At 35.4% G+C, this 50,977-nt stretch carries 53 protein-coding genes and 1 tRNA gene (1 of these 54 only partly in view); 21 read left to right on the top strand and 33 right to left on the bottom strand.

All coding sequences use genetic code 11. The annotated features are described in order from the left end of the window. Positions 1-923: 923 nt before the first annotated feature. The 10 genes from BW951_RS17525 to BW951_RS17480 form a co-directional block, all read right to left on the bottom strand. On the bottom strand, positions 924-1,250 hold the full coding sequence (locus BW951_RS17525; RefSeq protein ID WP_256041052.1) for a VanZ family protein: 327 nt from the start codon (positions 1,248-1,250) through the stop codon (positions 924-926). Positions 1,251-1,275: 25 nt separating this feature from the next. Next, positions 1,276-1,653 (bottom strand): glycine cleavage system protein GcvH, encoded by a 378-nt coding sequence (gene gcvH / locus BW951_RS17520; protein ID WP_076395258.1) that lies wholly within the window; start codon positions 1,651-1,653, stop codon positions 1,276-1,278. A 129-nt stretch (positions 1,654-1,782) separates the two neighbouring features. Next, a complete protein-coding gene (locus BW951_RS17515; protein WP_175608844.1) occupies positions 1,783-5,403 on the bottom strand; it encodes a T9SS type A sorting domain-containing protein in 3,621 nt (1,206 codons plus the stop codon). Between the two features lie 8 nt (positions 5,404-5,411). Then, positions 5,412-6,368, bottom strand: coding sequence for a hypothetical protein (locus tag BW951_RS23065; protein WP_139326201.1), 957 nt, complete (start codon positions 6,366-6,368; stop codon positions 5,412-5,414). 255 nt (positions 6,369-6,623) lie between these two features. Then, positions 6,624-13,733: a T9SS outer membrane translocon Sov/SprA gene (gene sov / locus BW951_RS17505; RefSeq protein WP_175608843.1), complete on the bottom strand. Its 7,110-nt coding sequence runs from the start codon at positions 13,731-13,733 to the stop codon at positions 6,624-6,626. Positions 13,734-13,739: 6 nt separating this feature from the next. Continuing rightward, positions 13,740-14,324 carry a Holliday junction branch migration protein RuvA gene (gene ruvA, locus BW951_RS17500; protein WP_076395252.1) on the bottom strand — a complete coding sequence of 195 codons (585 nt, stop codon included), beginning with the start codon at positions 14,322-14,324 and terminating at the stop codon, positions 13,740-13,742. A 171-nt stretch (positions 14,325-14,495) separates the two neighbouring features. Further along, on the bottom strand, positions 14,496-14,696 hold the full coding sequence (locus BW951_RS17495) for a bacteriocin-like protein (protein WP_076395249.1): 201 nt from the start codon (positions 14,694-14,696) through the stop codon (positions 14,496-14,498). 253 nt (positions 14,697-14,949) lie between these two features. Beyond that, a complete protein-coding gene (locus tag BW951_RS17490; protein WP_076395247.1) occupies positions 14,950-17,244 on the bottom strand; it encodes an NADP-dependent malic enzyme in 2,295 nt (764 codons plus the stop codon). Positions 17,245-17,265: 21 nt separating this feature from the next. Then, positions 17,266-18,117, bottom strand: coding sequence for an ATPase (locus BW951_RS17485; protein ID WP_076395245.1), 852 nt, complete (start codon positions 18,115-18,117; stop codon positions 17,266-17,268). Between the two features lie 204 nt (positions 18,118-18,321). After that, a complete protein-coding gene (locus BW951_RS17480) occupies positions 18,322-18,588 on the bottom strand; it encodes a hypothetical protein (RefSeq protein WP_076395243.1) in 267 nt (88 codons plus the stop codon). 233 nt (positions 18,589-18,821) lie between these two features. Between BW951_RS17480 and BW951_RS17475 the strand changes: the two genes are divergently transcribed. The 4 genes from BW951_RS17475 (at position 18,822) to BW951_RS17460 (ending at position 22,550) form a co-directional block, all read left to right on the top strand. Then, a complete protein-coding gene (locus BW951_RS17475; RefSeq protein WP_076395241.1) occupies positions 18,822-19,280 on the top strand; it encodes a GtrA family protein in 459 nt (152 codons plus the stop codon). Positions 19,281-19,283: 3 nt separating this feature from the next. Continuing rightward, positions 19,284-20,012, top strand: a complete 729-nt coding sequence (locus tag BW951_RS17470; protein WP_228427559.1) for a lysophospholipid acyltransferase family protein — start codon at positions 19,284-19,286, stop codon at positions 20,010-20,012. A 41-nt stretch (positions 20,013-20,053) separates the two neighbouring features. Further along, the gene (locus BW951_RS17465) at positions 20,054-21,499 is read left to right on the top strand and encodes an MFS transporter (RefSeq protein ID WP_076395237.1); all 1,446 of its coding nucleotides are present in this window, start codon (positions 20,054-20,056) and stop codon (positions 21,497-21,499) included. A 91-nt stretch (positions 21,500-21,590) separates the two neighbouring features. Beyond that, on the top strand, positions 21,591-22,550 hold the full coding sequence (locus BW951_RS17460) for a DUF3810 domain-containing protein (protein WP_084196480.1): 960 nt from the start codon (positions 21,591-21,593) through the stop codon (positions 22,548-22,550). A gap of 268 nt (positions 22,551-22,818) precedes the next feature. Here BW951_RS17460 and BW951_RS17455 read toward each other — a convergent pair whose 3' ends face one another. Beyond that, positions 22,819-23,430, bottom strand: coding sequence for a response regulator transcription factor (locus tag BW951_RS17455; RefSeq protein WP_076395236.1), 612 nt, complete (start codon positions 23,428-23,430; stop codon positions 22,819-22,821). Continuing rightward, a complete protein-coding gene (locus tag BW951_RS17450) occupies positions 23,427-25,274 on the bottom strand; it encodes a tetratricopeptide repeat-containing sensor histidine kinase (RefSeq protein ID WP_175608842.1) in 1,848 nt (615 codons plus the stop codon). The genes BW951_RS17455 and BW951_RS17450 overlap by 4 nt, the downstream gene beginning before the upstream one ends. 128 nt (positions 25,275-25,402) lie before the next feature. Here BW951_RS17450 and BW951_RS17445 point away from each other — a divergent pair, with 128 nt between their 5' ends. The 13 genes from BW951_RS17445 (at position 25,403) to BW951_RS17405 (ending at position 33,391) form a co-directional block, all read left to right on the top strand. Then, positions 25,403-25,840, top strand: a complete 438-nt coding sequence (locus tag BW951_RS17445) for a hypothetical protein (protein WP_076395232.1) — start codon at positions 25,403-25,405, stop codon at positions 25,838-25,840. 98 nt (positions 25,841-25,938) lie between these two features. After that, a complete protein-coding gene (locus BW951_RS22875; protein WP_165796747.1) occupies positions 25,939-26,100 on the top strand; it encodes a bacteriocin-like protein in 162 nt (53 codons plus the stop codon). 12 nt (positions 26,101-26,112) lie between these two features. Then, a complete protein-coding gene (locus BW951_RS23290) occupies positions 26,113-26,256 on the top strand; it encodes a bacteriocin-like protein (RefSeq protein ID WP_165796748.1) in 144 nt (47 codons plus the stop codon). A gap of 14 nt (positions 26,257-26,270) precedes the next feature. Continuing rightward, on the top strand, positions 26,271-26,408 hold the full coding sequence (locus BW951_RS23285; protein WP_420866239.1) for a bacteriocin-like protein: 138 nt from the start codon (positions 26,271-26,273) through the stop codon (positions 26,406-26,408). A 380-nt stretch (positions 26,409-26,788) separates the two neighbouring features. Next, complete coding sequence (locus BW951_RS17440) at positions 26,789-28,294, top strand: thioredoxin domain-containing protein (RefSeq protein WP_076395276.1); 1,506 nt, start codon at positions 26,789-26,791, stop codon at positions 28,292-28,294. 104 nt (positions 28,295-28,398) lie between these two features. After that, positions 28,399-28,596, top strand: a complete 198-nt coding sequence (locus tag BW951_RS17435; protein ID WP_076395230.1) for a bacteriocin-like protein — start codon at positions 28,399-28,401, stop codon at positions 28,594-28,596. Between the two features lie 25 nt (positions 28,597-28,621). Next, positions 28,622-28,795: a bacteriocin-like protein gene (locus BW951_RS22870; RefSeq protein ID WP_157967282.1), complete on the top strand. Its 174-nt coding sequence runs from the start codon at positions 28,622-28,624 to the stop codon at positions 28,793-28,795. Between the two features lie 13 nt (positions 28,796-28,808). Then, entirely contained in the window at positions 28,809-29,009 is a 201-nt protein-coding gene (locus tag BW951_RS17430) for a bacteriocin-like protein (protein ID WP_076395228.1), read from the top strand. An 80-nt stretch (positions 29,010-29,089) separates the two neighbouring features. Then, entirely contained in the window at positions 29,090-31,282 is a 2,193-nt protein-coding gene (locus BW951_RS17425) for a peptidase domain-containing ABC transporter (RefSeq protein WP_076395225.1), read from the top strand. 70 nt (positions 31,283-31,352) lie between these two features. Beyond that, positions 31,353-31,532 (top strand): bacteriocin-like protein, encoded by a 180-nt coding sequence (locus tag BW951_RS22865; RefSeq protein WP_076395223.1) that lies wholly within the window; start codon positions 31,353-31,355, stop codon positions 31,530-31,532. 28 nt (positions 31,533-31,560) lie between these two features. Beyond that, positions 31,561-31,791, top strand: coding sequence for a bacteriocin-like protein (locus tag BW951_RS17415; protein ID WP_076395221.1), 231 nt, complete (start codon positions 31,561-31,563; stop codon positions 31,789-31,791). Positions 31,792-31,815: 24 nt separating this feature from the next. Next, entirely contained in the window at positions 31,816-32,013 is a 198-nt protein-coding gene (locus tag BW951_RS17410) for a bacteriocin-like protein (protein ID WP_076395219.1), read from the top strand. A gap of 79 nt (positions 32,014-32,092) precedes the next feature. Next, on the top strand, positions 32,093-33,391 hold the full coding sequence (locus tag BW951_RS17405) for an HlyD family secretion protein (protein ID WP_076395216.1): 1,299 nt from the start codon (positions 32,093-32,095) through the stop codon (positions 33,389-33,391). Positions 33,392-33,535: 144 nt separating this feature from the next. On the opposite strand, the gene BW951_RS17400 is transcribed toward BW951_RS17405, so the two are convergent. From BW951_RS17400 to greA, 7 genes are all read right to left on the bottom strand, one after another. Further along, positions 33,536-33,609 (bottom strand) — tRNA-Met (locus BW951_RS17400). 44 nt (positions 33,610-33,653) lie between these two features. Further along, positions 33,654-34,940 carry a peroxiredoxin family protein gene (locus tag BW951_RS17395; protein WP_076395215.1) on the bottom strand — a complete coding sequence of 429 codons (1,287 nt, stop codon included), beginning with the start codon at positions 34,938-34,940 and terminating at the stop codon, positions 33,654-33,656. A 61-nt stretch (positions 34,941-35,001) separates the two neighbouring features. Beyond that, positions 35,002-35,223 carry a signal peptidase gene (locus BW951_RS17390; protein ID WP_076395213.1) on the bottom strand — a complete coding sequence of 74 codons (222 nt, stop codon included), beginning with the start codon at positions 35,221-35,223 and terminating at the stop codon, positions 35,002-35,004. Positions 35,224-35,229: 6 nt separating this feature from the next. After that, positions 35,230-37,257: a T9SS type A sorting domain-containing protein gene (locus BW951_RS17385; protein WP_084196477.1), complete on the bottom strand. Its 2,028-nt coding sequence runs from the start codon at positions 37,255-37,257 to the stop codon at positions 35,230-35,232. A 77-nt stretch (positions 37,258-37,334) separates the two neighbouring features. Next, complete coding sequence (gene clpX, locus BW951_RS17380) at positions 37,335-38,522, bottom strand: ATP-dependent Clp protease ATP-binding subunit ClpX (RefSeq protein ID WP_076395211.1); 1,188 nt, start codon at positions 38,520-38,522, stop codon at positions 37,335-37,337. Positions 38,523-38,598: 76 nt separating this feature from the next. Then, the gene (locus BW951_RS17375) at positions 38,599-38,988 is read right to left on the bottom strand and encodes an HIT family protein (protein ID WP_076395209.1); all 390 of its coding nucleotides are present in this window, start codon (positions 38,986-38,988) and stop codon (positions 38,599-38,601) included. Between the two features lie 54 nt (positions 38,989-39,042). Further along, entirely contained in the window at positions 39,043-39,513 is a 471-nt protein-coding gene (greA, locus tag BW951_RS17370; RefSeq protein WP_076395207.1) for a transcription elongation factor GreA, read from the bottom strand. Between the two features lie 109 nt (positions 39,514-39,622). On the opposite strand from greA, the gene BW951_RS17365 reads away from it, so the two are divergent. Beyond that, positions 39,623-40,075, top strand: a complete 453-nt coding sequence (locus BW951_RS17365) for a hypothetical protein (protein ID WP_076395205.1) — start codon at positions 39,623-39,625, stop codon at positions 40,073-40,075. Between the two features lie 153 nt (positions 40,076-40,228). Here the strand turns inward: BW951_RS17365 and BW951_RS17360 are convergent, their stop codons facing one another. Then, positions 40,229-41,626: a hypothetical protein gene (locus BW951_RS17360; RefSeq protein WP_076395203.1), complete on the bottom strand. Its 1,398-nt coding sequence runs from the start codon at positions 41,624-41,626 to the stop codon at positions 40,229-40,231. A 162-nt stretch (positions 41,627-41,788) separates the two neighbouring features. Between BW951_RS17360 and BW951_RS17355 the strand changes: the two genes are divergently transcribed. Genes BW951_RS17355 through BW951_RS17345 form a run of 3 tightly spaced genes read left to right on the top strand, consistent with a single transcriptional unit; the run spans position 41,789 to position 43,332 of the window. After that, positions 41,789-42,160 carry a helix-turn-helix domain-containing protein gene (locus BW951_RS17355; RefSeq protein WP_076395201.1) on the top strand — a complete coding sequence of 124 codons (372 nt, stop codon included), beginning with the start codon at positions 41,789-41,791 and terminating at the stop codon, positions 42,158-42,160. Positions 42,161-42,169: 9 nt separating this feature from the next. After that, entirely contained in the window at positions 42,170-42,619 is a 450-nt protein-coding gene (gene dtd, locus BW951_RS17350; protein WP_076395199.1) for a D-aminoacyl-tRNA deacylase, read from the top strand. Positions 42,620-42,648: 29 nt separating this feature from the next. Then, positions 42,649-43,332 carry a BamJ family beta-barrel-assembly machinery protein gene (locus BW951_RS17345; protein ID WP_076395197.1) on the top strand — a complete coding sequence of 228 codons (684 nt, stop codon included), beginning with the start codon at positions 42,649-42,651 and terminating at the stop codon, positions 43,330-43,332. A gap of 79 nt (positions 43,333-43,411) precedes the next feature. Here the strand turns inward: BW951_RS17345 and BW951_RS17340 are convergent, their stop codons facing one another. From BW951_RS17340 to BW951_RS17280, 13 genes are all read right to left on the bottom strand, one after another. Beyond that, positions 43,412-43,924, bottom strand: coding sequence for a hypothetical protein (locus BW951_RS17340; protein WP_076395272.1), 513 nt, complete (start codon positions 43,922-43,924; stop codon positions 43,412-43,414). A gap of 52 nt (positions 43,925-43,976) precedes the next feature. Next, positions 43,977-44,516, bottom strand: a complete 540-nt coding sequence (locus tag BW951_RS17335) for a hypothetical protein (protein WP_076395195.1) — start codon at positions 44,514-44,516, stop codon at positions 43,977-43,979. Between the two features lie 168 nt (positions 44,517-44,684). After that, complete coding sequence (locus BW951_RS17330; protein WP_076395194.1) at positions 44,685-46,061, bottom strand: DUF4153 domain-containing protein; 1,377 nt, start codon at positions 46,059-46,061, stop codon at positions 44,685-44,687. A gap of 8 nt (positions 46,062-46,069) precedes the next feature. Then, complete coding sequence (locus BW951_RS17325) at positions 46,070-46,360, bottom strand: hypothetical protein (protein ID WP_076395192.1); 291 nt, start codon at positions 46,358-46,360, stop codon at positions 46,070-46,072. 2 nt (positions 46,361-46,362) lie between these two features. Continuing rightward, positions 46,363-46,848, bottom strand: a complete 486-nt coding sequence (locus tag BW951_RS17320; protein WP_076395190.1) for a Coq4 family protein — start codon at positions 46,846-46,848, stop codon at positions 46,363-46,365. Between the two features lie 10 nt (positions 46,849-46,858). Further along, on the bottom strand, positions 46,859-47,158 hold the full coding sequence (locus BW951_RS17315) for a hypothetical protein (protein WP_076395188.1): 300 nt from the start codon (positions 47,156-47,158) through the stop codon (positions 46,859-46,861). Positions 47,159-47,169: 11 nt separating this feature from the next. Then, entirely contained in the window at positions 47,170-47,544 is a 375-nt protein-coding gene (locus tag BW951_RS17310) for a hypothetical protein (protein WP_076395186.1), read from the bottom strand. Then, positions 47,545-48,384: a metallophosphoesterase gene (locus BW951_RS17305; protein ID WP_076395184.1), complete on the bottom strand. Its 840-nt coding sequence runs from the start codon at positions 48,382-48,384 to the stop codon at positions 47,545-47,547. It lies immediately after the preceding gene. Between the two features lie 24 nt (positions 48,385-48,408). After that, complete coding sequence (locus tag BW951_RS17300; RefSeq protein WP_076395270.1) at positions 48,409-48,699, bottom strand: hypothetical protein; 291 nt, start codon at positions 48,697-48,699, stop codon at positions 48,409-48,411. A 66-nt stretch (positions 48,700-48,765) separates the two neighbouring features. Beyond that, positions 48,766-49,056 carry a winged helix-turn-helix domain-containing protein gene (locus BW951_RS17295; protein ID WP_076395182.1) on the bottom strand — a complete coding sequence of 97 codons (291 nt, stop codon included), beginning with the start codon at positions 49,054-49,056 and terminating at the stop codon, positions 48,766-48,768. 274 nt (positions 49,057-49,330) lie between these two features. Then, positions 49,331-49,696 (bottom strand): hypothetical protein, encoded by a 366-nt coding sequence (locus BW951_RS17290; RefSeq protein WP_076395180.1) that lies wholly within the window; start codon positions 49,694-49,696, stop codon positions 49,331-49,333. Next, positions 49,696-50,313, bottom strand: coding sequence for a hypothetical protein (locus tag BW951_RS17285; protein WP_076395178.1), 618 nt, complete (start codon positions 50,311-50,313; stop codon positions 49,696-49,698). Before BW951_RS17285 ends, BW951_RS17290 begins: the two co-directional genes overlap by 1 nt. A 119-nt stretch (positions 50,314-50,432) precedes the next feature. After that, positions 50,433-50,977: the 3' portion of an enoyl-CoA hydratase/isomerase family protein gene (locus BW951_RS17280; protein ID WP_076395176.1), read on the bottom strand. 220 nt of this gene lie beyond the right edge of the window; the window shows 545 of its 765 coding nt (coding positions 221-765); the start codon falls outside the window, past its right edge; the stop codon is at positions 50,433-50,435.

Genomic DNA, 50,977 nt, shown 5'->3' with positions numbered 1-50,977 from the left:
CGCTTCCCCGTTTAGGGACTGCAAAGATACAAATCTTTTTATTCTGAGCAAGTTTTATTTTAAGTTTTTTCTAAATTAATTTAAAATAAAATATCTCCGATCCGTATCCTTTTAATACCTTATAAAAGTATTATCCAGGCGTTTTTATTAAAGTATATCGCTTATCTAAAAGCTCGTCTCCGCTTACTGATCCTCTTTCGTTTTTCAGTGCCGCAAAGATAGAGACTTTAAGCCCGCTCTTCCAAATATATTTAACATAATATTTACACTAGAATGCTTATTGTGGGTAACTTTGAATCCTAAAACACTGGTTTATTTGATTTTAAATGGTTATCCATAGTTTTCCACATTACTCGATTAAAGTTTTTTACTCCGTGAAAACATTGGATAAGGAGTGGAAAGATTGGATTTTGAACCGGAGTTTCGTGGATTTGAGAGAAAAATGGATGGGCTTGAGGGGAAGTGTTGGAGAGGAGAGAGTTTATTGAGAAAGCAAGGAGATTATCTATAAATGAAAAAGAGAATGTATCCAGAATGTCATTAAGAATATACACTGAAGATTTAGAAACAAAATTCTGAAATATTCAATTAATGGCTTTTAGACAGTTTTTTTTCTTTGCTATATATGTATTTAAAAATCCGATGTAAGATTAGTATCTCTTTATGCACCTACAAATGAAAGTCTGCCGGTATCTTAGTAAGGCTTCTGAAATTCCTAGCCCCGATAGAAACGGCATCCTTTTGGGTTGCGGGCGGAGCGAAGCGGAGCCCGTAACCCAAAAGATAAAGTGGATAGCGGGAAATAGCTCCTTGTAAAAGAAAGTTTATTAATGAGGAAGAATTTTTAAAATGAAGATGATATTTTTTTGATATTGCTTCGTCGCTTTGGTCCCCTTCATGACCACTGAAAAATTTTTTCGCAATTAAAGAAATCGTTTTTCCAAGAACTTATATATATAGTATCCGATGAGACAGCCTACAGTATCGGCAACGATATCTAAGGTTTCCATTGATCTTCCCAATCCCATTTCTTCCTGAAGGATCTCGGTAAGAAATGCATACAGCAGAATGATCTGGATGAAATAGTAAAATCTGATTTTTGGAAAAGCGGCAATGAAAAAGAAACCTAATGCCGCAAAAATGCTTAGATGCAAAATCTTGTCAATACCGCTGAACATGAACCAATACTCATGGTTTTCTTCTCCCGGTCTGAGAAGCATATAAGTAAGAAATGCCCAATAAATGGGCAATATCTTACTGAATATTTTTGAAATCTTATCCAATGATTGCCTGATATTCTTCCGCAGAAAGTAATTCTGAATGATCTGCACCTTCAGCAACTTCTAATTTGATGATCCATCCGTTTCCATAAGGATCTGAATTTAACAATTCCGGCTGGTCTTCCAATTCTGAGTTGAATTCGATCACTTTTCCTGAGATAGGCAAGAATAGATCTGAAACTGTTTTTACAGCTTCTACACTTCCGAAAACGGCACCTCCTTCAAGATCATCATCTACAGTGTCTACATCTACATAAACGATATCTCCCAGTTCTCCCTGTGCGAAGTCTGTAATACCGATTGTAGCAACATTTCCTTCAATCTTGATCCATTCGTGATCTTTCGTGTACTTTAATTCTGATGGTGTGTTCATTTTTAATTTTTTATTTGTACAAATGTATTCAAAATTCCAGAAGGTTCAAAGCTTTCATAATGATCTTCTTTAAATTTTGAACCAAAATAAGAAATCGCTGCTATAGCAGCGATTTCTTTTATAAAACTATCATTTTTTTATAACCTTATTAGGATATATCTTACCATTTACATCTATTAAATTAACCATGTAAATACCCGAAGGATATGCTGAGAGATTTATTTCAACAAAATTTATGGTTGATACATCTTTGGTTATTATTTTCTTGGCATCAATAGAATAAACTTCTAATGTTTTGAAATTTCTTCCATTAAAATCTATATTTAATATGTCCTTAGTTGGATTTGGATATAATTTTACTTCACGGTCTATAATAATCTCACGATTTAAACTAGAATCATTAAGAACAATTTCTCCATAGTATGGCTTATCCTTTAAATTAGGATTTCCTTGTTTCATATATATTAATTCACTTGGTATCTCTGTTAGTTGAGGATTAAGCATATCCTCAAACGTAAGTGAACAACTAGGTAGATCATTCGGAAATACTTGTTGAGGTATAGCATGAAACTCTACTCCTGAAGAAGATGAAACAGAAAAACCAGGCTTCATATCTACAGAATATTTGCTATAGACATATACATCTTTATTCCCTGAGAGTGGTTGTGTTTTATTATCAAGGATGACTGTTTTCACATCATAGGTTCTTGTATTATAATCGGAGAGAAGATAAGACGGAGTTGTATTAAGAGCTCTGAATAAAAAATTACTGACATTATTCAGTATTAGATTATCAAAAACTTTTTTTCCATTTAAAATCCCATGATCGAATGCATCATTAGTTAAGTTTTTAGGACGATGATAAGCTGCAGAGTATACTGTTGAATTATCATACATGGTGTATGGATGTGCCAAATAATCGACCTCTCTTATACTAAATACTCTACGTATACCATAAGAAGTGTTACCATAAACAAGATCATTACTTATAATATATTGATTATTAAATCCACCCATTTCTGACCATTTAAAATAATTCACTTTATCTTTCAGCCAATTTCCATTAGTATCAGTTTTAAAATTTATATACTGATAATTAGGATATTCACCTCCTGGGTTTGATGCCCATGCCATCTTATTTAGTTTTATAATTTCGTTACCTCTCATTATAAAATCAGTCCTATATGCACCTGAATAAGGTACATTTTTAAAATCTAAAGGCATAACTAAATGAGTCGCTGAATTATTAGATAAGTTTAATTGCATCATTTCATAGACTGCATTATATGTGTCTCCTTTTCTATAAATAACATTGTACTGATTGCTAGCCTTTTCAAATATTGATACGCCACTCGGATTTGACAAGAAAATATTTGACAGTGAAGACTGTAAATTTATACTTGGTGAGTTTGAAGCTAAATTATAGATATCAAGCTTATTTTGTCCATAAGGCTGTACAAAAACTTTACTTCCAATTATTTTAACAGAAGGTGATACTCCATAAGAAATAGGAGTACTATTCATAGTCCAAACTCCATTTTGCTCATTATAAAAGCATGAATACAATGAATTTGATTTGTTTAATATTAAATGTCCATTATCAAAACTATAATAGTTATTAAAGAAGACTTTGTTTTGTTGGTTATAAAATAAGGTCAAATAGCTTTCAAATACAAGCTCATTATTCACGATTTTATATGACTGAAGCTCAGAAGTTGTATTAAATCCGGGGTTCAAATATCTAGTTTCCTGAACAAGAATGTGAACTCTGTTTTCTGTAATACCAACCACATCAACAAGATATGTATCATTTAGTACTCCAATACTTCCCGGGTTTTTCATGGTAATTTGAGCTGGCTTAATATATTTAAGTTTATTACAATCGATTATTTTATAAATTCCCCAAAGCTTCAAATTAGATAAATTATTAAGAACATTAGGGTAAAATAATTGATATAAATTTTCACTAACCGCAAATATATTTTTATTATTTGGAATTACAGATTGATAAAAATAATATTTGTTGTCAGGCTGCTGAGGAGCATTTTGATTTAAATATATTTTTTTTCCCCATGTATTGGAAGGATGAACTCTTTCACCATTTAAATCAACTGGCTCTTCTTCCCAAGTGGTTCCTGTTGGCGGATTAGTAGGAGGAAAAACAACGGTTATTGGCGGCGCAGGTGAACCTATCAGAAGAGAATTATTTGGACAATATGGTCCTATTGACTGCACATTTGCCCCATTGGGATTTAACCATGGAGACATGGTATAATAATTATTCGAAAACCTTGAATAATATGTATAAAATGTAGGGCCGGTTGAATTATAAATATTAGGAGCATCACAATTAAATTTACTTGGATCAGGACCTACTGACAGGGATCCTACCAATCTGTCAAAACTGTTAAATAATGGAGATCCTGAAGATCCTTTCTCTACTATACCACTTCTCCATGAATTTTGTAAAAAATTTCCTTGGGAATTTTGTGATAATCCCATACTATAATATCCAAATGATCCTGATAGTACCGTTGAATTATACCCCATTACCGGATATATACTATTAACATAAGATATTTTTTTTGTATCTCCCTGTGGATGATGCACTCCATATGAGTTAGTCGGATTTACCGAATATGCGTTTGGATTATTATCCCATCCTGCATAGCAAACTCTATATTGTGCTAATGCATTTGCTGAACCATTAAGTTTTAACAAAGCGTAATCATTAACATTAAATGAACTTTGAGTCAATAATGTACAACCTAAAACAGAATTATTTGATAATTGATAGGGAGCATTTGAACCATTACTTGCACAAGTTAAAGCTTCATAATTAAATAAAGTAATTAATTCGTTACTCCAATTCGCATTACTATTGGCAGCTTCATATCCTATGCAATGTGCAGCTGTTAAAAAGTAAGGTTCTCCATTTTGAGCAGTATTGTTCATCAAATTTCCAGAACAACTTGCTGAATAGTTGTGCGTGTTTGTTCCTGACTGATAAATCGGATAAAGCATCAAACCTACAGACTTGATATTTCTAAATCTATCTGTAGACGACCCATTGTCACATGCTATATTTTTATGGCAGTTACCTGCGGTACCGTATGCTCCACCATAAAACTCGGTGAAAGAGTGAATGATTTTATCCGCTATGAGCACCGGTTTGTCTGTACTACCTACCGGATACGAAAGCTCAATATAAAATGTATTTCCTGGTATAGGCTGTATCCCAAATTCTAATCCTTGGTCTTGACCAGACGGATTATTTTTATTATTAAATTCTCCTAATATAAATCCGTTATCCGCATAAAAGAAAAGCTTACTATCCTGTGTTAAAAGATATTTTTTAAAATAAATTTGCAATGCTTTTGCTTCTGAAGAAGTTATTTTATATAAATAATAATATCTTCCATCATATTCAATTCTGTTGCTGTCATCTGAAATGTCAATTTCCTGTTTGAAAACTTTCCCGTAAATATTCTGATTGATATATTCTTTATCATTTAATTGAGAAACTTCAGTTGTTATCTGCTGATTATTGAACCCTTGAATTTCAAATGTTTTTATATTTTCTTTTAATTGTGACAGAGGAACAATATCATGAGAAGCATTTATATATTCTTCTCTCGGCATACGGTTTTGAAGAGATAGCTTTTCAAATAAAAACGGATATCCGCTGTCACCCACTTGAGATTTTACAAAATTTAAACAGAATAAAAAAGCTATAATTAAATATTTCATAACTTTCATTATTTAGTTTTAAAATTCTTTTTTAATTTCTCAATTTCTTCTGCTTGCTTCTTCAATTGTTTATTCTGCTCTATTGTATATAACGTTAATTCTTCTATTTTTTGTAAAAGCTTAATCTGAAACTCACCTACATTTACCCCTTCTTTTTCCATTTGATTAGCAGAAGCAATTTCCGGCAAATGCTTGTTTTCTTTAATATGTTTTTCAACATCTTCTAGCTTGGGAAGTTTATAATCTTCAGCAAATACAAAATCTGCAGTAGGTGTAAGAGTAACTTTTATCTCTTTTGCTTCAAACTTTCCTTGAAGAGCAGCGTTACCGTTTGGTTTGAGTATTAATACTTCCTGTCCGGGTGATCCATTATATCCAACAAAAAAACGATGTTGTCCTTGGGAAAAATAATCTAAGCTTCCCGCACTTACTCCAAAACCAAAATAATTGTTTGATCCTGATGACCATAGTGCTATTTTATTAGGAAAATCAGAAGGATTAGAAAAATTTGCCCCTAAATCTAACTTACTCACAGGAATAGATGTTCCTATACCAACATTTCCAGAATCAACATTAGAAGTAATTGTAGAACTAAATGATGGCAAAGTGCTACAAATAATCCACCACTGAGTTCCATTAGATTTATGTAAATCAAATTCAGTTTGACTGGTTATAACTGAGCTATATTGCGTGAAGTCATTACCATCAAATTGTTGAGTAAAATAATTCCCCTTAACAACAGCTTGAGCATGCCAACTGTTATTTATTTGATTATTCGCATTATATTCTAATGTATTTACACCATCCCAAGGAATTACAAAAACGGAAAACTGTACTCCAGGATTTTTTGCAGCTATTATTCCGTACCCGGTTGCTCTTGCATTTACCATCTGCTTTTCTGTTAATGTCTGTCCAAAAATATTAGCGCAAATTAGCACAGCGCAGACAAATAAAGATTTTCTCATAATTAATTATATATTATTTTAATAAATATCAAAATAAATCTTTCACGATTTTAAATGTAAAAGTTTAATTTGATTGAAGTTTAGTTTGATTGAAATTTAGTTTAGGAAATAAGATAGAAATGGGAAATCTTATAGAAATTTTGCTTCATTTAATTAGTTTTAACAAATATAAATAAAATTCCAGAAGGTTCAAATATCGGATATAAAAAATGTCCCTCAAAAGCTGAAGGACATTTAAATTTATTTTCGTTCTAATTAGAAACCGCCTGAGTCTCCGAATGTAAACGTGGCAGAAATACCTGCTCTGATTGTTGACAACGGGAAGGCTGTTGAGATTTTATATTTAGAAGTCATCTGCTCATAGAATACTCTAAGATTAAGGTTCTGTGATACATTATAATCTGCTGAGACTTTAATGTTCATCAATCTCTGACCTCCTGTAACCTGAGAATCATCCAGTAAAATGTTGGTGATGCTCGTTTTGCTGTCTCTCAGCGAGAAATCTCCTCTGATGTTCAGGTCACTTCCTTTTGCTTTTCCTCGTCCTCTCACATTCGTCATTCCTAATCTGAAATTTCTGATGATATATCCTACTCTCACTACATATTCGCTGTTTGAATCTTCTGTTAAGGTATGGTTTACCAATCCGAGTAACAATGTTCTTAATCTGTTGTACTGAATACCCAACTGAATGTTGTTCCTCATCGTCATGTCTACTCCGATCAGAGGTGAGAAGTTTTCTACGTAACCTACCTGAGCAAAAGTGAACGGATTGATATAATCGTCATTAATATCTCTCTGTGTTGCATCGTAAGCATTAAGACTGTTGAAATAATCGATACTCGACTGAATTCCTGTTGCTGTATAAGTCGCCTGATAAGAATGCAAAAGATCAAACTTGGAGAATTGTCCGTTGATGATCGGGATATTTCTCAACCCTGAATAAGTAATCTTCCAGTTTGGAATCGGAAGTCCTGCCTTTTTAGGGTTGGTCATTTCTTTTACTGTTTTTCCTTCCACCGCAGCTCTGAATGCAGGAATCAAAATATAGGCATTTGAAATTCCATAACCGTCTTTGAATCCGTTTGGCTCTAAAGCGCCCTGCTTCTGCTGAGATAAAGCCTGTGCATTCTGTCTTATTGCCTGATAAATTGCCGCTCCGTCTTTGAATGCTGTCTTTAATAAAACAACCGAGTTGGAATAGGTTACCAAATCATTTGCAAATGTGTAGTTCGGATTGGCAACTCCCGTATTCGGATCTCTGTAATTAAATCCTGTATGGGTAAAGTTTCGGTTATAATTATGCAGTGCACTGATGTCTATTCTGAGATCATTCATCGGCATAACCTGCAAATTAGCCCGTAGCTCGCGTGTCGACATTCGTACATAAGGATCTGTCATAAATTCTGAATCACTTACCCATCCGTTTTCCATTACCGTTCTTCTGATGTCTGCCTGAGATCCGAAAAGGAACCCGATGGTTGGACCTCCCAAAGTCTGTCCGTAACCATACCAGTTCGGAGCCGATAATAATCCAGGAAGCACTGTTCCGTTGTTTTCAGAATAATTGATATCTAACTGCTTCATGGATGTTAATAAATACGCCATGCTCTGAAGCGGAGTCAGTCTGTTTTTGAATTTATATCTTTTATAAGCATATCTGTTTTTCTCCCACTGTTGCGTATAAGCATTGTTTAATGAATCTATTTCCTGTTTACGTTTCTGCAATTTTGCCGAAATATTTTTGAAATACTTAAACTGCCCAAAGAACTTCGTGAAATCTGCCGTTCCGGTTGCCTGAATAACATTGGTATTCTGCCCTACCGAACCTAAGCTTCCGTCCGGACTTGCCAGTAACACTGTAGATCTTGCATTCCAGTTGTAGGTAAATCCGTAACCTAATTCCGCATCGATGAAATCGAGATATGGCAGATACAGGAACGGTAACTTATAGTTTAACTGAACTCTGTGGTTATACAGCACAGGTCTACCCGCTCTTAATACATTTCCGAAAATAGAACTGTTGTCCATTGTATTAACGTCCACATTGTCATTCAATGTTCTGGTTGCAGAGTTAATTTCCAATTTTAAAGATTTTGTAAAATTAAATCCTAACCCATACTGCCATCCGAAATAGAAGTTTCTGTTTTTAATCGCTGCAAAGTCATCACCATAGTTTCCTGTAAGGATGGCATCGATATTTCTGAACTGCAACTCGTTGTAATTTCTGTCGATTTCAGTTCTGAAAGAGAATCTTGTAGGAACAGGATTAAAGTTAAACTCTTTTACCCATCTCAGATATTTCGTAGACTTCGCCGTATCGCTGATCATTTTATTGAACGGACGGATTACCCAAGGTTTGAATGTGTAGTTGTAATCTACATACCCTCTCAGATACTGTCTGTAATTTTTCTTGGTATAAATATCTCTGTAATAATCGTCGTTGTAAACCGCCGTTACCGATACGTTTTCGATATCGTAGAACTTAGGTTTCCTGTTCGGATTCATTCTTTCTTTATGCATATTCACAACGCCGATGCTTCTTTGCTGTGTATAAGTTCTAGCTACTTTTTTAAGCTGCTCTTTGTTTGCTGCTTTCTTAAACTCTACATCCGTATCCAGAGGATTGTATTTCGGATCTTCAATAGTCTGAGAATAAGAATAGTTTACCGGAATTTTAACTCCTGTTTTTTCAGGTAAAAATTTATCTACATTTACTGCGGTATTGATGCTGAATGCAGACTGAGTCGACTGGTTTCTCTCGGCTGGTTTAGAATCAATGTTTCCAAATCCTACTGAAGTATAAGAAGCACTTGTATTCACGGTTGCAAAATCTCCCAGATTGAAGTTTAAGCTCGCATTTCCTGCATACCCTCCGTCATTTTCTATTTCAGAGAGACGGATTTCGTTTACCCAAAGAATTCTGTCGAGCGCTACGGATCCGGAAGACCCTCTATCAAAACCGTTTCTGACACCAATCATGATGGTTGTAATATTTCCTAAGCTTGGACGTCCCTTGATGTAAAGACTTTTAAAAGTATTCCCCGGATCAAAAACCTCATCTTTTAATCTTTGTACAATTTGCGTAGGGTGATTTTTATCTCTTCTTATTTTAGCATCAACAAAATCCTGAATATTTAAATCCACATCATTTTCCATCGGCCAGATTTCCATAGGAGCCGTTGCATTCGCTGGAGTAATCTTTAATGAGGATTCATATTCGTAGTAGTTATCCGTGGCATCACTACCCAAACGGATGAAGAATTTAGTTTTTGGATCAATTTGCCCAATATTCAAATCAGAGTTTTTGGGATCATGAGCATGTACAAAAAGTTTTAATTTTTTGTATCTTCTCATATCCAGAGAGGTATTTTTAAATACACCTCTTGCTTCAGATGGAGCAAGGGATGTCGTTTTTAAATATAAAGAAGCTTCATTCTGTCTTTGTGCACCTGCATTACCGCTTAAAATCTGTCTGTCGATTCCTGGAGGCAAAACATAAGGTGGCTGATTCAGTGCATTTTCTTCAATATTTACACTCCCTACCTCAAAGTTATTGTTATCTGTAGTGGTTGTCCCTTCATCCGTAGCTCCTGAATTTCCTGTATTGGCAATGTTTTTAGGATATTTTCTCCAGTCTGATCTCACCAAATCCATGGTTCCGAATCTTAACGTTGAAGTCTGGTCAAAACCTGTTAATAATAATCTTGCAAATCTTACATTATTCAAAATAGAAGCATCATGATCTCCTGCCGTATTTACGTACTGGGAAACCGGAATTCTGAACAAATACCATTTTACCTGAGAAGTCTGCCCATTCTGGAATGATGCCTGAACTGTTTTAACGTCTACGATATTATTCTGTCCTAAAGTAAGGCTTCCCGGAGTTAAGCTTACCTCATACTGGTTGTAGCTTTCCGTCTGATCTAAGTTGTAATCCTTATTAATGTCTTCCGCATCCGGAGTCTGTGAAGCCACTTCTAAAGTGTTGCTCTGAGAGTTTCCTTCCGGATTTCTGAAATATTTGTATCGCTGAACCAGAGATGAGGCCTGAGTTCCTGTGAACTTTTCAGACATGTAGAATACAAAATCATCTACAGCAGGATCGGCAATATTGGTAACCGGATTGATGAATGTATTTCCGAACAATGCCGCTTCCTGATCCGAACTTAAACCGTCATACCCCAAATCCTGAGCGGTTCTGTCTGCGCCTTCACTTGAGAACGCATAAAGAATCGGTGGCTGCTTTGGCTGTGTTCCCCAGTTTGAAGCCGTAGTGGTAGAAGGAGCTGAAGGCGTTGGCAATCCGTTTTCGTACTGCATCTGTCCGTCTTTAAGGATATCTTCAGAAACGTTTCCTAAATGCAGTAAAAGTTTTGGATTGGTACCCAAAGTATTTCCGTCTGCATAAGGATCCATCATCCAGAATTCAACATATTCGATGTTTGAACTTGAAAAATTTGAAACCGAAATCGGTCTCATGATACCTGCCCATCTTTGCGCAGTAGTTTCCGTATTAGGGTTTGAGTTATAAGGTCCTTTTTCTGCAGGATAATACGAAATATCAAAAGTATTGGTATACGTCTGTTCTCCTGCTACAAAATCTCTGTTATTATAAATTTCAGAGAACTGAACTCTTCTTGAAGCGTGATTGGAAACCGACTGCGGTGTGATTCCTGTCGGAGCTTTTCCTCCTACACCGTAAAATCTTGGATCGATGTTATACCATGATAACAAACCTCTTCCATATCCTTCTGTTCTGTCATTATTTTTTCCTGCTCCTGTAAATAAAGGATCTGATTGATTTTTTTCCGGCTTTGAAGCTAAATTCCACGCTGTAGGTTCTTTTAAGGTAATTTTTGAAGTGGTCTGTTCAAAATCATCAATATAAGACTGATCGTTGATCCCTTTATTTAACCCGGGAAGTAAATAAGCTGCCTCCATTTTGAAATTCAGATTGGAAGGTGCTTCTGTATTTACCAAAGGTATTTTATCTGTTAATCTCGTGAGGAACGGAAGCTGATTGTTGTACATTAAATTGATTCCTGCCATTGTATTATTAACAGCTTCCTGACCATAGTTTACTTTTTGAGTAAGCGGTGATTCGGAATAGTTTACAACGGTTCCTCCTAAGATAAAGTGTTCATTGAATCTTCTTTCTAAATTCAAGCCCATGAATCTCTTTCTCTGGGTATTGAATGTTAACTGGTTTTCCAGTGAAATATTAATTGCCTGTCCAGATTGTTTTACCTGCTCATTGATGATGGTAACGGTTCCCAACATATAATCTACGGTGTAATCTATCCCTTCCGTTAACTGAACTCCGTTTGCCGAAACTTTTACGGAACCTTGAGGAACATTAACAGCTCCCAGAGAAATCCCCTGTCCCTGAACACCTTTATAACGACCTTCAATGGTGTAACGTTGAGATAAATTGCTTGATTCTGCACTGTTTGAACCAGTTTTTTGTAAAGTATAAAGATCATTATACACGTACTGTGGATCGTTACTTCCGATTATATTCTGGATATAGCTTCCAAATGGCTGAACTTTAGTAAAGATCACTCTTCCTGTTTCCGGACGTATGGTAATTCCGTTAACAAAGTCGAAAATACCGTCTCCTGTTGAAGTTCCATTGTTCTGCAAATCTCCGTTCGCATTCAGTCTGTCCCAGTTTAATAATTTAATTAAAGGTACATTGCTTACCTGTGGATTATTGGCAACCGGAAGATAATTTACTTTACCTCCGGATTGTGGATCTCTGTATAACACGTTCAGGATAAATCCGTCATGATTAACCTGTCCAGCATCCAGAGAATAGATGTTTTTCATCATCAGATTCCACATCGGCGAAGTTGTTTTTACCGTTGTATTCGGCTTCAGAAGTTTCGCCATTAAAACGGTACTTTCCTCGGAGAATTCCCCGACTTTGTACACCTGATTGCTTCCGTTCACCGTATAGGAGAAAGAAACCGCCAAAAGCTGATTATCGTTCAGTTTCTGATTTAATGAAATGTATCCTAACTGCGGTTGTAAAGTATATTCATTGGTATTTAATCGTCTTGCTTTTTTATTAAAGATAAAGTGTTCACCATCCTGATAAACTTCTGTACCTCCGGTTGCAACAGGAAGGTTTTGCCCTTTAATAGCATTGTATGCGGTACTCGCATCTCTTAAACCCGGTAATCCGTTAATCGTGGAATACAGGTTGAAACCCGGCTGATTGTTATCGGGAAGAACTCCGGAAGCATCCCCCAAATCTCTGATTCCGACAATACTTTTCTGGTACTGTAAGTTGCTGTTCCCCTGATCCAGAACCCAGACTTCCAGTCTTGTAATGCTGATCTTCGAATTGATCTGAGGATAGTTCAATAAGGCGCCGTCATATTTATCTAAGAAATAATGTCCTAAAAAGTAGTGCTGGTTGTCTTCGTAATCAATTGCATTTAATTTAAATGTATTCATGACACCGCCACCCTGAACCGTAATATTCCTTGCTTCACCCTGTTGTTGGGAAAGCACGACTGTTCCGAAGGTTTTACCTAACTGAAATTCTGTTTTAACCCCGAATAGAGACTGTGAACCACGGATGAGACTGGTGGAAAGCGGCATATTAACGTTACCGAATTCTACTCTTTTGATGATTTTGTCCTCTCCTCCTGCACTTGGCTTATCCACATCCTGCAAACCTTTCTGCTGAAGGTCTTTCCAGCTTCCTTTTGCCTGCCAGACAAGATTCATTCTGTTCTCAAATGCGAAACCGCTCTGGGTGTCATAATTGGCTTTTAACTGAAGATTTTCTCCCACTTTCCCCAACAAACCAAGCTGAATTCTCTGGTCGATATCGAACGTAAAACTCTTTCTGTTTTGCGGTAAAATCAATGGATTATCAATCTTCTGATACAATCCGGCTAAATCGAAAGAAGCATACCCGGAAGGAATGATTTCGATTTTATTGCTTCCGAAAATGGTTTCAAAAAGCCTGTTGTTGATCTGTAATGAAGGAATTAAACCTTTTCTCGCCGCATCGCTTTTATCTTTCCGGAACATGAGACTGTAACGGTCTGATTTTTCCTTATAGTAAGCTTTCGTCTGCGCTTCCATCATGAACTCTTTGTAATCTTCCGGAGACATCGCAGTCGGCTGTCCTGTTATGGTATTTCCTACTTTAGGATATACGAAATACATTCCTGTTTTTATATCGTAGTAGGCTTCATACTGTGTAGGATCTGCCAACTGATAATCTTTTTTGATAATTGCGGTATCGCTTACCTTTGCTGCAGGTCGCCTTTGTGCAAATGTAAATGTAGACACAAGCAAAAACGACAGGAACAGAATTATATTGAAATATTTATTATTCGCCACCAAATGTTAAATGTTTTTTAAAATTTGTTTTACCAACTCTTCTACTGAAATATTAGGATCCTGCTTCATGATTTTATCCGCAAGTTTCTCGCTCATTCGCTTAGGAATGCCCAAAACTTCTAATGCAGATAACGATTCTTCCTTGATTTTATTATTTGCAAACGTGGAAATGTTTTCTTCGGGATTGCTGAATTTCTGTACTTTATCCTTAAGATCCACAATGATTCTTTCGGCTGTTTTTGCCCCGATTCCTTTGGCTTTCTGAATGAGTGCGCTGTTTTTTGAGAGGATTGCCGAAGCGATCTCATCAAGACTTAAAGTAGACAGTAAAATAAGTGCTGAAACAGCTCCTACTCCATTAACGCTTATTAACAGATTGAACATATCTTTCTCTGAACGAGTGTTAAATCCGAATAGCAAATGAGCGTCTTCCCTGATGATCTGCTGAATAAAAAGAAAAGTTTCTTTATTGGTTGTGAGGGTTTGTGAGGTCATTAAACTGATACCTACATAGTAACCAACTCCTTGTACGTTGATTACTGCGTAAGTAGGCGTAAGTTCCTGAACAATGCCTTGAAGTGAAAATATCATTATTAATTTTTATAACTCCCAAATATAGTAATTTAAACTAAGTTATGTTTTCATTTCACGCGCGAATGATTTTTAACTTAATTTTTAACTGTAAATGCAATAATTTCTCAAAAAAAACGAAACCCATCCAAATGGACAGGTTTCATTTTCTTACTTTAATTTTACAAAAATCTACACCGGATTTATATCCAGACACATGCTGATGTTGCAGGCTCCGTTTATGCAGGTGGGCGTACATCCTACCAAACATAACTGTCCCTGAGAAGGAAGGCAGTAATATCCTCCGTCCGGAGACTGCAATGGCTTTCCTCCGGGTCCGCCTCCTGCAATCTGTCTTAAATTTTCTCTTGAAAGTTTTTTGAAATTTTTCATAATGTAATTTTTGGTTCTCCTAAAGTATTTAATTTACCTACCAGTTGAACAGATATTTAAATAATTAATTCTGAAAATGTATTTTACAATTTATTTTACCCTTAGAAAAGCTAGTATTCATAGGTATTTCAAAAGATTTTCAAAATATAAATTTGCCTGTCCTAATATCACAAAATTGTGAAATTAGGACGCAAAAAAAAGCAGTACACCGTTATTTTGTGTACTGCTTTCTATCTTAAGAACAGATTTTTTATTATTTCTTATCTTTTTTCTCTCTTCTCTGGGCATCCAGAACGGCAATGGTTGCAAGGTTTACAATCTCATCTACGCTTGAACGCATCTGTAAAACGTGAACCGGCTGTTTCAGTCCCATCAAAATTGGTCCGATTACCTGTGCTACTTTCATTCCTCTGATGATCTTGTAGGATAAGTTGGCGCTTTCAAGATTCGGGAAAATGAATGTATTGGCAGGCGTTGTTCCTAATTTTGAGAATGGATAATCGCTTAAGTGATCTGAATTCATCGCAAAATCCGGCTGAATTTCTCCGTCCACGATCATTTTCGGATATTTTTCGTGAAGGATGCTTACTGCTTTTGCTACTTTCTTTGAAGTTTCGGAGATGGCTGCGAAGTTTTCAAATCCAAGCATGGCGATTCTCGGTTCGATGGCAAAAGATTTTACGGTAAATTCTGCCATTTTAGCAATATTTACCAAATCTTCCGCTGTAGGATTCTGATTGATGGAGGTATCTGCGAAGAAAATTGGTTTCTTTTCAGACAAAATCATCATCATTGCCGCTACTTTATCTACTCCTTTATCTTTTTCAATTACTTCTAAAACTGGTCTAAGAACGGAGGTATAATTTTTAGAGAAACCAACAATTAATCCGTCTGTATCGCCGTGTTTAAGCATTAAAGGACCGAAATAATCTCTCTGGCGAACGAATCTTTTTGCTTTGTATTCGTTCATTCCCTTTCTCTGGCGAAGTTTCCAAAGTGTTTCTCTGTATTTTTTTCTGTTTTCTTTCTGATCGTCGTCGCTTGGATCAATAATCGGAATATCAAGATTGATCCCGAAATGTTCCATCTGCTCCTTGATGTATTTTTTATTTCCTAAAAGACTCGGATAGGCAATTCCTTCTTCATATAGAATCTGTGCCGCTTTCAGAACGTTATATTCTTCCGCATTTCCTAAAGTAATTCTTTTCGGATTGGCTTTTGCACGGTTCTGCATCATTCTTACCAGCTTCTCGTCTCTTCCCATTCTGTCGAGAAGGCTGTTTTCGTATTCTTCGAAATCGGTGATTGTTTTTCTGGCAATTCCGCTTTCTACTGCTGCTTTTGCTACCGCACTGGATACTTTTGTAATTAAACGGTTATCAAACGGTTTTGGAATAAAATATTCTCTTCCGAACTGCAGATTCTGAATATTATACGCTAAAATTACCGCCTCCGGAACAGGCTCTTTTGCCAGATCTGCAATAGCATGAACAGCCGCCAGTTTCATTGCTTCATTAATTCCTTTTGCCTGAACGTCTAATGCTCCGCGGAAAATATAAGGGAAACCGAGAACGTTATTAACCTGATTAGGATAATCACTTCTTCCTGTTGCCATGATGACATCTTTGCGGGTTTCAAGGGCTACATTGTACGCAATTTCCGGATCCGGATTTGCCAATGCAAAAACGATAGGATTTTCATTCATGCTCAGCAACATTTCCGGCGTCATTACATTTCCTTTTGATAATCCGACGAAAACGTCTGAACCTTTTACGGCATCTTCCAATGTTTCGATGTCCGTCTGAGCAACAAAATCGATTTTTTCGGGAGTAAGATTTTCTCTTTTGTGGTTAATCACTCCTTTACTGTCGCACATCAATACGTTTTCTCTTTTCAGACCAAGAGAAATATAAAGGTTGGTACACGCAATGGCTGCTGCTCCTGCTCCGTTCACCACCATTTTCACTTCTTCGATCTTTTTATTCGCAATCTGAAGAGAGTTGATTAATGCTGCTGCAGAAATGATCGCCGTTCCGTGCTGATCGTCGTGCATCAAAGGAATATCCAGTTCTTCTTTGAGTCTCTGTTCGATATAAAATGCTTCCGGAGCTTTAATATCTTCCAGATTGATTCCTCCAAAAGTAGGAGCAATACCTTTTACAATTTCTATGAATTTATCAGGATCTTTTTCGTTGATTTCAATATCGAAAACGTTAATGTCCGCAAAAATTTTGAATAAAAGACCTTTCCCTTCCATTACCGGCTTCGAAGCTTCTGCACCGATATCTCCCAAACCCAAAACTGCGGTACCGTTTGAAATAACAGCTACCAGATTTCCTTTTCCTGTATAATCGTACACCGTTTCAGGCTTATCGTGGATTTCCATACAAGGAACTGCAACCCCCGGAGAATACGCCAAAGACAAATCTCTCTGAGATGAGTGTGGTTTTGAAGGGATCACTTCGATCTTACCTTTAGGTTCGGCTTTATGATAGTCTAAAGCCGCCTGATTAAAGTTCTTTTCGTCGCGGTGGGTTTTACTTGACATATAATGAATTTTGTTATTTAATTATAATATATATTGAATGTGGTAGCTTACGAGACTTTCGATAGGCTTCTGAACAATCTGTCCCACATTAAGATTAAGCTCTGCCGCTGCAGAACGTAAAACATCTTCGTAATAATAGGCTATTGATCCGATGAAATTGATCTCGGCATCTTTGGCTTCTACATAGGGAAGCACCTGATAATCGAAAAAATTAAGCATTTCTTCATGCACCATTTTCTGTAAATACGGATGATCTTTTCTTTCCACTACAAATTTGTTGAAATCTGCTAAGTAAGCATTGGGTCTTGGAGTGTGATACATGTTTTTCAAAGCTTCCTCCACAGTCAGCTTATACGTTTCTTCAAACTCCGATGAGAGATCTGCGGGAAGTTTCTGCATAAAGAATCTTCTTACCAGTTGTTTACCGATCGCACTTCCGCTTCCTTCGTCTCCGACAAGAAATCCGAGAGAAGGCAACTGGATCTTAATGGTTTCTCCGTTAAAATAGCAAGAATTGGAACCGGTTCCCAAAATACAAACAATGGCGGGCTTTCCTCTGTAAGCGGCATAAGCTGCTGCTGTGAGATCCTCTTTAACAATAATTTCTGCGCCAATGAATACTTTGCCCAGCTCTTCTATAATGATATCACAATTTTGCTGAACACCACATCCTGAACCATAAAAAAAGATTTTCTTAATCGAATTTTTAACGGTGGTAAGGCTTGTATTTTTTTCAATTTCAGGAACAATAAGTTCTTTGTTGATGAAGTTTGGGTTGAAGCCAATGGTTTCTGTTTTCAGGAAGACCTTTTTAAAATCGTCCAAAATTACCCAGTCGGATTTTGTAGAACCACTATCAACAATAGCAACCATATTTTACATTTTAGTTTAAGGATGCTAAATTATGAATTTATCTTGTAAGATGACGGATTCTGAACATGACATATGTGTTATTTGTGGCATCGCAAGTTTGTTGCCTTTTTTGTATGATCTAAAAACAGAATCATCATCAAAATAAAAGGAGAGCTCACTAATTTCGTAAAGCTCTCTTTCAGTAATTTTTTTTCAGATGCATTGTTATTGTTTTATGTCTGTCGTCTTTTTATCGTTAAACCGGATCAGCCAGTCTTCAATTTCATCTTCCAGATAAGAGGTCTGAAGAATCATGGCATTGATGAAGTCATCGGGAACAGGTTCGTCTGTTGCATTTTCAAGATTCCAAAGTTCATTGGACATATTTTCATATTCGGAATAGACACGTTTGAAGCGTGAATTTTCTCTTTCTAGAGCTTCAATATTTTGTTGCTGAAGCTGGAATTTTCTGTATTTGTTTTGACGTTTCATACAAATATTATTAAAATGTGGTCGTAAAAATTTTTGATCGTATGCTTCTAATCACGCATTACAAGATAGAAAAAACCATCAACACAAATAGTTGAAAATGAATTTATTATCAGGTCAGGTTTACATCATTCTGAAAATTAAATTTAGAAATAATTTTGAATCTAAAAAAATATTTAACATCTTTTTTTACCGGTTTAACATATAATTATAAATTTGCATATCATAAAAATCGGATGAGAGATTTAATACTACGTCAGAAACAGGTTTTGTTCTTCATCATTGCAGGAGGACTCAGTGCGGTTGTGGAAATCGGGAGTTTTAAACTCTTCAGCACTTCTCTTCCTCAGTTTTTTCCGCGCGAAACCAATTTCCACGGGATCCATTATCCGCTGAGTAATATTTTCTCTACAAGCTGCGGAATCATCACCAATTATTTTCTGAGCATCTGGTTTGTTTTCGAAAGAGGAAAGCATTCCAAAAGAAAAGAATTTGCCTATTTTATGATGGTTTCTTTTATTTCAACCTTATTAAGTCTCGGTTTTTTCCAGATTTTCTACAGTTATATATTTAAGGATAATATAGATTTGATTATTTATACGCTGAGTCCGGAAATGATCAGTAAAATTGCTGCCATTCTGCTGGTTTCGGTTTTAAATTATTCCATCAAGAAAAAAGTAATCTTTAACGGATAGGCTGTGACGAAAGTTTTAAATTACCTCTGGAGATTCTGGATGCTGATTTTAGCATTTGTCTTCACCATCCTTTTCGGAATTCCGGTTTACATTTTATCATTCAATAAAAACCATTATAAATATGCTTACCGGTTTGTACGATGGTGGAGCTACTGTATTTTTTTCGGGATCGGTCTGCGGTACGATCTTACGAAGCTTTCTGATCAGAAATTAGACAAAAACCAACAGTACGTTTTCATATCTAACCACACATCGATTATGGATATTATGCTGATGTGTATTTTGTGTGCAGATCATCCTGTTTGCTTTGTGGGAAAAAAAGAACTGGTAAAAATTCCGATTTTCGGAACCATCTATAAAAGGATCTGTGTGATGGTAGACCGTAAAAGCGCAAGAAGCCGCGCCGATGTTTACCGGAGATGCGCCGAAAAAATGGAAGAAGGAAACAGCATCGTCATTTTTCCGGAAGGCGGTGTTCCGGATGACACGTCCATTATTCTGGATGAATTTAAAGATGGTGCATTTACGCTTTCTTCAAAACACAACTCTCCTATTGTGGTCTTTACTTTCGTGGGATTAAAGGAAATTTTCCCGTTTGACAATTCCAAAGGTTATCCCGGTAAAGCAAAAGTTTATTTCAACGGAATTTTAATTCCTTCAGAATCACCGAAAGACCTTAAATCGTCCGCTTTTGAGACAATAAAAAAAACATTGTTAAAACACTATAATTAATAGAAATAATATATATTTGTTTTCAGAAATTTTCAACAAATATGTCAAATTATTCTAAACAAACTAATTGGGGACAATTTATCCCATTGGTTACTGTATTTTTTTTCTGGGGATTTGTGGCGGCAAGTAATGACATTTTGATCCCGGTTTTTCAAAAAGCCTTTAATTTATCTCAAACCGAAAGTATGCTTGTACAGATATGCTTCTATGTGGCATATACAGTGGGCTCTTTGATTTATATGCTGGTCTCTGCGGGATTAAAGCAGGATCTGGTGAATAAAATAGGTTACAAAAACGGGCTTATTGTCGGGCTTCTTATTTCTGCAGCAGGAACTTTACTGTTTTATCCGGCTGCCAATATGCATTCTTTCCCTTTAATGATCTCCGGTTTATTTATTGTGGGATTGGGGTTCTCTTTACAGCAGATTGTTGCCAACCCTTTAGCTATCGAAGTAGGACCATCTGAAACGGGTTCTCAGAGATTAACAATGGCAGGAGGAATCAATAATCTTGGAACTACAATCGGTCCGCTGATTGTTTCTTTTGCGATTTTCGGATCTGCAGCTGCATCGAATAATAATGCAAGTGTTGAAAGTGTAAAAATTCCTTACCTTATTTTAGGAGCAGCCTTTGTTCTGGTTGCGATTATGCTTAAATTTTCTTCGCTTCCGGCAGTTACTCCAACAATTACCGAAGATACGGATGACAGCGTAAAAGGACAGCACAGAAAGTCTGCACTGCAGTATCCACAGCTTATCTTAGGGATGATTGCCATCTTTGTTTATGTAGGTGTGGAAGTTTCTACTGCAAGTAATCTTCCTGCTTATATGGAAAAAAGCTTAGGATTTGAAACAAAAGATGTCGCTCCTTATATTTCATTATACTGGGCGTCATTAATGATCGGTCGTTGGACTGGTGCTGTTGAAGCTTTCGACGTAAGTGCAGGATTTAAAAAGATTTTAAGATTCTTAGCTCCTTATCTTGCTTTTGGGGTATTCCTTTTGGTAAATGCAATTGCAAAACACGATCTGTCTCATTTCTATGTTTACGGATTAATTATTATTGCAATGATTATCTGTGACATTTTGAGTAAAGGAAATCCAGCGAGAATGCTTCTTATTTTCTCGGCTGCAGGTATTACCGCTTTACTGACCGGTATGTTTACTGAAGGAATGGTTTCTGTATATGCTTTTACAAGCGTTGGACTATTCTGTTCTACTCTTTGGCCATGTATTTTCGCTTTAGCCATCAATGGTTTGGGAAAACACACCAATCAGGGTTCAGGATTATTGATTATGATGATTATGGGAGGAGGAATTGTAAGCCTTATTCAGGGATATGTAGCAGATCTTACCAATATTCACTTCAGTTATATTGTAGGGGTGATCTGTTTTGCTTATCTTGCTTTCTATGCTATAAGAGTAAGCGGAATTTTGAAATCTCAGGGAATTGATCTTGACAAAATCACAAAAGGCAGTGGTCATTAAGAAAACGAACATACGATATAAGAAAAGGTTTTGGGCAGGTTTATTACTTGCCCAATTTCTTTTGTTCTATGCTTTTTCAAAATCTGAAATCATGATTTCTTTTTTTGAGACTTTATTTGAAGTTCAGAAAACGGTTCATCAGATTACATTTTCATGGATTCCTTTTTCCTTTGGAGATGTACTTTATATTTTGCTGGGAATTTTTCTTGTGTATTGTATCATTACATCATTTAAAAAGAAAAACAGGAATTCTTCTTTTTTAAAAATATTAATGAGCATAAACATTTTCTATTTTTCGTATCAGATATTCTGGGGAATGCTCTATTTTCAGACTCCTATTATTAAAAAGCTTCCAAGCCAGAAAGAACCTACTGTTGAAAAGGCAAAAGTATTGGCTTTAAAATATCTCGCGCGATGCAAGGAAACACGAAAACTGACTTCTGAAGATAAAAACGGAATTTTTATTCTGAAAGATCTAAAAGCTGTTCAGACAGAAATTCTTTCGCAGCAGACAAAACTTCCAGAAAACATTTCGGGTAAAAAAGCTTCTGAAATTAATTCCTTCAAACCCAGCTTATTTAAAAACGTGATGAATTTCACGGGAATTCTGGGATATTACAATCCATTCACGGCAGAAGCTCAGTACAACTCACAATTGCCGAATACGCTTATTCCTTTCACTTCTGCACATGAAAGTTCTCACCAGCTTGGTTTTGCCAGAGAGCAGGAAGCGAATTTCGTGGGATATCTCATCGGGATTCATTCGGAAAATACAGATCTGCGATACAGCACAGAATATTTTACCTTAAAAAGCCTGTTGAATTTTATCGCAGATAAAGATCCTGAATTTGTAAAATCTGTTTTGAAAAACTATTCTCCGGAGATGAAAAAAGACAGAGCTTATGAAAAGGCTTTTGTTCTGAAACATCAGGGATTGCTGGATGACTTTTTCGGCTTTACGAACAACCTTTTCCTGAAAAGCAATCAGCAGGAAGGTACGGTTACCTACTCCTATTTTATTGATCTTCTGATGAATTACGAAAAGGAATAAAAAAACAAAAGAATCGTATCAGGCGATACGATTCTAAAAACACAAATGATGAAAAAAAATTTATTACCTTGACTTGTTCCCTCATTCAAGGCGATGTAAAAGTACAATTTTTTTCAGAAATACAAAAGTAATTTTACTTTTTTTAAAAACTTTATGAAAACTTTATGAATTTTTAAGTTTTTTTGAGTTCGTTTGAAATTGTTTTTATTCACACTAAATAGCTGATAAAAAGATTATTGTCATAAAATGTCTTTTCCAAAAATAAAAATTAAACATCCAGCAATCCCAAAGTAATGGATTTTTTAACGAGAGCCGCAATATTATTCACCTGAAGCTTATTGAAAATATTCTTTCGGTGGGTTTCTACAGTATGTTTGCTGATGTAGAGCTTTTCTGCAATTTCTTCTGTTGTAAAACCTTTTCCAATATAGCTTATGATCTCTTTTTCTCTTTTGCTTACAATATTTTTGCTGAAATCATATTTCGCTGCAGGCTGGAAATCCTTGTGAAATACTTTTGCATCATTCCAGACCATATTTTTTATACCTGCAATAAGTACATCAGAATCTGCATCTTTCAGCAAATATCCATCTACATCATCCGTAGAAACCATATTGGAATAAGAACTCATAGTCAGGATCTTAACGGTCGGATAAAGCTTTCTTATCATTTTAGACAGTTCGATTCCGTTGATTTGAGGCATGGAAATATCAGTAATCAACAGATCCGGAATTTCAGATTGTAAATTTCTCATCAGATCAGAATAGGTATTGCAGGAATAAATTACCTTAAAGTGTTCTTCCTGCTCCAGAAGCATAGTGAGACCTTTTAAAAAAATAAGGTGATCATCTATAATGGCAATTTTTATTGTACTTCTCATTGTTTTAAATCAATAATTACAGTTGTTCCTTTGTCTTTAGTAGACTGTATATTTATTTCACCTGATATGATTTCCAATCTGTCCTGAATATTTTTAAGCCCGACTCCTTTTTCATTCATAGAAAACCCGACTCCGTTATCCGTAATGAAAATATTAATATCATTAAGATCTCTGTTGACGGACAACTCTACTTCTGTTGCTTTGGCGTGTCTGGAAATATTATTCAGCAATTCCTGCAAAATTCTGTAAAGGTTTATTTTTTTAATTTCGCTTAAATCATCCAATGCATTTTCAGGATAGATGTAAAGATAAAAACTGAATTCATTACGTTGCTCATAAATGGTTTTCAAATCAAGTAAAAGATCCTTAAGGTTTTTGTCTCTCAGATTATTAATACTCAGATTATGAGAAATCTCCCTTATTTCCTGAAATAAATTAGAAATATTGTCCTGAATTTTATCTAAATTTTTATTGTTAAGATCCGCATTCTCTTTTGCCAATAAGAGTTTTATTCCTGCCAAATCACCCGCGACACCGTCATGAAGATCTTTGGCAATTCTATTACGTTCAATATCCTGTCCTTTTACAAGAGCAGTCATTTCTTTAAGTTCCTGTTCTCTTAATAATCTTTCTTTTTCCTGTTGATGATTAATATTTTCCTGAAGCCTTAATTTTTTTAGAAACTGAGCTCTTTTATATCCAAAGTATAAAAAACCCGTTAATATAAAAATAGATAAAAGAGAGGTAACAACCACTAATTTATTCTTTTTCTCCTGCAGTTCTTTCTGCTGATTCAGGAGCTTAATCTGGCTGTTTTTTTTATCAACTTCATATCTGGTAATAATTTCATTGATGTTTCGGTTTTTTTCAACGCTAAAAATACTGTCATTCAATTTATTGTAGATTTTCAGGTACTGATAAGCTTCTTTGTAGTCTCCGTTTTTACTGAAAACTGTATTGAGATCATCCATCAATGATATTTTATAATCCAACGGAATCGCAGGATTATCTGCAATTTTCTCTGCTTTTAAATAATAAGTTATCGCCTCAGAATACTGTTTTTTTTTATAATGATACCCTCCTAAATTATAGTAGTATAAAAAATTTAAGCTCGAATCTCCGATATCTTCAATCAATATTTTTGCAGCCTTGAGGTGCAATAAAGCAGCAGCCAGATTTTTCCTTTGATCGCCCATAAAAAAGACAGCCAGATTGATATGAATGTCATACTGCCACTTTTTCTGATCCAGTTGTCTGGCTATAGAAAGTGCATCTTTGAAATACATCAATGCTGAATCCGGATTTTTTTTCCGCAGAATCATGCCTAAATTATTACTGCTTCCAAACTGCTCAGAAATTAAATTCTTCTCTTTTGTAAACCGATAATCTTCCTGAAAATATTGTATCGCCTGAACAGTATCATTTTGAGATAAAAACAGATTTCCCAAATTTTTTAAGGCAAAGCTTTTTTCGTTAAGCTCCCGCTTTTCAGAAATTTTTAATGATTTTAAAAACAGCTGTATTGCAAGCTGGTAATTGCTCTTATTATTTTCAATAAGTCCCAATTGATTGTAAGCAAGAGCCTGAGTCTGAAAATTATCTGAACGAAAAGCAACAGGAATCGATTTTTTAATATAGTATTGTGCTTTTTCAATGTCTCCTTTCTGGTAAAAACAATATCCCAGTCCATACAATCCTTTAGAAAGATAAAAATTATCCCCTTTTCTTTCACTGATTATTTTCACTTTGTTGATGTAATACACAGAAGAGTCTAAATCTGTGATTAAATTTCTTCTGTATTTTGTAAGGAAATCTTCAATCTCAGTATCCTTTTTCTGAGCCATAAAAAAGACACTGCTTAATAAACAGAATAAAATAAAATGTTTCATCATAAAAAGTAAATATACCATATTTATGGGATAGTGTATAAAGTTGATTAATAATACTTTTGATAAAACAAAACCAATTTATGATGTTAAAAACAATATTATTTCTTTTTTTAGGCTCCTCCTTCTATTTTGGGCAAAGCATAAAAAATCCAGGATCTTTTTCAGGTCAGTCAAATTCTGCATGTACAGATTGCACCCTGAATCTGGCAGTCAGTTCTGAAGGCGACGGAACCAAAGCAACGGGAACAAGCGGACAGGGAAGCGGAACAACATCAGATGATGTAGAACTACTTATCCGACAAACCAAGAACTCACTAATCATTCAGTTAATGCCACAAAATAGAAATCTTCGCGCATTTACTATTTATGATTCGGCATGGAATATTAAGAAAGCGCAGCAGATTAGCCCTACAAATTCTTATACGATTGATACATCTGATCTGTTATCGGGAAATTATACGATTGAACTGGAAATTGTTTCGCCAAACGTAAGTATGCAGCAATCTTTTACCAAGGAATAATTAAAAAAACAGAATATGATGAATTGCAAATCATCATCAATATCTAACGCGTAATCCGAAAAGCGATAAAGAGTAGGAACAATTAAAATTAATATTCTATGAAAAATTTGAAAAAATTATCCCGACCAGAATTAAAATCTGTCAATGGAGGATGGTACGACTGTGGAGGTCCTTTTCCGCCGGCAATCTGTAAATGCAAAAGAGGACAGCAATTGTGTCCGGATGGAACGTGTAGACCAGCTAATGCAGTATGCCCTTAATTCCCTTTAATTATGAAAAATCTTAAAAAACTAGATCGAAACGAAATGAAAGCGGTTTTAGGAGGACTGGCTTGCAGAACGGATGACGGTTATTGTCCCGGAGGTTCTATTTGTTGTGGTACGCTTTGCCGATTACCAAGACAATGTAATATGTAAAGAACAAAAGAATTATGGAAAATTTAAAAAAGTTGAGCCGAGCAGAATTAAAAGTTTTAACGGGCGGAATATCTCCATACATCGTAAAATGCTGTAAGGATAGAACCTGCCCTACAAATCCTTACTGCCTTAGAGTTTTAACTCCGGTTTAGAAAAATTGCAGGAAAAATTTTGCAGAAAAAGCAATTCACAAATTAAAAAAGTTGAGAAGCATTTGGTGTTTCTCAACTTTTTAAATTAATGTTTACGATGATAATTTATTTTTTAGAATTATTATCTGCTTAAAATGATTTTAGAATTAAACGCTAGTTTTAATTTATAGAACTTTTATTTCAGGAAAAGAGAAAAAACTTAACTTTTCTTCCCTCTTTTATGTCCTGAATGATCTAATTTTTCTAAAAACAGCCATCTCAAAAAAAAATTAATTCATATAAAACATTCATAAGCAATAAAATAAACATAAATCACGTTAAAATGAAAAAAGTATTTGTTTTTTTCAAACATCTGCTTATTTTAGATGAAAAATATTAATATGCTATTGGACAAACTCATTAACTATCTAAAACTCGACAAACAGGAGTTTCTTTTTCAGTTTAACTCACACCCAAATTATCCTTCTGCTTTAGCTTTCAGCGACACATTAAATTTCATGGGCGTACGAAATGATGCGTACGAATTAGATAAAGAATACTGGGATGAACTTCCTGAAGAGTTTATTACCATTGTAGATAATTCTTTTTCGCTCGTTAAAAAAAACGGCACACAATATTCCATTTATTCCGATAAAGCAAAGACTTTAAATAAAGAAGAACTGCACAAAAAATCCACAGATTTTGTTTTGCTGTTTGAAAAAGATAAAGTTGAGCAAAAATCCGTGACAAGCTACAAACCTTTTATTTATGCTATTTTTGCGGTTGTTTTAATCTATTCAGCAATTAATTTAGCTTGGTATGAAGCGGTTTTCAATGTTTTATCATTGGTAGGAGTGTATATTTCTTTAGAACTTTTCAATCAGAAATTCGGAAATACTTCTACCGTTATCGGAAGTATTTGTGGAGATACAGCAGGAAATCAGGCTGTAAATTCCTGCAGCAAAATCATTACACAGGATAAGACAAGCATTTTAGGGCTTAAGTTCTCAGATTTTTCTCTGATCTATTTTGTTGGACTTACCATTTTAGGATTGTTTCTTCCTGCAACTTCACTTATTATTAAAGGTTTTACCTTTGCTTCGGTTATCGCAATCGGCTATTCTTTATATGTTCAGGGATTTGTTGAAAAAACTTTTTGCCGTGTCTGCCTTTTGATTATTTCTATTTTAACAGCCCAGATTTTAATCAGTGTTTTGCTTTTTCCAATTATCTCTTTTGATCTGAAAACCGCTTTACTTAGTATTATTTTATGGATTGCTGTATTTTCAATGGTTTTGTATTTAAACAATACGCTTGAAGAAAGAGAAACTCTGCAAAAATCGAATGCAAAAAATTTAAGATTCAAAAGAAATTATGAACTTTTCAAAAGAGAACTATCAGAAAAAGAAAAAGTAACATTTTCTGATAATGAAACTTTCTTTATAGGAAATAAAGATGCCAAACTGCATTTATCGATTGTTTCAAATCCATACTGCGGATTTTGTAAAGATGCTCATAAAATTGTAGAAACTTTACTTACAAAATATCCAAATGACATTTCAGTGCAGATGAGATTTAACTATTCTCTGGATAAACAGAACGAGAAATTCACGAATCTGATTTCAGATTTCATGTATACCTACCGAAATAAACCATCTCAGGAGTTCTTACAACTTATAGAATATTGGTTTGAAAACAAAGATGAAAATAAAGTAAGACAAAAAGCAGGAACGAATGCCGCTCAGGAGGATCTTACTCCTCTTGTGGAAATGTCTGCCGAAAACAGAAATGCTGGATTAAATTTTACCCCAATCATTTTGATCAACGGTTATCAGTTTCCGGATAAATACGATCGTGAAGATATTTACTATTTTATTGATGAATTGTCTGAAGACGAAGAAATTTAACGGGTAATTAATTTTTGTAATACAAAATTCACTAATTTAGGAAAAATTTAAAGCGGAATCCGAAAAGCTTAAAAAGAGTAGGAAATCAAACAAATTATTATACTATGAAAAATCTAAAGAAAATTGCAAGAGAAGATCTCAGAATGATTCAGGGAGGTTACGGTCCTCCGGTAAGTGACGGAATGGGAGGATGGTATTGCCCAAACCGTACAGAAGTAATGTGTCTGAACGGATGTACAGTTCTTTGCATGAGTGGAACTCAGTGTAAACCATCTTTCTGCATTGATCCAATCTTTGGATAAAATAACAGAACCAAATCATTAAATTATGAAAAATCTAAAAAAGCTTAACCGAAATCAACTAAAAACAGTTACAGGTGGAATTGCTTGCAGAACCGAAGATGATTACTGCCCCGGAACTTCTGTATGCTGCAGAAACGGCGGTCAGTTCGACGGATTATGCAGAAGTTTACAACAAATGGCAACGCAATGCGCATTTTAAATAAATAATTACTATGAAAAATCTAAAAAAACTTTCAAGAGAAAACTTGAAATCTGTAAAAGGAGGTGTAAAAGAAGGATGTCCTGGACCAAAATCACCATATTATCGTCCATATGCTACACAAGCAGAGTGTGAGGCAGCCACAGGAAAAACCTGCTCATATTCAGAAGAAAGCTATTGCTTTCCTGCAGGATGGAATGCAGATCTTCTATAAAAATTAAAAATTTAATTTTTTGAAAGAAATAGTTGTCGTCGAACCGGCGGCAACTTATTTATAAATAAAAACGTCAATCATTGAAATCTTTTCCTTTCTATCGTCAACCAGACTCAAAAGACTGCGGTCCTACCTGCCTTCGTATTGTAAGCAAACATTATGGCAAAAGTATCTCGCTCCAACAAATTCGTAACCTTTCAGAAACGACAAGGGAAGGAAGCAGCTTACTCGGATTGAGTGATGCTGCGGAAGACCTTGGGTTCCGTTCTTTAGGAGTTCAGATTAATTTTGAATCTCTTGCAGAGGAAGTTCCGTTTCCCTGTATTGTCCACTGGAATAAAAATCACTTCGTGGTTGTTTATAAAATAGACAAAAACAACAAAGTTTACGTTTCAGATCCCGGATACGGACTCATTACCTACACGAGAGAAGAATTCATCAAGTTATGGATCGGTGAAAATGCCAATGAAAAAACAGAAGAGGGAATTGTACTTATTTTAGAAACCACCCCTGCTTTTTTTCAAACAGAATTTGATGATCAGGAAAGTAAAGCCAGTTTTTCTTTTCTTTCAAAATATGTATTAAAATATAAATCGCTGGTTATCCAGCTCGCAGTAGGTCTTTTGGCAGGAAGTTTACTTTCTCTGATTTTCCCTTTCCTTACCCAGAGTATTGTCGATGTTGGTATTCAGAATCAGGATCTTAATTTCATTTATCTTGTCCTTTTAGCACAAGTGATGCTTTTTATGGGAAGAATGGGAATTGAAATGATCCGAAGCTGGATTTTGCTTCATCTTTCGGCAAGGATTAATATTTCTATTATTTCCGATTTCTTTATTAAACTCATGAAGCTTCCGATCAGTTTTTTCGATACGAGAATGACCGGAGACATCATGCAGAGAATTAATGACCATCACAGAATCGAGCAGCTTCTCACAAGTTCTTCGCTGAACACCCTGTTTTCATTAGTCAATCTTATTATTTTCAGTATCGTACTGTTATTTTATGATTACAGGCTGTTTATCGTCTATCTTATCGGAGCGGCAGCTTACATCGGATGGATCAGTTTTTTCCTGAGCAAAAGAAAAGAACTCGATTACAAAAGATTTTCGCAGGTTTCTCAGGAGCAGAGCAAAGTGATCGAACTGATCAACGGAATGCAGGAGATAAAAATGCATAATGCCGAGAAACAAAAAAGATGGGACTGGGAATTTCTACAGGTGAAATTATTCAAGCTGAGAATAAAATCTTTGTCTTTGGAACAGTGGCAGTCTGTAGGAGGAAATTTCATTAACCAGATGAAAGATATTTTCGTGAGCTTTCTTTCGGCAAAATTGGTGCTTGAAGGAAATTTAACGTTAGGGATGATGCTTTCAGTTCAGTATATCATCGGACAATTAAACAGCCCTTTGCTTCAGCTGATCGATTTTATAAAACAGTTTCAGGATGCTAAAATTTCTTTGGAAAGATTGGGTGAAATTCATGATAAGGATGACGAGGAGAATAAGGAAGAGCAATATTCCCACGAAATTCCGGAAAAAGACATTCTGGTGGAAAACGTTTCATTCAGATATACCGGCTCCGATGTTCCGGTTTTTGAAAATCTTACATTGAGCATTCCTTTTCAGAAAACGACAGCCATTGTAGGAGCAAGCGGAAGCGGAAAAACAACACTTTTGAAACTTTTAATGAAATTCTACGAACCTTCTCAGGGAGAAATTCGATTAGGAAATACAAAACTCAATAATATTTCCCCGAGATTCTGGAGAGATCATTGCGGAGTGGTAATGCAGGAAGGATATGTTTTTAATGATACTATTGCCAATAATATTGCCGTTGGTGAAGATTATGTAGATAAGCAAAAATTGAGGAGATCCGTAGAAATCGCCAACATTAAAGAATTTATTGAAGAATTGCCATTAAGCTACAACACAAAAATCGGAAATGAAGGTTTGGGAGTGAGCGGCGGGCAAAAGCAGAGACTTTTCATTGCAAGAGCGGTTTATAAATCTCCTGATTATATTTTATTTGATGAAGCAACTTCTGCTTTGGATGCAAACAATGAAAAAGTGATCATGGAAAATCTCGAACAGTTCTTCAAAGGAAAAACAGCAGTTGTGATCGCTCACAGGCTTTCCACTGTAAAACACGCCGATAAAATCATTGTTTTAGATAAAGGAAAAGTAGTAGAAGAAGGAAATCATGCGGAATTGGTTGCTCTGAGAGGAGAATATTACCGATTGGTAAAGAATCAGTTAGAACTTGGAAATTAAATTTCAGGTATATCATATAGCGAAATCCGAAAAGCTTATAGAGTAGGAATAATTTACAAAATCAAATTTTATGAAAAAAATGAAGAAGCTAACAAGAGAAAATCTTAAAAACGTAAAAGGAGCAGGCGGGCCCTCATATCCGGACGACTCTATTTATTATTGCCACTGCGGCGGTACTGGATGGTATATTGCAGAGGAAAAGTCGTGTATGGATATTAACGGGAATTATTATCCGCCCATTTGTCAGTAATTCAATTTAAATCACATTTAAAATTACTATGAAAAATCTTAAAAAATTAACGCGCAAAGATCTTAAACATGTAAAAGGGAGCGGAGGCGGATTTCCGGGTGAAGGTTTAGGAGGTAGCGATTGCGGAGACTATTTTCCGGTAGACCCTCCAATGCCTGGACAGCCTTATAACTGCGGATGTAATTACCTTGCATGGTGTGAAAAAATGTCTGCCTGCGTACACATGAATTTTTACAGTGCAGAAAACTGCCATCTTTAATACAAACTAAAACAAATTTTAATTATGAAAAATTTAAAAAAATTAACAAGAAAAGATTTAAAAGATCTTAAAGGAGGAGGATTAAACGATTGCGGAGCATATTTCCCACCTGAACCACCACTTCCGGGAGAACCGTACGATTGTGGCTGCAACCTTATGTGGTGCTCAAAAAGAAGTGCATGTATTCATCAGAATATGTACTCACCGCAAATTTGCGAATAATTAAAAATTTTTAGATTTCAACTTAAATCTAATGCATAAAACAGCAATCTTCTTAACGGAAGATTGCTTCTATTAAAATATGGAAAAAGACATTTTAGATAATATTGAGCTTCGTTCTGAAAGTGTTCAGGATATTTTGACCCAACCTCCTCACTGGATGATCCGTTGGGGAAATACCATTATATTTTTGATTTTAGTGCTTATTTTAATAATGAGCTACGTCATCAAATATCCGGAATTTATTCCTGCGCCTATTATTGTGACTTCACAAAATCCACCGGAGAAATTAGAAGCCAGAACCAATTCTAAAATTGAAAAAATATTTATCAAAGATCATCAGGAAGTTAAAAAAGATCAGGTATTGATGGTCATGCAGTCTTCTGCCAACTACAAAGATGTTCTTGCATTAAAAAAAATAATCGATTCTTTATCACCCAATAGATTATCATCATTTCCACTCAGCGAAACCTCTCATTTCAAATTGGGAGAACTTCAGGGAGATTATAACAGTTTTGCAAAAGCTTTTCAGGATGAAGCTCTGTTTACAAGACTGCAGCCTTACGCTCCGGAAAATCTTGCCGCTAACCAGAGTCTTTCCGAATACAGGGTAAGAATTGCCACTACCAAACAGCAAAAAAGCCTTGAACAGGCAAAATATGAGCTTACCAAGAAAAATTACATCCGTTCTCAGGAGTTATTCAATCAAGGAGTTATTTCCTCCATGGAGCTTGAAAATGAAAAAATAAAATACATACAGGCGCAGCAAAATTTAGAAAACATCAACATTTCTCTTTCACAGATGGAAGAAGGAATTTCTAATTTAAATAAAACAAAAAGCGGAACAGCTATTAACACAGAAAAAGATAAAATTACCTACTCTTCCCAGACTTTACAGCTTTTTGAACAATTGAGAAAATCGCTGAAGCAATGGGAGCAAAATTATCTTCTTATTTCGAATACAGATGGTATTGCCAGTTTTCAGCAGTTTTTCGGCGAAAATCAGTTTATAAAAGCAGGAGATGCCGTTTTATCTATTCTTCCTAAAAACCGGGAAAAACTAGTCGGCAGAATGTCGGTTCCGGCTACCAACTCAGGTAAGATTGCTTCGGGTGAAAAGGTTTTGATTAAGCTCGACAATTACCGTTATCAGGAATACGGAATCGTAGAAGGAAAAGTACAGAATATTTCTCTGTCTCCCGATAAAGAAGGAAATTACTACGTAGATGTACTTCTTCCAAAAGGATTAAAAACCAGCTACAATAAAAACTTGGTTTTCGATAAAGAATTAAAAGGAAGTGCGGAAATTGTTACTCAGGATTTAAGGTTGATTGAGCGCTTCTTTTATCAGATGAGAAAATTATTAGGATATCAAAGCTAATACAAATATAGAAACCGGAACGCCCTTGTTTCGGTTTTATTTTTTGTATTCCGTTAAAAATAGCTGATTTTTATAAATAGAAAACTACCATGATTATCAAATAAAAAGGTTTCAGGATATTTCTTGAAACCTTTTATTCATATGTAGCGAAGACGGGAATTGAACCCGTGACCTCAGGGTTATGAATCCTGCGCTCTAACCAACTGAGCTACCTCGCCGTTTTGGTGGTGCAAATATACAAAAATATTTACTCCCTCCAAATTTATTTTAACTTAAAATATTCCAAAACATCACCAACATGCTCTGGTTTGCTGATTATCTTATTGTTAGCATCCAAAATAAAATACGTAGGAGTTGCATGAACATTGTATGTATCTACGTAAGTACTGTTCCAACCTTTCAGTTCAGAATCATTTACCCATGGAAATGCTGCAATCTTTTTAGAATAAGAATCTTTATCCACATCTAAAGATAAACCAACAACCTGAACATTTTTAGCCTTCAAATCGCTGTATTTAGCCAATAATTGAGGAAGCTCACTTTCACAGTGAGAACACGTGGAAGACCAGAAAATAACTACCTTTTTATCAGCCTTAATATCCTGTAAAGATTTAGCAGTAGTATTAACCGGTGAATTAAACTTATAATTAGGGAAAACTGCTCCCATTTCAACGTTGGCATTAGATTTCAACGTGGAAGCAAGCCTGTCGGTAATTGTGCATTTTAGATTTTTAGCCAGATTAAGATATTTATCCTTGAAATCCTGCATATCATATACATCAAAAATATCGATCAATTCAGAAAGTACGGTCTGTCCTCGGGGAGTTTCTACTTTTAATATATCTAAAAGTTTATCCACAGAGGCTGTAACATTAGTATTGCCACCCGAATTCAGATAACTTACTAAAATTGGTCTCAAAAGTGATGATGTTTCTAACATATCGTTAGACTTATCAATAAAATTGATGATTTCGTCCTGAGTTACTTTTTTAGAAGCATCACCAGACAAAAATTTACTGTAATTGGTATTGTAATAATAGATAAAAGGATGCTGCGCCTGATCTATTCCGGAAGAGCTTCCTGAAAGTCTGTTGATTTCAGTCTTTAAAGCTTTTCCAAACTCCGTATTGTCTTTATAATATTCTTTGATCTGTGCTAAAGCAGGAAGAATAAGTTCTTTCTTCTGTGAGCCTTCCTGAAGCTTACTCATCACATCATTGGCTTCATCAAGATAAACGATATCCTTTATTTTATTAGCCTGCGTTTCAAGCTTAACACTTACATTTTTATTTTCTGAAATGAAATTGAAAGTATTATTGGAGTTGGGAAAATAGACTTTCATCATTCCCATATAATTTTTGGGATATTTAAAAGTCCATACATTATTTTTACTTTGTTCTTTGGTTACAATAATATCCTTAGAACCATTTAAAGTATATAAAATTGCGTCTTGATCTTTAAAATCGGCAGGAGCCTGAATGGAGACTGTAAACTGAGCCTGTAATGAAAATGCAGCTGCTAAAGCTGATATTGTAAAAATTTTTTTCATAACGTAAAAATAAAAAAACTCTCCGAGTAATCAGAGAGTTTAATAGTATTTTAATAAAATTTTATGCTTTCTTAGCTGTATACTTTTTAGTAAAAAATGCGATGAATAAAACAGCAATAATTCCTAATGCATACACATACATATCTATCGGTGAGGAAACTACAGTTCCTCCTGAACCGGATCCTCCGGTTCCCCCGTCACCAGGGTTTGGTGGTGCTTGTGCGCTCACCCATGATAGTGCAAAAAGAAAAAAAGTAGAGACCAGTTTATTAATAGTTTTCATATTCAATTATTTTAAGATTTTCGTGTTAACAATATCTCCTTTGTCTGAAACAACTTTTACTACGTAAGAATTCTTGATATTTTTATCCAATTCAATTACGAAGTCTCTAGAAGTCTCAACAGCTTTTTTAGAGATTACTAATTTACCACTCATATCATAAACTTCGATGTCTGCTTTTTTCCAATTAGGATCAAATCTAACGATATAGTTATCAATTGCAGGGTTGTAAACAACCAGTGTTCTTGATGGAGATTTAGTATCATTTGTTGCTAATACCACACCAGCCGGCTCTCCATAATATAGATCAGCTTCAGTAGTAATAGCAGAAGTAGTTCCACCCTGAACAGCTTGCTGTAAATTACCGTTAGCAGCCTTATAATAGAATCCGATTCCTGAAGATAACTGATGTACTCCGTTATTTACCAATTCACCGTTTTCTTTAACTTCAAATTTATATGACTTAACTACATTGGTATTATAATTAACCAGTTTAATGTTCTTACCTAAGAAATTAACTTCGTTAGCTTCATTAATATACAACCAATAGTTAAGATTATTGTTATCATACCCGCCATTTGGAGCTTCTTCAAAAGTACCGATAACATCTCCTCCTGTAGCAGAAGCCTGAACTGTTGTTGCAGATGATGTCTGGTGTCCTGTTGTAAAATTAGGATTTACCACATAATATGTTCTTCCAACTTCTTTACCATTAGCATCCAGAGCAATTACACCAAGTTGTTTTACAGTATTGGTAGTTCCTTTTTGTCCGAAGGTTGTATTTGCTGAAGATTTAGCAGCATTTACATTGTAGTCTACATTTGCAGCTCTAACAGTGCTATTGAATCTTCTCAGGGTAGAGAAATTCAATGTCTGTGCTGTATTATCTCTAAGCTTTAATACAAAAGTCTGCATCGGCTTGATGATAAGTCCTGTATCTCCTACAGGAACTCCTAATGTAGTATACGTCTGAACCTGAGCTCCGGTAGTATAGGTTCCCCCTCCTCCATTGCTTCCTCCTGCGTAACTAACTACTGTACCGGTAGTATATTTTACTCCCCATATATTAGATACAGCGTTTCCGTCTGTAACGCCGCCACTTTCAACATATCCTATTCTGGATAAATCAAGGTTAGTAAAATATGGATTACCAAACTGATAAATATTTTTACCGAAATTTCCTACGAATTTTCCAGTAGTATTAGAGAAATGATCCTGAAGATAAGTTGCATATTGCTCTCCATAAGTATTGTAACCAAGTCCGTTTGTTCCAAAAGAAACATTACCTGCATTCTGCAGACTCACTGCTGTAAGATCTTCAGAACGTACAGGAGCTCCGTTTAAGGTATAAACAGTACCTGTAGGGGTAGGTGCAATAGTTGGTAAAGTTGATGGCGGAGTACTTAAATCAAGATTGTTTGATCTTGATCCTAGCATATAATATGCCGGGGAATTAGGAGTTGTGTTGGCAAGATTTGTAACATGATCAGAAACCGCACTTGCGTTATTCCATGATAAAATCAAATCATTGTTAACAAATCCCGGATTGTTAAGGGTTCTTGTAGTCCCGAAAGTCTTGTTCAACTCTGTTGATAAAGTACTGTACGCTTTTCCGGCAAAAGGCAATGCCATTTGTTGGAAATAGTTTCCATTACCATTCTTAGCGGTTCTGTATTCCTTACTTACCACACCGGTAAGATTGCCTGCAGAAATACCATTAATATAAAGCTGACCGTAAGTGGAAGAATCGTAACTTCCCGGTGTATTAAGTCTTAAGACGATGTTTCCACCATCTGTTTTGTTGGCACCACCGGTGGTAATTGTTTTGAAAGCATCTGTCGGGGTGGCATCTACCATAACGTTCCCATGAACATCTACGATACCAGCTCCTCTGGTCTGGATTCCTCCTCCACTATATACCAAAGTACCTTCACTCACATACGTAGTAGCAGCGTCATCTACGTGTACTAGAACATTCTGCGCCTGAACAGAATAAGTAGCTGCCAATAAACCAATAGCAAATAAACTTTTTCTCATTGTATATAAATATTTGTGTGTTAATACAATATCTCAAATGCAAAGTTATGTTTTTTTTACTAAAAAACAAAAATATTTTATTTATTAACAAAAATATTATCCTCCGTTAATACTATTTCCTGTTGTTCACCTATGGAGAACATATAATCCTCAAGCACCTTTTCGGTGGTTCCTCTCAAGCCTCTTGCACCTAATCCTTTTTCAATAGTTTCTTCTACAATTTTTTCAATAGCCCCGTCTGTAAATTTCAGATCGGCTCCATCCATTTTAAAAAGTTCGATAAACTGATTGACAATTGAATTTTTAGGCTCCTTCATAATTCTTACCATTGTTTCTTTCGTAAGCTTATCAAGATAAGTAATGATCGGGAATCTTCCCAAAAGTTCAGGAATAAGACCGAAAGAACGAAGATCGATGGCATTAATATTTGTTAATATGTACTCGTCTTCATCCGTTTTGTTAATTTTTTCCGAACTGAAACCTATTGCCTGCTTGTTCATTCTTCTTTCGATGATCTCTTTGATCCCGTCGAAAGCTCCTCCTGCAATAAACAGAATATTTTGTGTATTCACCTGAATATATTTCTGATCCGGATGTTTTCTTCCTCCCTGTGGCGGAACATTTACAATACTGCCTTCCAACAGTTTCAGTAATCCCTGCTGAACTCCTTCTCCGGAAACGTCTCTTGTGATACTCGGATTATCTGATTTTCTGGCGATTTTATCAATTTCATCAATAAAAACGATTCCTTTTTCCGCTTTTTCCACATCATAATCGGCAACCATTAAAAGCCTTGAAAGAATACTTTCCACATCTTCACCTACATAACCAGCTTCCGTTAAAATCGTAGCATCCACGATACAGAAAGGAACATTCAGTTCTCTGGCAATGGTTTTTGCCAGCAGCGTTTTCCCTGTTCCCGTTTCACCGATCATGATGATGTTTGATTTTTCAAGCTCTACCTCTCTGTTTTCGTCCTGAGCGTGAAGTAATCTCTTGTAGTGATTGTACACAGCAATCGACAATTGTTTTTTTGCCTGATCCTGCCCGATGACATACTGATCGAGAAATTCTTTAATCTCTTTCGGTTTCTTAAGTTCGTTTATATTTTCTGCCGGAGCATAACCTGATTTTGAACTGCTGTCTTTCACGATTGCATGAGCCTGCTCGATACAATTTTCGCAAATAAAGCCGTTTTGACCCGAAATCAGCATCTGCACTTCATTTCTCTTTCTTCCGCAGAAAGAACATTGGTTTGAATTCATTTTTTATACGTAATATATAATAAGGTATAGAGTAAAGAAACTCGTAAAAATCTGCTTTACGAGTTTCTGTTATTTTTTAAGAATTAATAATAGAGTTCTGAATCTCAGTGTATTCTTCACCCGTAAGTTTTAAACGCTCATTTTTAAAATTCATGTCTTCCACGGTATTTAACGGGATGAGATGAATATGTGCATGAGGAACTTCTAATCCTACAACCGCCACACCCACTCTTACACACGGAATTGCTTTTTTAATTTTTTTGGCAACTTTCTGAGAAAAACCCCAAAGATTTTTATATTCTTCACTGTCCAGATCAAAAATTAAATCAACTTCTTTTTTGGGAACAACCAACGTGTGTCCTTTTACTAAAGGCATTGCATCCAGAAATGCAATAAAGTTTTCATCCTCGGCAATTTTATATGAGGGGATCTCGCCATTGATGATTTTTGTGAATATTGTGCTCATTTTTACTTAAAAATGTTTTTGATTAGAAATTAAACTTCAGTTCTTTTTCTTTCATTACAGGGTAATGTCCAATACTTCAAAAGACAGTTTGTTTCCGTTTGGTAAAGTAATATCTGCCGTTTCTCCTACCGCTTTTCCAAGCAATCCTTTTGCAATCGGTGTGTTTACTGAGATCTTTCCGGATTTCAGGTCGCTCTCGTTATCCGGAACCAGTGTAAACACCTGTTCCTGATTGGTTGCATTATTTTTAAGTCTTACTGTGGTAAGAATTGAAACTTTTGAAGTATCGAGCTGACTTTCGTCTATGATTTTTGAAGTGGAGATCACATCTTTCAGCTTAGAAATCCTCATTTCAAGCATTCCCTGAGCTTCTTTTGCCGCATCATATTCTGCATTTTCCGACAAATCTCCTTTGTCTCTTGCTTCTGCGATCTGCTGAGTAATTTTTGGTCTCTCTACAGTTTCCAACTGTTCCAGCTCAGCTTTCATTTTCTCTAATCCCTCCTTTGTAACATAGCTTGCCATAATTTTCAAAATTTAGTTTTAGTATAAAAAAATAATCCGACATTTGCCGGACAATGTTTTCGTGTAATAATCGTTTAATTTTTACAAATATATAAAAATTTAAATTGAAATGAAAAAAACTTTTTCAATATTATCTATCATCACATTATTGATTTTCAGTAATTTATCTATACATTCCTGCGGAAGCCGTGAAGACACCGTAAGTTGCTTTCCAAACAACCCGATCAACGTTACGCTAAATCTGAACCTCCCTGCTTACTATGCACTAAATCAGGTTGGTGGCTGGGTTTACATCAATGAGCAGCAATCCGGAACGAAGGGACTAATTGTGGTAAGAGCATCGGACAATTCTTTTAAAGCCTACGACAGAAACGCCCCTCACATTTGTCCCGATAACAATACGACTCTGGAAGTTCAGGACAACATCAGAATTGTCTGCCCGAAAGACAATGCCCAATGGATTTTATTAACCGGACAACCCACTGCTGTAGCCAATGTACAGCCGAAAACGTATCTTTACAATTATGATCCTTCAGGGAAAATTTTAAATATTTATTATTAGAAATAAAAACCGCAGAGATTTTCTGCGGTTTGGTTTTTATTTTAGCTTTTTATAAATTTTGTATACGAAATAGCAGACTATAATAAGAAAAATTAATGCTATAATCTGTAAAAAAAATAAACCAAAGCTGAACTCACTTATTGTTTCCATATTTTATAAATCTATAAATTCAATACTAACAATATTCCCCGTATTAATGTTAATTTTAACTTTTATCATAACCCTATCTTTATACACGGTTCCTAAACCTTCTAAAAATACATTATAATTTTCAAGACCAGTTACTTCAACAGTTAAAATATTTGAACTTGTATTTTGGCTATAGTCTAGCTGAGTGAAACTCCAAACACCCAAAGTTAAGCCATATTCAGTAGATGTTACACTGTCAAAAGCCCAAACATTATTAACTTTTTTTAATTTAATTCTAACCTCTTCTCCACTTCCCCAAACTCCTGTTCGTTTTACTCTTGCTGAAACTACTTTTTCCGAACCGTTATCTTGTAAAACCGAACTTTCAGTTATTAAATTACTGTTTTTTAATGCTAAACTTGATTTAAAATCTTGTAAATTATTAAATAAAATAGAATTATTTCCATTTACAGTGCTATCGAAGGATAAACTATTTTGATTGAAAAACCAATCTTGAAACTGCTGAACAGTAGTCGTAGGATTTTGATTAAAAAAACTAATCATAAAATTATACATACTTCCGTCTATCGCGTTATAGGTAATCAGTTCAACAATTTTGGTTCTGTTATCTGCACTTAGCTGATTAAATAAATTCCAGTGATAGGCATTTGTATTATTCATGATAAGTTCCAAAGCATTGAATCCTCCGCCATAACTTCCATACTCGCCAGTGCCTCCATAGCTTCCGCTGCCTGTAGTAAAACCTCCCGCGTCCTGCTCCTGATTACAGTACTGGCTTACATATACATCATAATAAGGCTGCTGATCTGCTGTACCGCTGCATGCTTCTCCCGGCGCATGCCCATCTCCTGCTGTACATCTAACGGCAGTAATGGTAACATAGTAGTGACAGGGTGAAGATTTGGAACTTACATTCGTTTTTTCATTTGTACTTACCACAACGCCATTGTTGTAACGAACCGTTTGTAACAGTTCATCAGTTTCGTTACTAAATTCTACTTTTCCTGTAAAATTTTCTATTTTGTTATTTACCGTTTTATTTTCAGGGATATATTTTGCTTTGTAAAAAGATTCTTTTCCGTTATTATCAACAGAATACACCAAAATTTCAAAGTCTGAATCTGCATTCCGTATAAGGGTAGAATAAGAGGTAATGTCCGGCTTTGTTATTACAAGTACTTTGCTCTTATCATTTAAAGCATTAAGACTATTTTTGGAATTCTCTTTTTTGCTTTTTGCGCGGGAAATAAAAGAGCTGAATTGCGGGACCTTCTGCATATCATACAGTGCTTTGGTTACCTCATGGCTGTACTGGTTGTTTTCTTCGTTAATAGTTTCTGTTCTGCATCCCTGCAATAAGAATACCAATGCCATAAGCATCAGGAAATAAGATTTTTTCATTTTGTATTGAATTAAAAATTTGATGCTTCAAATATATATTTTATTCCGATACCTTACTGTTCTATTTTCGGGAATCTATTCTCTTTTTTCGGGAGGAATAAATTTTATGAATTGGAAAGATAGTTTTTGTTACTTTTGTTATCAGTATAATATTAGATCACAATGAACATTCAGATAGGAAGTAAAATAAGAAGATTGAGAGAAACTAAAGGTTTTTCTCAGGAAGAAATGGCTGAAAGGCTGCAAATTTCCCGTTCAGCATACAGCCGTATAGAAATGGGTGAAACAAACTCTTGGGTTAATCATATTGAGAAGTTATGCGAAAATTTAGATATCAAACCGGAAGATTTTTTTATTAATTCTGAGAACAACATAAATACAAATCAGGATAACGCTTCTGCTGTTCAGTCTAATCCTCATCATGATACTCACATCACCATCAATCAATTATCTGAGAAAGTAATTGAAATGTATGAAGAACGCATCCGAGAGCTGAAAGAACAGGTAGAATTCTGGAAAACAAAGAACAGTTAAAAATTTGTAATGAAAGTTGTCATACAAAGAGTTTCAGAATCCAGCGTAAAAGTGGATGGGAAAATAGTCGGGGAAATCGGAAACGGACTAATGCTTCTGGTAGGAATTGATGAAAATGATGAAAAAAGCGATGCAGACAGGCTTGTACAGAAAATCTTAAACCTCAGGATTTTTGGAGATGAAGATGGGAAACTGAATCTTTCTGTTCAGGAAATTCAGGGAGAGATATTATGCATCAGTCAGTTTACGTTGATTGCCGATTACAAAAAAGGAAACCGCCCTTCTTTCATTAAAGCAGCAAAACCGGATAAAGCCATTCCTTTGTTTGATTATTTTAAAGAAGAAATTTCAAAATCCGGACTGAAAACCGAGAGCGGAATTTTCGGAGCAGACATGAAAGTTTCGTTAATTAATGACGGACCGGTAACAATTGTGATGGATTCCGTTACAAAAGCTTAAATTCGCAGAAAATATATTTACATTCAACAATGAAAAAAACGTTATTTACCTTAGTTCTTTTAACAGGAGTAAATCTTGCATTCGCTCAGAAATCTTATACAGACGAGCAGAAAGCTTCTTACTACATCGGTCTTGATATTGCTGAAAACATGAAGAAGCAGGGCTTTCCGGCAGATCCTGAATTACTGGCACAAGGTTTTAAAGATGCTTTCGGAGATAAGCCAAGTTTATTCCCGAAAGAAGAAATGGGAACTTTTTTACAAGGCTTTATGCAGAAGCAGAACGAAAAAAAACAGGCTGAAGCAAAAGTAAAAGCAGAGGAAAACAAAAAGAAAGGTGCTGAGTTTTTAGCTAAAAATAAACTGAACAAGAACATAAAAACCACAGCAAGCGGTTTACAATATGAAGTTCTTAAAGAAGGCGATGGTAAAGTAAAACCAACTGCTTCAAGTACTGCAAACGTAAAATACACCGGAAAATTAATGGACGGAACCGTTTTCGATTCTACGGATAAAAACGGAGGACAACCGATCGAATTAAATCTTTCAGGCGTTATCAAAGGTTGGACAGAAGGAATCCAACTGATGTCGAAAGGTGCAAAATACAGATTCTACATTCCGGCTGATCTTGCATACGGAGACAACGGAGCAGGTGGCGTAATTCCTCCGGGAGCCACTCTTATTTTTGATGTTGAACTGGTAGATTTTAAATAATCTTTCCTGTTAAAAAATAGCAAAAACGTCTTTCAGATTTCTGAAAGACGTTTTTTTAAAATAAACTTTTATAAAAAAACTAATTTGCAGGAACACTGCTGAAATTTAGTGCGATTCTAAGGTTCATGTCAGAACTTGTCTGGTTCTTCAGTTCATAAACCGTTCTTACGGTAACCCCCGTACTTTTTACTACCTCATCCAAAAATCCTGAGGTTGCAAGATCAAGATTCAAACTTGATGCATCTGTAGAAATATTGGATCTCGAAGCAACCAGTCTTTCGGCCGTTCCGCTGGATGATATGTATACTTTTATGGATTTAAAAGCATTCAGGCTTCCTCCTGTAGGAGAAACAACAGAAACTTTTGCATCCGATATTCTTACGTCTTTAATTTTTGCATTGTTATTTCCTCCAAACCAAGTCTGAACGTTGGAAGCGGTAGAAGTAGAAGAAACTTCTTTATCTGCGGGAACTCCTGTGGAAACTAACACATTGGCTGTATAAGGAAATGTATTCTGAACCAACGACTGCACCGTTCCACAACTTACCAGAGCTACTGAAGCTACTGCCGCCGTCAAAAATATATTTTTCATAATGATAAATTTTAACATTGTCTTTGCAGAAACTGTACCAAAATGATGAAAATTATTCTATACTTACGGTAAAACTGCCTTTGGTATTTCCGGAAGCCATATTACTTTTGCCGATCATAAGCCACACTTCTCCTTTACCTTTTACGTCATATGTAATTTCTCTTCCGAAAGGTCCGTCATAATCTCCGTTGGGAAGTTTGATCTGGTTAAAGCGGATGTTGAAATCCTTTTCATTGGTCGAAATTTTTGCCTTTATTTTAGATTGATCGAAATTGATGATTTTAAGAATAAATTCCTGTCCGTCTTTTGTAAATTCTTCTCCTAAAGTTAACGGAAACTGTTCTGCATCTACCGTTCTGGTAATCTGTCCGTCCTTCACACTTCTCATGACTCCGGTTTTAAGAACTTCTTTGGTTTTCGGCGCGTTGTTGATCACAGAATCCTTCATTTTTACGGCTGCGGAATCCATTTTCGGAGCAGTATCAGATTGTTCGCTTACGATTACTGAATCATTTTTCTGAGTTTCTGCCGGAGCAGATTCTTTTTGACATGAAACAATAAGTAACGGTATGAGCAATAAGAATTTTTTCATAATAATAATTTTTAAGCACGATCTAAGCCGTCTTGATTTTTAAAGTTTATTAAGATGCCAAAATTGTTCCATTGATTATTTAGATGATTTTTTGATGACAATCTTTTCTGATTGATTAAAAAAACCTCACAGTTTTTTGAAACCTGTGAGGTATGAACAGCAATCAACTTATTTCAAATTCTGATAATACAGAACTTTAGAAAGAAATGTTTCATTTTGTTGGAATTTCACTCTTTCTAAATTTAAAATTTCGGATTTTAAAGCATTATCATGTTTCTCTTCCGCATATTTTAATAATTGTTTTTCGCTGAAATTAATTTGAGTTTTATGGTAGTTTAAAGCAAAGTCTTTACGTTTTCTATTTTCAGAAGTAATGATTCCGCCCCAATTGATGTAGCTGCAAACAAGGATTACTCCGTAAATATACCAAGCCATCGTATTGAAAAGGAAAACGTTTCTTTTTTGCTTCTGAATTTTAATAAAAGTGGTGAACAAACCAATTAAAGCCAATATCAAAAATGCATAAACCCCCAATCTTTTGTAGGTAAACCCATAATTGATGATGTATTCTGAGTTTTTCACCATGGCAGAGATAACGAGAACGGCATTCAGGAAAATCCAGACTTTGGCTAACATTTTCATTAGTCCGGCTTTCGGATCAAAATTGAAATTCGATTTAAAGTAAAACATGATCACCAGAATCGACATGATGATCGACAGAATGACTGCATTTACTCTTTCATGTGTTTCTTCGGAGAGTTTTACAGGACTTTTTACTGACTCGTAAAACTGTTCATAGTTGTAGGTGATGATGAAAAAGACGAGCAGAATATTCAGCGCAAATAAAGAAATCACACCGCTCATTCTTTCTGCATCCAGATCAAGAAAAGAATAGGTGGCTTTCTGAATTTTATCTTTCTCCCCGAAATTGTTATCCAGCAATCTGTTGCTTTTGTAAATAAAACGTTCAACGGCGAAATTCCAGTAATTGAATGCGATAAAAAAGCCTAAAACAATCATAGCAAAAAGCTGCCAGAAATTAATATCCAGCTCCACATTCGTGAATAAATTGGCAAAATGATCGCTTCCTGCGGAATAAATTCCGAAGAAAACAGAGATCAGAATTAAAGGAATTATGACAAAAGCCAGTGTTTTCTGCCACAAACCGGAAACGTTTCTTTTGGGAAGCCATGCATCGAAATTCAGGATTCTGAAAAACTCTGTAAAGCAGTTCGTTACAAAAACCGAAACCAGCAAAAGGATTTTCATCCTGCGGTTTCGGGATCTGTATCCTAACAATAACAGTGAACTGACAACCGCCAGAAAGGACGGAAAATCTCCGTACCACGCAAACGCAGCACTCGAAATAATGCTCGTTGCGAAAAGAAAAATAAACGTTTTGGTTCGGTTTCTTTCAGGTGTTCTGAAGAAAGTAAGTACGGCATAAATAATTCCGATAATTCCGAGATTGAGACCTACATTCTGATCATAAAATACAATAACAAAAAGCAGGGTCGTAAGAAATATATAGTGATGTGTTTTCATAGGTTAGTTTAAATGTTGGTGAAAATAATAAAGTAAAAGGCGGCAATCGGAATATTCAACAGAATCAGCAAAGCTGAGTTTCCGTGCGATTTTTTATCTGAAACATCTGTTAAAAAAGTCAGCAATTCGGAACAGAAAACAATCATGTTGACAACAATGGCAATAACAACATAATAAAATCCGAGCCATACAAAAAACCAAGATTCGGAGATCCAGAATGTCAGTAAGATGATGGTTCCAAGCAGCCATGAAATTAGAAACAGACTTTTTCCGACGGGACTAAATTTTACCCTTTCCATAATTAATATAAAACAGCGGTATTCTTCTGTTGAATGAAATCTTTCAGATGCTCAAAATTCTGCCAGAGCAAAGCTTCAAAATCCCACTGGTAAAACGGACGCATATTTTGTCCTTTTTTGTAGGCTTTGATGTAGATTTTGTAATATTCCGGTAAAATGACGCTTCCCAAAACAATCGCTGCCAAAAGATGGGCGTTGAGTTTTCCGTTTCCTAACAGGAGAAACTGCATGGCGATTTCGTCCTCAAAATTGGTTCCGCATCCTGTAATAAGATGATGAACATCGTGATTTTCCATTTTGGGAATCATCGTGAAACCATGTTTTTTATAAAATTCTCCCAATTTTCTGCCCAGAGAATCTTCCTGAAATTCCAGCAATTGTTTTTCGGTAAACTGCCACTGCCTTTTCTTTTTCTTGAAATAGGTTCTGTACAGTTTCTGGGTTTTATTGTAAACGAAAAGAAGAAATTTGACGCGTATTTTTTTCATAGTTTATATTTTAAATTGTTATTACACTCATTCCAATTACTATGTAAATCATTGCAAACGGTATATTGAGTAACATTATACCTGCCGATTTTAAGCAAACATTCAGCTTCGATTTATCAAAAATTCCATAAACAATTAGGATTAAAACTGCTATAAGATTAATATAGAATCCCCATCCTAATAACAGAAGTCCTCCTTCTATGAAACTGTTACTTTTTGTGAAAATATATCCGAAAAGACAAATATTTCCCAGTCCGAAAGAAAGCCAAAACAGAGTTTTTCCGATTGTTATGATTGTTTTTTCATTCATAGTTTATAATTTTAATCGATTTTAGTATAGACATGATTCATATCTGCGTTCAGAATAATTTTTGGTTTTTCAAAAAGTTTATTCGAAAAATAAGTATTACCTAATGCTGGTTCTCCATCACTTATATAATGTAGGATAATTGTGGAAACGAGCCCGTTACTTACCTCAAACCGACCTTTCCCATAAAATCCGCTTTCAAAATGTCCGTCACGGAATAAGATCAAAGTATCCGGTTGATGAGGAGCTTCAACACAGCAAATCGGATTTTCGTAATTTGTATTGACATATTTACCATACAGTGTTTTTTCTCTTAAAGGAAAATCTATGGTGAAAATTATGATCACCAATATTCCCAATGCAAAAATTTTTAGTCCCAGTTTCATCATTTATCCTTGCATTAAAGTAAAAACCGTAATTTCCGGACGCACCATAAAGCGAACCTGAAAAGAATGTCCCAAAGCACGGTTGATGTAAAGCATTCTTCCATCTTCAAGATCAATTTCTCCTGAAATATATTTTCTGTTTTCCACGGGAAGCAGAGGCGTAATGACTCCGGGAATTCTGCATTGTCCTCCATGCGTATGTCCGCTCAGAATCCATCCCTGATAACCATTCCAGATATCTTTATCACAGGCATCAGGATTATGACAGAGAATAATATTTGCCTTGGAAGGATCATAATCTTTCATCACTTTGTGCGGTGCAAAATTGGGCGACCATAAATCTTCAAAACCGATAAAATTGAGTCCGTTGCTTTCCTGTTTCGCATTATTCAGCATTGTGATTCCGAAGCCTTGCAGAACATTGCAGATATTGTCGGACGACTGAAGATCCTGCCAGTCTTTTCCATAATCGTGATTTCCCAGAATTCCGAATGTTGCCAGATTTCCCAACACAGCGTGCTTCATCACTTTTTTAAGGTCTTCCGTTTCTTTAGCTCCTCCCCGATTAACAAAATCTCCCGTGTACACCACAAAATCCGGATTGTATTTTTTAGCTTTCTGAAAAGAATCGATAATGAAATTCCAGTCGAAGCGGGTTCCAACATGAAGGTCGGAAATCTGCATCAGAATTTTTCCTTCAAGATCTTTGGGTAGATTTTTAATCGGAAGTTTCCGCTCTACAAACTCCAGCCAAAACGGTTCGATCTGCCATGAATAGAGAAGAGGAAATGCTCCTATTACAGAAAGCTGAAAGATCTTTTTTAAAAATGTTTTCCTGTTCATTTATGTTTTAGTTTTTTTACAACATTAGCTTCCCGCAAAAGGAGTTTCGAAAAGCCCGACTGCCAGTTCGATCCACACTAAAGCCAGAGCTAATAAAATCGCAAAGCAGATCAGCAGTTTATACCTTAAAGATTTTTTCGAACGGATGACAAGATTGATGAAAAATGCAGTTCCGAAAAGTAAAATTCCGGCAATAATAAAATCAGCAGGTGACCAGTTCCAGCCTTCTGCAAAAAGATTGGCAAAAAATGCCGTAAGCATTAATAATGCAGGAACTGCGAAAATGATGGTTGTTTTTTGTTTTTCTAAAGTCATAATTTTCATTTTAAATTATTAAAAGTACTTTGTATTTCAAAGTTTAAAAATAAAAAAATTTAATCTCTATTTTCCGAGTAATTTTTCCAAAGCATTAAGATGTTCTGTAAAGGCTTCTCTTCCACTTTGGGTTACGCGATACGATGTTTTGGGTTTCTTGCCCACAAATTCTTTCTTCACTTCTATATATGCTGCTTTTTCCAGCGCGTTGCTGTGACTGGCAAGATTTCCGTCCGTAATTTCCAGCAGGCTTTTCATTTCTGAAAAATCAACCCAGTCGTTTACCATGAGAACAGACATAATGCCCAATCTTACACGGCTTTCGAATTCTTTATTGAGTTGATTTATATTTATCATTTTAATTTATAAAATTAATTTCTTTTTCATTAAATAGCCATTATTAGCTTTAACAGATAAATAACTGAAATACTTATAATTAAGGATATGACTCCGACAACTATAAACCAATTTCCTGCAATCTCTTTATATTTAGTTGAATAGAAATCAAATGTGTCAACTAGTTTTAGTTCTTTCATTGAGCTAAAATGCAATAATTCTATTTCATTATTAAATTCCTTCAATACATTATTTTTTGTATTAAAAGAAAAGTATTTGCTATTATCTGTCTTACCTAAAACATAATTTCCATTTTCTCGTATCTCTGAAATAGAAGAAACAACAGTCTCTCCATTTTTTTCAATAGATGATTGTTCTGGTAAATAAATAATAACTGACAGTCGTTTTCTAAAGGAACATACCAACAATCACCAAATCCTATGTCTATATTTTTCTTTTCCGAAACAATAGATGAACCTATAATTGCACAAAAATACAAAGTATAAAATCCCGCAAACGGTGCTAAAAACGCCAATAAAATTTTTCTTTTTTTCCTTTCTTTACTACAAAAAGCTGTAATTAAGCCTCCTATAATAGCAATAATAGAACTTAATATCAATATTATGATGAGGTGAAATAACATCACAAAACCTATTCCCATTATTTATACTTCTTATGCATTATCAATCCATACACAATATGCAAAGCCCCAAATCCGATTGTCCAAAAAACCAATCCCCATCCTAAAAAGAACAAAGAAATTAATCCTAAAACAATCTGACAATAGCCTAAATATTTTATATCTGTTAACGTGTATCGTTCCGCACTTACCAGAGCCAGTCCGTAGAACAGCAATGTTGCCGGAGCAATAAATACAAAAAGATGATGATAAAGAAGTGCCAGACAAAAGAAGCCTCCCGTTACCAAAGGAACTGCAAAGGTAACCAAAAGTCTTTTAGTGGTTGCATCCCAAATCTTCAAACCTTTCTTTCTGCTTTTGTTGGCTGTAAAAATATAACCACTGAGCAATGCCACACCCAGAATAACAACTCCAGTTACAACAAGTTCTTTTACCAATGACGGTCCGAAAATATTTCTTTCTCCATCAAAATAATCAATTCCCTCTCTCTGAAAAACAAAATAGACATACACTGCTCCTATAATTGCCGCTAATCCCGCAACAACTCCGGACAACCCGCTCAAAGAAATAAATCTGGAAGAACGCTCCATCATAGAGCGAATGTGTGATAAGTCTTCGTGATAGTTTTTTGATTCCATAAAAAGAACTTTGAATTACAAAGTTATTATTTATTTTGAATCTGCAAAATATTTTTTTGGGAAATTTAGAATTTATTTCAAAAAAAAGCCGCTGATTTCTCAACGGCTCAATGTATAAATTACTTTGCTCTTAATCGTTCTTTAATGGATTCAATATTCTTTTTTGCAGAATCTTCCAGAATCAGACTTGCACTCATATGAATTCTTGCAGGCATCAGTTCGTTGAAATGATCTGTTCCTTCCCACGAAACCTTTTTTATTAATGCCAAAGCATCGCTGCTTCTTGAAGCCAGTGTCTGAAGGAATTTTTCAAGCTTGGTATCCATTTCTTCAATAGTTTCTGAAACCGAATGATAAATATTGTGCTGTTCTGCCCATTCTGCAGATCTGAAATCTGCATCAATCGCCATGGCTGAAAACTGAGACTTTCCGATTTTTCTTTCCACATAAGGTCCGATCACAAAAGGTCCGATTCCCAGATTGATTTCCGTTAAAGCTAATGCCGAATCTTTTGTAGCGAAACAATAATCTGCTCCACAGGCAATTCCTACTCCACCGCCGGTTGTTTTCCCCTGAACTCTTACCACAACTATTTTACCACAGTTTCTCATGGCATTCAGAACTTTGGCAAAGCCTCCGAAAAATTTTGTCGATTTATCCAGTT

It is taken from the genome of Chryseobacterium gambrini (genome assembly GCF_900156825.1).
In the GTDB taxonomy this organism is placed as follows: domain Bacteria; phylum Bacteroidota; class Bacteroidia; order Flavobacteriales; family Weeksellaceae; genus Chryseobacterium; species Chryseobacterium gambrini.
The sequence above is the reverse complement of the archived record's forward strand: the minus strand, read 5'-3'. Positions and strand labels throughout refer to the sequence as shown.

Bases quoted from the DNA above. Each gene is read 5' to 3' on its own strand.
- gcvH (WP_076395258.1), bottom strand. From the start codon at position 1,653: ATGAACACACCATCAGAATTAAAGTACACGAAAGATCACGAATGGATC.
- BW951_RS17515 (WP_175608844.1), bottom strand. From the start codon at position 5,403: ATGAAATATTTAATTATAGCTTTTTTATTCTGTTTAAATTTTGTAAAA.
- BW951_RS23065 (WP_139326201.1), bottom strand. From the start codon at position 6,368: ATGAGAAAATCTTTATTTGTCTGCGCTGTGCTAATTTGCGCTAATATT.
- ruvA (WP_076395252.1), bottom strand. From the start codon at position 14,324: ATGATATTTTCACTTCAAGGCATTGTTCAGGAACTTACGCCTACTTAC.
- BW951_RS17495 (WP_076395249.1), bottom strand. From the start codon at position 14,696: ATGAAAAATTTCAAAAAACTTTCAAGAGAAAATTTAAGACAGATTGCA.
- BW951_RS17490 (WP_076395247.1), bottom strand. From the start codon at position 17,244: ATGTCAAGTAAAACCCACCGCGACGAAAAGAACTTTAATCAGGCGGCT.
- BW951_RS17485 (WP_076395245.1), bottom strand. From the start codon at position 18,117: ATGGTTGCTATTGTTGATAGTGGTTCTACAAAATCCGACTGGGTAATT.
- BW951_RS17480 (WP_076395243.1), bottom strand. From the start codon at position 18,588: ATGAAACGTCAAAACAAATACAGAAAATTCCAGCTTCAGCAACAAAAT.
- BW951_RS17475 (WP_076395241.1), top strand. From the start codon at position 18,822: ATGAGAGATTTAATACTACGTCAGAAACAGGTTTTGTTCTTCATCATT.
- BW951_RS17465 (WP_076395237.1), top strand. From the start codon at position 20,054: ATGTCAAATTATTCTAAACAAACTAATTGGGGACAATTTATCCCATTG.
- BW951_RS17460 (WP_084196480.1), top strand. From the start codon at position 21,591: ATGATTTCTTTTTTTGAGACTTTATTTGAAGTTCAGAAAACGGTTCAT.
- BW951_RS17455 (WP_076395236.1), bottom strand. From the start codon at position 23,430: ATGAGAAGTACAATAAAAATTGCCATTATAGATGATCACCTTATTTTT.
- BW951_RS17450 (WP_175608842.1), bottom strand. From the start codon at position 25,274: ATGGCTCAGAAAAAGGATACTGAGATTGAAGATTTCCTTACAAAATAC.
- BW951_RS17445 (WP_076395232.1), top strand. From the start codon at position 25,403: ATGTTAAAAACAATATTATTTCTTTTTTTAGGCTCCTCCTTCTATTTT.
- BW951_RS22875 (WP_165796747.1), top strand. From the start codon at position 25,939: ATGAAAAATTTGAAAAAATTATCCCGACCAGAATTAAAATCTGTCAAT.
- BW951_RS23290 (WP_165796748.1), top strand. From the start codon at position 26,113: ATGAAAAATCTTAAAAAACTAGATCGAAACGAAATGAAAGCGGTTTTA.
- BW951_RS23285 (WP_420866239.1), top strand. From the start codon at position 26,271: ATGGAAAATTTAAAAAAGTTGAGCCGAGCAGAATTAAAAGTTTTAACG.
- BW951_RS17440 (WP_076395276.1), top strand. From the start codon at position 26,789: ATGCTATTGGACAAACTCATTAACTATCTAAAACTCGACAAACAGGAG.
- BW951_RS17435 (WP_076395230.1), top strand. From the start codon at position 28,399: ATGAAAAATCTAAAGAAAATTGCAAGAGAAGATCTCAGAATGATTCAG.
- BW951_RS22870 (WP_157967282.1), top strand. From the start codon at position 28,622: ATGAAAAATCTAAAAAAGCTTAACCGAAATCAACTAAAAACAGTTACA.
- BW951_RS17430 (WP_076395228.1), top strand. From the start codon at position 28,809: ATGAAAAATCTAAAAAAACTTTCAAGAGAAAACTTGAAATCTGTAAAA.
- BW951_RS22865 (WP_076395223.1), top strand. From the start codon at position 31,353: ATGAAAAAAATGAAGAAGCTAACAAGAGAAAATCTTAAAAACGTAAAA.
- BW951_RS17415 (WP_076395221.1), top strand. From the start codon at position 31,561: ATGAAAAATCTTAAAAAATTAACGCGCAAAGATCTTAAACATGTAAAA.
- BW951_RS17410 (WP_076395219.1), top strand. From the start codon at position 31,816: ATGAAAAATTTAAAAAAATTAACAAGAAAAGATTTAAAAGATCTTAAA.
- BW951_RS17405 (WP_076395216.1), top strand. From the start codon at position 32,093: ATGGAAAAAGACATTTTAGATAATATTGAGCTTCGTTCTGAAAGTGTT.
- BW951_RS17395 (WP_076395215.1), bottom strand. From the start codon at position 34,940: ATGAAAAAAATTTTTACAATATCAGCTTTAGCAGCTGCATTTTCATTA.
- BW951_RS17390 (WP_076395213.1), bottom strand. From the start codon at position 35,223: ATGAAAACTATTAATAAACTGGTCTCTACTTTTTTTCTTTTTGCACTA.
- BW951_RS17385 (WP_084196477.1), bottom strand. From the start codon at position 37,257: ATGAGAAAAAGTTTATTTGCTATTGGTTTATTGGCAGCTACTTATTCT.
- clpX (WP_076395211.1), bottom strand. From the start codon at position 38,522: ATGAATTCAAACCAATGTTCTTTCTGCGGAAGAAAGAGAAATGAAGTG.
- BW951_RS17375 (WP_076395209.1), bottom strand. From the start codon at position 38,988: ATGAGCACAATATTCACAAAAATCATCAATGGCGAGATCCCCTCATAT.
- greA (WP_076395207.1), bottom strand. From the start codon at position 39,513: ATGGCAAGCTATGTTACAAAGGAGGGATTAGAGAAAATGAAAGCTGAG.
- BW951_RS17365 (WP_076395205.1), top strand. From the start codon at position 39,623: ATGAAAAAAACTTTTTCAATATTATCTATCATCACATTATTGATTTTC.
- BW951_RS17360 (WP_076395203.1), bottom strand. From the start codon at position 41,626: ATGAAAAAATCTTATTTCCTGATGCTTATGGCATTGGTATTCTTATTG.
- BW951_RS17355 (WP_076395201.1), top strand. From the start codon at position 41,789: ATGAACATTCAGATAGGAAGTAAAATAAGAAGATTGAGAGAAACTAAA.
- dtd (WP_076395199.1), top strand. From the start codon at position 42,170: ATGAAAGTTGTCATACAAAGAGTTTCAGAATCCAGCGTAAAAGTGGAT.
- BW951_RS17345 (WP_076395197.1), top strand. From the start codon at position 42,649: ATGAAAAAAACGTTATTTACCTTAGTTCTTTTAACAGGAGTAAATCTT.
- BW951_RS17340 (WP_076395272.1), bottom strand. From the start codon at position 43,924: ATGAAAAATATATTTTTGACGGCGGCAGTAGCTTCAGTAGCTCTGGTA.
- BW951_RS17335 (WP_076395195.1), bottom strand. From the start codon at position 44,516: ATGAAAAAATTCTTATTGCTCATACCGTTACTTATTGTTTCATGTCAA.
- BW951_RS17330 (WP_076395194.1), bottom strand. From the start codon at position 46,061: ATGAAAACACATCACTATATATTTCTTACGACCCTGCTTTTTGTTATT.
- BW951_RS17325 (WP_076395192.1), bottom strand. From the start codon at position 46,360: ATGGAAAGGGTAAAATTTAGTCCCGTCGGAAAAAGTCTGTTTCTAATT.
- BW951_RS17320 (WP_076395190.1), bottom strand. From the start codon at position 46,848: ATGAAAAAAATACGCGTCAAATTTCTTCTTTTCGTTTACAATAAAACC.
- BW951_RS17315 (WP_076395188.1), bottom strand. From the start codon at position 47,158: ATGAATGAAAAAACAATCATAACAATCGGAAAAACTCTGTTTTGGCTT.
- BW951_RS17310 (WP_076395186.1), bottom strand. From the start codon at position 47,544: ATGATGAAACTGGGACTAAAAATTTTTGCATTGGGAATATTGGTGATC.
- BW951_RS17305 (WP_076395184.1), bottom strand. From the start codon at position 48,384: ATGAACAGGAAAACATTTTTAAAAAAGATCTTTCAGCTTTCTGTAATA.
- BW951_RS17300 (WP_076395270.1), bottom strand. From the start codon at position 48,699: ATGACTTTAGAAAAACAAAAAACAACCATCATTTTCGCAGTTCCTGCA.
- BW951_RS17295 (WP_076395182.1), bottom strand. From the start codon at position 49,056: ATGATAAATATAAATCAACTCAATAAAGAATTCGAAAGCCGTGTAAGA.
- BW951_RS17290 (WP_076395180.1), bottom strand. From the start codon at position 49,696: ATGGGAATAGGTTTTGTGATGTTATTTCACCTCATCATAATATTGATA.
- BW951_RS17285 (WP_076395178.1), bottom strand. From the start codon at position 50,313: ATGGAATCAAAAAACTATCACGAAGACTTATCACACATTCGCTCTATG.